55 protein-coding genes (1 of these 55 running past the window's edge) are annotated in these 56098 nt (G+C 65.3%); 29 read left to right on the forward strand and 26 right to left on the reverse strand.

Annotated elements, in window-relative coordinates; genetic code table 11:
- The 6 genes from GA615_RS10265 to GA615_RS10290 all read left to right on the forward strand — a co-directional run.
- Positions 1 to 1093, forward strand: partial view of a hypothetical protein gene (locus tag GA615_RS10265; protein WP_152051208.1) — the 3' portion only. 503 nt of this gene lie to the left of the window's left edge; only the last 1093 of its 1596 coding nucleotides appear in the window; the start codon falls outside the window, past its left edge; the stop codon is at positions 1091 to 1093.
- A 507-nt stretch (positions 1094 to 1600) separates the two neighbouring features.
- Positions 1601 to 1924: a hypothetical protein gene (locus tag GA615_RS10270; protein ID WP_152051209.1), complete on the forward strand. Its 324-nt coding sequence runs from the start codon at positions 1601 to 1603 to the stop codon at positions 1922 to 1924.
- On the forward strand, positions 1911 to 2711 hold the full coding sequence (locus tag GA615_RS10275; RefSeq protein WP_152051210.1) for a CpsD/CapB family tyrosine-protein kinase: 801 nt from the start codon (positions 1911 to 1913) through the stop codon (positions 2709 to 2711). Before GA615_RS10270 ends, GA615_RS10275 begins: the two co-directional genes overlap by 14 nt.
- A gap of 81 nt (positions 2712 to 2792) precedes the next feature.
- Positions 2793 to 3608: an ExeA family protein gene (locus GA615_RS10280; RefSeq protein WP_235905302.1), complete on the forward strand. Its 816-nt coding sequence runs from the start codon at positions 2793 to 2795 to the stop codon at positions 3606 to 3608.
- A 124-nt stretch (positions 3609 to 3732) separates the two neighbouring features.
- On the forward strand, positions 3733 to 3924 hold the full coding sequence (locus tag GA615_RS10285) for a hypothetical protein (protein ID WP_152051211.1): 192 nt from the start codon (positions 3733 to 3735) through the stop codon (positions 3922 to 3924).
- A 106-nt stretch (positions 3925 to 4030) separates the two neighbouring features.
- Positions 4031 to 5437, forward strand: a complete 1407-nt coding sequence (locus GA615_RS10290; protein WP_152051212.1) for a carbon-nitrogen hydrolase family protein — start codon at positions 4031 to 4033, stop codon at positions 5435 to 5437.
- Positions 5438 to 6349: 912 nt separating this feature from the next.
- Here GA615_RS10290 and GA615_RS27790 read toward each other — a convergent pair.
- The 3 genes from GA615_RS27790 to GA615_RS27795 form a co-directional block, all read right to left on the reverse strand.
- Entirely contained in the window at positions 6350 to 6661 is a 312-nt protein-coding gene (locus GA615_RS27790; RefSeq protein WP_201750157.1) for a hypothetical protein, read from the reverse strand.
- Positions 6662 to 6850: 189 nt separating this feature from the next.
- Positions 6851 to 7711 (reverse strand): glycosyltransferase family 2 protein, encoded by an 861-nt coding sequence (locus GA615_RS10300; RefSeq protein ID WP_152051213.1) that lies wholly within the window; start codon positions 7709 to 7711, stop codon positions 6851 to 6853.
- A 218-nt stretch (positions 7712 to 7929) separates the two neighbouring features.
- Positions 7930 to 8661, reverse strand: a complete 732-nt coding sequence (locus GA615_RS27795) for a hypothetical protein (protein ID WP_201750158.1) — start codon at positions 8659 to 8661, stop codon at positions 7930 to 7932.
- 451 nt (positions 8662 to 9112) lie between these two features.
- On the opposite strand from GA615_RS27795, the gene GA615_RS10310 reads away from it, so the two are divergent.
- The 8 genes from GA615_RS10310 to GA615_RS10345 all read left to right on the forward strand — a co-directional run bounded on the left by GA615_RS10310 (position 9113) and on the right by GA615_RS10345 (position 15362).
- Entirely contained in the window at positions 9113 to 9715 is a 603-nt protein-coding gene (locus GA615_RS10310) for a hypothetical protein (protein WP_152051214.1), read from the forward strand.
- Complete coding sequence (locus tag GA615_RS10315) at positions 9703 to 11133, forward strand: DCC1-like thiol-disulfide oxidoreductase family protein (protein ID WP_152051215.1); 1431 nt, start codon at positions 9703 to 9705, stop codon at positions 11131 to 11133. The genes GA615_RS10310 and GA615_RS10315 overlap by 13 nt, the downstream gene beginning before the upstream one ends.
- Positions 11130 to 11498 (forward strand): hypothetical protein, encoded by a 369-nt coding sequence (locus GA615_RS10320; protein ID WP_152051216.1) that lies wholly within the window; start codon positions 11130 to 11132, stop codon positions 11496 to 11498. The genes GA615_RS10315 and GA615_RS10320 overlap by 4 nt, the downstream gene beginning before the upstream one ends.
- Before the next feature lie 57 nt (positions 11499 to 11555).
- On the forward strand, positions 11556 to 12350 hold the full coding sequence (locus tag GA615_RS10325) for an inositol monophosphatase family protein (protein ID WP_152051217.1): 795 nt from the start codon (positions 11556 to 11558) through the stop codon (positions 12348 to 12350).
- Between the two features lie 172 nt (positions 12351 to 12522).
- Positions 12523 to 13785: a precorrin-6y C5,15-methyltransferase (decarboxylating) subunit CbiE gene (gene cbiE / locus GA615_RS10330; RefSeq protein ID WP_235905303.1), complete on the forward strand. Its 1263-nt coding sequence runs from the start codon at positions 12523 to 12525 to the stop codon at positions 13783 to 13785.
- Between the two features lie 47 nt (positions 13786 to 13832).
- A complete protein-coding gene (locus GA615_RS10335; protein ID WP_152051219.1) occupies positions 13833 to 14252 on the forward strand; it encodes a hypothetical protein in 420 nt (139 codons plus the stop codon).
- 165 nt (positions 14253 to 14417) lie between these two features.
- Entirely contained in the window at positions 14418 to 15116 is a 699-nt protein-coding gene (locus GA615_RS10340; RefSeq protein WP_152051220.1) for a heme-binding protein, read from the forward strand.
- Between the two features lie 12 nt (positions 15117 to 15128).
- Entirely contained in the window at positions 15129 to 15362 is a 234-nt protein-coding gene (locus tag GA615_RS10345) for a hypothetical protein (protein WP_152051221.1), read from the forward strand.
- Positions 15363 to 15538: 176 nt separating this feature from the next.
- Here the strand turns inward: GA615_RS10345 and GA615_RS10350 are convergent, their stop codons facing one another.
- The 3 genes from GA615_RS10350 to GA615_RS10360 form a co-directional block, all read right to left on the reverse strand.
- Positions 15539 to 16324 carry a glutamine amidotransferase gene (locus GA615_RS10350; protein ID WP_152051222.1) on the reverse strand — a complete coding sequence of 262 codons (786 nt, stop codon included), beginning with the start codon at positions 16322 to 16324 and terminating at the stop codon, positions 15539 to 15541.
- A gap of 4 nt (positions 16325 to 16328) precedes the next feature.
- Entirely contained in the window at positions 16329 to 18173 is a 1845-nt protein-coding gene (locus tag GA615_RS10355; RefSeq protein ID WP_152051223.1) for a sodium:solute symporter family protein, read from the reverse strand.
- Positions 18174 to 18343: 170 nt separating this feature from the next.
- The gene (locus GA615_RS10360; RefSeq protein WP_152051224.1) at positions 18344 to 18778 is read right to left on the reverse strand and encodes a hypothetical protein; all 435 of its coding nucleotides are present in this window, start codon (positions 18776 to 18778) and stop codon (positions 18344 to 18346) included.
- Between the two features lie 410 nt (positions 18779 to 19188).
- Between GA615_RS10360 and GA615_RS10365 the strand changes: the two genes are divergently transcribed.
- Positions 19189 to 20013: a hypothetical protein gene (locus tag GA615_RS10365; protein ID WP_152051225.1), complete on the forward strand. Its 825-nt coding sequence runs from the start codon at positions 19189 to 19191 to the stop codon at positions 20011 to 20013.
- Positions 20014 to 20065: 52 nt separating this feature from the next.
- Here the strand turns inward: GA615_RS10365 and GA615_RS10370 are convergent, their stop codons facing one another.
- The 6 genes from GA615_RS10370 to GA615_RS10395 are packed head-to-tail and all read right to left on the reverse strand — an operon-like array spanning position 20066 to position 24735.
- Entirely contained in the window at positions 20066 to 21643 is a 1578-nt protein-coding gene (locus GA615_RS10370) for a sugar ABC transporter ATP-binding protein (protein WP_152051226.1), read from the reverse strand.
- On the reverse strand, positions 21640 to 22164 hold the full coding sequence (locus GA615_RS10375) for a GNAT family N-acetyltransferase (RefSeq protein ID WP_152051227.1): 525 nt from the start codon (positions 22162 to 22164) through the stop codon (positions 21640 to 21642). Before GA615_RS10375 ends, GA615_RS10370 begins: the two co-directional genes overlap by 4 nt.
- A gap of 25 nt (positions 22165 to 22189) precedes the next feature.
- Positions 22190 to 22429: a type II toxin-antitoxin system HicA family toxin gene (locus GA615_RS28695; RefSeq protein ID WP_152051228.1), complete on the reverse strand. Its 240-nt coding sequence runs from the start codon at positions 22427 to 22429 to the stop codon at positions 22190 to 22192.
- The gene (locus GA615_RS10385; RefSeq protein WP_152051229.1) at positions 22429 to 22662 is read right to left on the reverse strand and encodes a type II toxin-antitoxin system HicB family antitoxin; all 234 of its coding nucleotides are present in this window, start codon (positions 22660 to 22662) and stop codon (positions 22429 to 22431) included. The genes GA615_RS28695 and GA615_RS10385 overlap by 1 nt, the downstream gene beginning before the upstream one ends.
- A 21-nt stretch (positions 22663 to 22683) precedes the next feature.
- Positions 22684 to 23058, reverse strand: coding sequence for a hypothetical protein (locus tag GA615_RS10390; RefSeq protein ID WP_152051230.1), 375 nt, complete (start codon positions 23056 to 23058; stop codon positions 22684 to 22686).
- 36 nt (positions 23059 to 23094) lie between these two features.
- Complete coding sequence (locus GA615_RS10395) at positions 23095 to 24735, reverse strand: alpha/beta hydrolase-fold protein (RefSeq protein ID WP_152051231.1); 1641 nt, start codon at positions 24733 to 24735, stop codon at positions 23095 to 23097.
- Positions 24736 to 24939: 204 nt separating this feature from the next.
- Between GA615_RS10395 and GA615_RS10400 the strand changes: the two genes are divergently transcribed.
- Positions 24940 to 26160 (forward strand): lysophospholipid acyltransferase family protein, encoded by a 1221-nt coding sequence (locus tag GA615_RS10400; RefSeq protein ID WP_152051232.1) that lies wholly within the window; start codon positions 24940 to 24942, stop codon positions 26158 to 26160.
- Between the two features lie 30 nt (positions 26161 to 26190).
- Here GA615_RS10400 and GA615_RS10405 read toward each other — a convergent pair whose 3' ends face one another.
- The 5 genes from GA615_RS10405 to GA615_RS10425 all read right to left on the reverse strand — a co-directional run bounded on the left by GA615_RS10405 (position 26191) and on the right by GA615_RS10425 (position 30957).
- Positions 26191 to 26961, reverse strand: a complete 771-nt coding sequence (locus GA615_RS10405) for an NAD-dependent epimerase/dehydratase family protein (protein ID WP_161602267.1) — start codon at positions 26959 to 26961, stop codon at positions 26191 to 26193.
- A gap of 43 nt (positions 26962 to 27004) precedes the next feature.
- Positions 27005 to 27496 (reverse strand): DUF4365 domain-containing protein, encoded by a 492-nt coding sequence (locus GA615_RS10410; RefSeq protein ID WP_161602268.1) that lies wholly within the window; start codon positions 27494 to 27496, stop codon positions 27005 to 27007.
- On the reverse strand, positions 27496 to 27756 hold the full coding sequence (locus tag GA615_RS27800; protein ID WP_201750159.1) for a hypothetical protein: 261 nt from the start codon (positions 27754 to 27756) through the stop codon (positions 27496 to 27498). Before GA615_RS27800 ends, GA615_RS10410 begins: the two co-directional genes overlap by 1 nt.
- Positions 27757 to 28025: 269 nt before the next feature.
- Positions 28026 to 29156 (reverse strand): glycoside hydrolase family 88 protein, encoded by a 1131-nt coding sequence (locus GA615_RS10420; protein ID WP_152051235.1) that lies wholly within the window; start codon positions 29154 to 29156, stop codon positions 28026 to 28028.
- 676 nt (positions 29157 to 29832) lie between these two features.
- Positions 29833 to 30957, reverse strand: coding sequence for a hypothetical protein (locus GA615_RS10425; RefSeq protein ID WP_152051236.1), 1125 nt, complete (start codon positions 30955 to 30957; stop codon positions 29833 to 29835).
- 502 nt (positions 30958 to 31459) lie between these two features.
- Between GA615_RS10425 and GA615_RS10430 the strand changes: the two genes are divergently transcribed.
- Complete coding sequence (locus GA615_RS10430) at positions 31460 to 31924, forward strand: hypothetical protein (protein WP_152051237.1); 465 nt, start codon at positions 31460 to 31462, stop codon at positions 31922 to 31924.
- 81 nt (positions 31925 to 32005) lie between these two features.
- Positions 32006 to 32473 (forward strand): hypothetical protein, encoded by a 468-nt coding sequence (locus GA615_RS10435; RefSeq protein WP_152051238.1) that lies wholly within the window; start codon positions 32006 to 32008, stop codon positions 32471 to 32473.
- 39 nt (positions 32474 to 32512) lie between these two features.
- Here the strand turns inward: GA615_RS10435 and GA615_RS10440 are convergent, their stop codons facing one another.
- From GA615_RS10440 to GA615_RS10465, 6 genes are all read right to left on the reverse strand, one after another.
- Positions 32513 to 32758, reverse strand: a complete 246-nt coding sequence (locus GA615_RS10440) for a lipopolysaccharide assembly protein LapA domain-containing protein (RefSeq protein ID WP_152051239.1) — start codon at positions 32756 to 32758, stop codon at positions 32513 to 32515.
- A 134-nt stretch (positions 32759 to 32892) separates the two neighbouring features.
- The gene (locus GA615_RS10445) at positions 32893 to 34101 is read right to left on the reverse strand and encodes a Rid family hydrolase (RefSeq protein ID WP_152051240.1); all 1209 of its coding nucleotides are present in this window, start codon (positions 34099 to 34101) and stop codon (positions 32893 to 32895) included.
- Positions 34102 to 34247: 146 nt separating this feature from the next.
- A complete protein-coding gene (locus GA615_RS10450) occupies positions 34248 to 35150 on the reverse strand; it encodes an aminotransferase class IV (protein ID WP_152051241.1) in 903 nt (300 codons plus the stop codon).
- 57 nt (positions 35151 to 35207) lie between these two features.
- Entirely contained in the window at positions 35208 to 35957 is a 750-nt protein-coding gene (locus tag GA615_RS10455) for a sulfotransferase-like domain-containing protein (RefSeq protein ID WP_152051242.1), read from the reverse strand.
- Positions 35958 to 35995: 38 nt separating this feature from the next.
- On the reverse strand, positions 35996 to 36976 hold the full coding sequence (locus tag GA615_RS10460) for a hypothetical protein (RefSeq protein WP_152051243.1): 981 nt from the start codon (positions 36974 to 36976) through the stop codon (positions 35996 to 35998).
- On the reverse strand, positions 36973 to 38490 hold the full coding sequence (locus GA615_RS10465) for a hypothetical protein (protein WP_152051244.1): 1518 nt from the start codon (positions 38488 to 38490) through the stop codon (positions 36973 to 36975). Before GA615_RS10465 ends, GA615_RS10460 begins: the two co-directional genes overlap by 4 nt.
- A 118-nt stretch (positions 38491 to 38608) precedes the next feature.
- Here GA615_RS10465 and GA615_RS10470 point away from each other — a divergent pair, with 118 nt between their 5' ends.
- Together GA615_RS10470 and rpmG are read left to right on the forward strand one after the other, a co-directional pair.
- Entirely contained in the window at positions 38609 to 38932 is a 324-nt protein-coding gene (locus GA615_RS10470) for a 2Fe-2S iron-sulfur cluster-binding protein (RefSeq protein WP_152051245.1), read from the forward strand.
- A 155-nt stretch (positions 38933 to 39087) separates the two neighbouring features.
- On the forward strand, positions 39088 to 39267 hold the full coding sequence (rpmG, locus tag GA615_RS10475) for a 50S ribosomal protein L33 (RefSeq protein WP_152051246.1): 180 nt from the start codon (positions 39088 to 39090) through the stop codon (positions 39265 to 39267).
- Between the two features lie 118 nt (positions 39268 to 39385).
- Here the strand turns inward: rpmG and GA615_RS10480 are convergent, their stop codons facing one another.
- Positions 39386 to 41563, reverse strand: coding sequence for a prolyl oligopeptidase family serine peptidase (locus tag GA615_RS10480; protein ID WP_201750160.1), 2178 nt, complete (start codon positions 41561 to 41563; stop codon positions 39386 to 39388).
- Positions 41564 to 42493: 930 nt separating this feature from the next.
- On the opposite strand from GA615_RS10480, the gene groES reads away from it, so the two are divergent.
- Both groES and groL read left to right on the forward strand, forming a co-directional pair.
- Complete coding sequence (gene groES / locus GA615_RS10485; RefSeq protein WP_152051247.1) at positions 42494 to 42787, forward strand: co-chaperone GroES; 294 nt, start codon at positions 42494 to 42496, stop codon at positions 42785 to 42787.
- 418 nt (positions 42788 to 43205) lie between these two features.
- Entirely contained in the window at positions 43206 to 44828 is a 1623-nt protein-coding gene (gene groL / locus GA615_RS10490; protein ID WP_152051248.1) for a chaperonin GroEL, read from the forward strand.
- A 342-nt stretch (positions 44829 to 45170) separates the two neighbouring features.
- Here groL and GA615_RS10495 read toward each other — a convergent pair whose 3' ends face one another.
- Together GA615_RS10495 and GA615_RS10500 are read right to left on the reverse strand one after the other, a co-directional pair.
- On the reverse strand, positions 45171 to 45842 hold the full coding sequence (locus tag GA615_RS10495; protein WP_201750161.1) for a trimeric intracellular cation channel family protein: 672 nt from the start codon (positions 45840 to 45842) through the stop codon (positions 45171 to 45173).
- 249 nt (positions 45843 to 46091) lie between these two features.
- Positions 46092 to 47078 carry a DMT family transporter gene (locus GA615_RS10500; protein ID WP_152051249.1) on the reverse strand — a complete coding sequence of 329 codons (987 nt, stop codon included), beginning with the start codon at positions 47076 to 47078 and terminating at the stop codon, positions 46092 to 46094.
- A 315-nt stretch (positions 47079 to 47393) separates the two neighbouring features.
- On the opposite strand from GA615_RS10500, the gene GA615_RS10505 reads away from it, so the two are divergent.
- The 7 genes from GA615_RS10505 (at position 47394) to GA615_RS10535 (ending at position 55917) form a co-directional block, all read left to right on the forward strand.
- Complete coding sequence (locus GA615_RS10505) at positions 47394 to 48230, forward strand: RING finger protein (RefSeq protein ID WP_152051250.1); 837 nt, start codon at positions 47394 to 47396, stop codon at positions 48228 to 48230.
- Positions 48231 to 48405: 175 nt separating this feature from the next.
- The gene (locus GA615_RS10510; RefSeq protein WP_152051251.1) at positions 48406 to 48708 is read left to right on the forward strand and encodes an EsaB/YukD family protein; all 303 of its coding nucleotides are present in this window, start codon (positions 48406 to 48408) and stop codon (positions 48706 to 48708) included.
- A gap of 54 nt (positions 48709 to 48762) precedes the next feature.
- Positions 48763 to 49410 carry a ubiquitin-conjugating enzyme E2 gene (locus GA615_RS10515; RefSeq protein WP_235905305.1) on the forward strand — a complete coding sequence of 216 codons (648 nt, stop codon included), beginning with the start codon at positions 48763 to 48765 and terminating at the stop codon, positions 49408 to 49410.
- Positions 49411 to 49454: 44 nt separating this feature from the next.
- The gene (locus GA615_RS10520) at positions 49455 to 50648 is read left to right on the forward strand and encodes a HesA/MoeB/ThiF family protein (RefSeq protein ID WP_235905308.1); all 1194 of its coding nucleotides are present in this window, start codon (positions 49455 to 49457) and stop codon (positions 50646 to 50648) included.
- Positions 50649 to 50675: 27 nt separating this feature from the next.
- Positions 50676 to 52118 (forward strand): Mov34/MPN/PAD-1 family protein, encoded by a 1443-nt coding sequence (locus GA615_RS10525; RefSeq protein WP_152051254.1) that lies wholly within the window; start codon positions 50676 to 50678, stop codon positions 52116 to 52118.
- Between the two features lie 134 nt (positions 52119 to 52252).
- Positions 52253 to 52798 (forward strand): hypothetical protein, encoded by a 546-nt coding sequence (locus GA615_RS10530; RefSeq protein ID WP_152051255.1) that lies wholly within the window; start codon positions 52253 to 52255, stop codon positions 52796 to 52798.
- Between the two features lie 314 nt (positions 52799 to 53112).
- The gene (locus GA615_RS10535) at positions 53113 to 55917 is read left to right on the forward strand and encodes an MMPL family transporter (RefSeq protein ID WP_152051256.1); all 2805 of its coding nucleotides are present in this window, start codon (positions 53113 to 53115) and stop codon (positions 55915 to 55917) included.
- Positions 55918 to 56098: the final 181 nt, after the last annotated feature.

A 56098-nucleotide genomic window follows, 5' to 3' on the forward strand; every position in this document is an offset into this window, starting at 1 on the left:
TGCTCCCGGAAAAGATATTGTCCTGCCCGGACCCAACGGCATTCTCGAAACGATGCCCGCGGCGGGAGATACCGCAACCTGGTTCCCCAACCTCTACGACGATCTGACCTGGAGAGGTCCTGACGGCACGGTTTACGCCACGCCCTCTCCCCTCTTGAAGTACGACCAGTTGTTCAACACGCGGGCCCGCAGTTGGGAAGGGTCCTATGCGCAGAATCAGGACATCAACCGCTGGCCAGGCCATTGTCTCGGGGGCGCGGTGTCGTCGATTCTGCTGAACGAACCCGTCCCGGCCCCCGGCTCGGGCCTGACGCGAGATGAGTTGAAGGCCCTCTGGGCGGAACTTGGCGAGAACCATCTGAACCACCGGATCGGCGACTACGCGACCGACATTCCCGCCGGTCCTCCCCGTCCCGGTTCGGATGAAACCGACCGATTCGCACCTCAGGTCCACCGGATGCTGGAGCAGCATATCGTTGGGCGGCGTCAGGCGTTGCTCGGCAACCTGCGGGCCTTCCCCCCCACCGGCACGGCTGGCGAAGTCTGGAACCACGGCATCGGCAAGGTCACGACCACCTATTACGCCATGCCGGGCAAGGGAGAGCGATCGGTCCGCCTGCTCGTCGAGGTCGAGGCCAACACCGGATCGAACCTGAACGAGAGCGATCCCAAGCCCCGCGTGGCCATTTACGAGTACACCATCGTGTATGGACTCGATGGCGAGATCGACCAGTCGAAGGCCTATCAGTCCGACTGGATCGCCGTGCGGGGAGACACGATGTTCGCCCCGCTCAACGTGCTGGAACTGGCGGAAACCCGCTGGCAAGGCCACAACCCCTACGTCAACGAGGCGAACATCCGGTCCCTCGACCTGGCCAACGGCGGCAATCTGACCGGACGGCTGGCGGGAACTCCTCCGCAGTTCCAGCCGGTCGCATCGTACGAGGGGTTGGGAAGCGGTCGCCCCGCCGGAGGCGGCTTCCCCGGCTTCGGCAATCTTGCCGGTTCCGGACCGGGTGCGGGATCTCCGAACGATCTGCCCGGCGCTCCGGTTCCGCGACGAGGCGTCCTCTCTCGCCTCTTTGCTCGATAGGCTCCCCTGCCCCGTTTCGCACCGTCTGACCAGCCATCGCATGCTCACGGTCCTGTCGGCCTCTGTCCCATCGCTCAGGCAATGGGACAGAGGCCGTTTCACTTGGAGAACTCGCCAACGCATGATGAATTTCTCTCGGATGGAAACGAGCCGGCAAAACCCCGGCAGCCCCGACAATCCCCTTTATCCTCCAAGTCACGCCCAGAGGCCCCTACGCTCGGCATGGCCGTTCAAGTTTGCCCAGGGGGCCGGACGATCATCGAAACCAGGCGACGGAAACCGGACTGTCGCCCCAACCGCTCCGGCTCGCCTTCGAACCGGATCAGCGACCGACCTCGACGCCCCTCAACCGGAGCCTCGCCGATGATCGGAAGCCCTTCTGTCTGCGAATCGACGGTGAGTCCGCGATCGGCGGCTTCCCGGGCGGTCGCTCCTCCGGTCTTGATCGAGGTCCCCGCGCTGCCCGGCTCGGGTCCACATCGCTCGCGAGCCAACCCGAGGAGGCCGGTGTCCACCGTCAGACCCCGTCGGAGGCTCCGCCGAGAGGTTCGGGTGGTTGGACTGGCGATGCTCATGGGATTGCTGGCCGTCTCGGCCGCGATTGCCGTCTGGTCGAGGGAACCGGCGACGGCCGATGTCGAGCTAGCCGACGAGGTTCCCCCGGTTTCCGAACCGTTCGGGATCGAACTGGATGTTCCGATCCCCGATCCGGTCGATTCGGCCCATCAGGACGATCCGGCCGAAATGCTTCCGGTCGCCTTTCCCGGCTACCTGTTGCCGGGCGAGAGTGATGCTGATGGCGAGGAGGAACACGGCCATGCGAGACCTTGATCAGGCCCTGGCCGACGCTTACGACCGTGACACGTCCGGTCGAGCCCTGAGCCGAGCGCCGAGCGACTCGCGGCTTGGGGAGACCCGAGCGCTCGAACTGCCGAACGAACCGGGGGCGGTCCCTCCCCCTCCTCACTTTCACGTCCCCGGACGACGCACCCAGCCCCTGACCTGGCCAGCCACCGTCCGGGCTCTGGAGCGTCAGCATGGCGCACGGTTCGAACACCTCGCCGATCACCTGATCACGGCCCGCGATCGCGACCAGATCCGCGTCTTGCTCGTCACCAGTTGCCACCGAGCCGAGGGGCGGACAACCCTGGTCCTGACCGTCGCCCGGGCCCTGGCGCGTCGCCCCCATCGCTTGCTCGTGGTCGATGGCGACCTTGGCGGGCCGATGCTCGCGCGACTGCTTGGCCTGAAACCTCGCGTCGGTCTGGAAGATGTGGTCCTCGACAACGTCCCTCTGGAGGAAGCCATTGTCGAGGTTCCCGACGACAACCTCAGCATCCTGCCCCTCCGAGGTCCCGTCGCGCGTCCCCGGGAGTTCCTCCACGAACCGGGATGGTCCTGCATGATGGCCCGATTGCGGCGATCGTACGACCTGATCCTGATCGACGGCAGCCCGCTGTTTACCGGACTCTCGGCGGCGGTCCTCCACCGGCCGGTCGATGCGGCGGTACTCGTCACCCATCGGGCCCTGACCGGCGAACGGGCCTTGCTCCGCGCCCTTGAGGTTCTCGACGCCGGGAACATCCCCCTGCTCGGTCTGGCCGAGACGTTCGTCTGAGCCCCCTGCCGGTTCGATTCCGGCGTGCCCGACCCTGTCTCGCCCGTGTCTGGTGGATCGCGACCGATCCGGGAGTTCCCCGTGTACCTCGACCACTTCGGCCTGACCGCCCTGCCCTTCGCCGAATCGACCGCTCCCGAGGCCCTCGTTCCGCTCTCGACTCGTGACGCGGCCCGGAGGCGGTTGCGCTATGGTCTGGAACAGGGTCAAGGGCCGGTCCTGTTGTTCGGCCCTTCGGGATCGGGTAAGACGGTGGTGGCCGCGAGCCTCGCCCGGGAACTCGGCGGCCGGACGATCCACCTGTCCTACCCCGCCATGCCCGCTCCGCAGTTCCTCGCTTTCCTGGCCGACGAGCTGGATGGGTTGCATCGCGTGTCGAGCGTCGAGGCTCCAGGGCTTCATGCGACCCTTCGCCGCCTGAGAACCCAGCTGGCCGGCCCTGCCTCGCGGGGCAAGCCGGTGCTGCTGATCGTTGATGAGGCCCAGTTGATCGACGATCCGGGCACATTCGAGGCCCTTCGGCTGCTTCAGAACTTCTCCAGCGCCGGGCCTCCGGACCTGCGATTGATGATCGTCGGAGCGCCGGAGGTCTTGCTGACCTTGCCGCCGAGCCTGGCCGATCGGCTGACGGCACGCTACGCGCTTGGCCCGATGACTGAGGAGGAATCGGCGGCCTATGTCCTCGGCCGCTTGAACTGGGCCGGAGCCCGAACTGCTTTGTTCGACGACGAGCAACTTCGAATACTCCACCTCCATGCCGAGGGTCTGCCAAGACGCCTGAACCGCCTGGCAGATCTGGCCTTGCTGATGGCCTTTGCCGATGGCCTGGATCGTCCCGATGCCCATTGCATCGACACGGCTGTTCGAGACGCCTCCCCCGACCCCCTGCTGGCCTGAATCAGCCTGACTCCAGAAATCGGCATGAATTTTGCCCCTTTCCGTGCGTGCATGCGGATCCTAGAATCCCTTAGGCGATTCGGTTCTGGCAATCGCAACGAACACGACGGATCGGAGGTTGACCATGGTTTTCGGATGGCTGGTGGACCCTCGGACCCATTTAGTGGGCCTGGGGTTGATGATTGGAGCCGTGCTGTTCTTCCCGGAGATGGCCGACGTGACCAATGAGGTCGAAGACCGGGCCGTCGAGACGATCGAGCGGGTGAGCGAAGACGCTCGGCTCGCGCTGGGGCTTGAGTACGAATCAATCGACTGACGGTGAACGACCAGCACAGGCTTGCGAGGCCGAGCGTCGGGGCGTTAGCCTCGTGAGGCCGGTTCAGGTCGGCAAGCGGTCGACCCGCCGGCGGGAGGCTCCCGCCATGATTGCCTTGCGGTCGCGTTCGGTGCTGGTCGTCAGTCTTGGTCTGTGGGGAGCCCTGCTCTGCTGCTCGGCGGCAGTTCGGGCCGGAGAGGAAACGGAATCGGCCTCGATTTCGTGGCAGCCTGATGCACCAAGAGACGAAATTCGCCCCGCCTTCCGTCGGGAATCGGGCGGCGGCCCCGGAGACGCTCCGCGCCTGGTGATCGAGGCCGATGCTCGGGAGGGGCTTGATGGTGCCTGGGTGGGCACGATCCCGGTCGAGGGGGGCAAATCGTATCATTTCCGGGCCGTCCGAAGGGTCTCGGGGGTGAAGGTTCCTCGGATCAGCGCCGTGGTGATGATCCGATGGCAGGACGAGGAAGGACGGCGGGTGGTCAACGATCGGGGAACGCTCGTCTCGGGATTCCTCCGAAAATGGAGCCAGCCGCCGGCCGAGGCCGAGCATCCGACCGACGGCCCGACCGACGAGGAGGGCTGGACCGAGGTTTCGGGGACCTATCAGGCTCCTGGCGGCGCGACTCGCGCGGTGGTCGAGCTGCGTCTGCGCTGGCCAGCTCCGGGGGGGAAGGTTGAGTGGAGCGCCGTGTCGATGGAGGAGGTCGAGCCGCTCCCCCCGCGTCGGGTGACGCTGGCGACCGTCCACCACCGGCCGACCGAAGGGTCGACCCCCGAGGCGAAGCGAGAGCAGTTCGAGCCGTTGATCGCCGAGGCGGCCCGCCAAGGAGCCGATCTGGTCGTCTTGCCGGAAACCCTGACCTACTACGGCACGGGGCTGTCCTTCGCCGAGGTGGCCGAGCCGATTCCCGGCCCCTCGACCGAGGCGTTCGGCCGGATGGCCCGGGACCATGACCTGTACATCGTGGCTGGCCTGGTCGAACGCGATGGGCATCTGCTCTACAACGTCGCCGCCTTGATCGGCCCCGATGGGGAGCTGGTGGGAACCTATCGCAAGGTGACGTTGCCTCCCGGAGAGTCGGACGCGGGGATCATGCCGGGCTCGGAGTATCCGGTCTTTGAGACGAGCTTCGGCAAGGTGGGCCTGATGATCTGCTACGACGGCTTCTTCCCCGAGGTCGCCCGGCAACTGACGATCAATGGGGCCGAGGTGATCGCCTGGCCGGTCTGGGGCTGCAACCCCCATCTGGCCGAGGCCCGAGCGGCCGAGAATCACGTTTACGTGGTCAGCAGCACCTACGAGGACGTTTCCTCGAACTGGATGATTTCGGCCATTTACGACCGATCGGGCAGCGTCCTGCAGCAGGCGACGGAATGGGGCACGGTGGCCATCGCCGAGGTGGACCTGAACCAACCGACCGAGTGGCCGAGCCTGGGCGACTTCCGCTCGAAGATCAACCGCCATCGGCCCGCCAGCGACGCCGAACGCCTGCCGGCCGAGACACCTTGATTCGCTCGCGGGTCGGTTTCGCCCCCGGCGCGCCAAGCGTGAACTCCTGAACGCCTGAAATGAACGAGGTTTGCGGCAAAAACTCTCGTTCGTTTCGGGAACCGTGCGCGGAGAGGCACCCGGCCGACGATCCCGGCATCGAGCAACCTGGGACGGCACCTTCGATGCAGCATCCTTGAGGTCGCGGTGCGCGGGCTGCGCCCGTCTCGGTGCGCGGAAGATGTCGAACGGAATCGCAACCGCGCAAACGAGTTGAGGCGAACATCCGAGTTCGTTTCGGGAATTGAACCGGATGTCCTGCCCTGGAGCAATCGGCTGATTCGGGGCGGGTCTGTCGATCGGGGATCGGCTGGTGGGCCGAGAGCGTTCGAGGTTTCGTGAGACGTCGAGGGCGAGGCGTCCGGGGACGGGCACGACGGGGCGGGTGCGCCCTAGGTGCGCGGCACGGTGCGCCGAGTCGAATCGACAGAACCGGTTTTCAGCAAGCGACTTGCGCCTGAAATCCTCGTTCGTTTCGGGAATTGAGGTGTGAGGAACCTGCGAATCGAAGCCCATGACCGGAGTTGCGAAACGGGAGTCGGCTCATCGGGGATCGGATCGCGGCATGGCCTGGCCGTCTGGATTCGGGAAGAACGGCCGCCGAGATCGGGGGAAAGGAGAATCGGGGCTCAATCGGTCGTGTCAGAGGGAGGCAAGAGGCGGGGAGGTGTCGCAGTCTCGGACACTCCTGCCTCATTGAAATGATCGAGGAAATGGGCAGCGGCAGTCACTGAAAATGGCGAGAAGGGAGGGCGCATGGAAAACGGCCCTGGTTGAGGACAACCGGGGCCGTTGGGCAACCGCTCAGGTCAACGGTGCTCGGAGCGAATCCGAGCGGGCGTTGCGAGTGAGTCGATCGACGAGTCCGCAACCTCAGGGGGTCGCGGGCTCTTCGGTCGGGGCCGGCTCTTCGGCCGGGGCGGGTTCCGGAGCCGGGGCCGGCTCTTCGGTCACAGGAGCTTCGGCCTCAGGGGCCGGGGCGGGCTCTTCGGTCGGGGCCGGCTCGACCACGTCGGCCTCGTATTCATCGACAACGACATCGTCGCCTTCGAGGGTCGAGTCGGCGCCGATGGTTTCGTCGGCCGGGGCGACCTCGTCGCCGCCGGTGTCGCATCCGGCCAGCAGGGCAGCGGCCAGAAGCATGGGGGAAAGCTTGAGCCAGTCGATCAGTCGAGAGAGCGTCATCGGTGAGAATCTCGCAAGGGAGAATCGGGGTCAGTCAGATCGTGTCGGACCCCTTTGCCGGAGGAACAGGCAACGGGGCACGATTCCGATCGGCGCCCAGGCGGTTGGAATTCCACCGCCGAGGCCGATACTCCCTAGTACGGCAAACTTCGGGCAGAGTGTTGGAGCGTTCTGCCGAAGAATTTCGGATCAATCGACAAAGGCATAGCGGAGGATGCAGTAAAGCGCCCGGAGGCCGTCGCGAAGGGGGCGGATGTGCTTGCCTTCCTCGAAGCTGCGGCCGTGGTAACTGACCGGGATCTCGTAGATGCGGCACTTGCGGCCGCGGCGTCCCCCTTCGGCGGGGAAGCGGAAGCGGGCGACCTTGGCGGTGACCTCGGGCTCGAAGCCGAAGCGGTCGCTCTTGAGGGTGATCCCCTGGATGATCTCGCGTCGGAAGACCTTGTAGCAGACCTCCATGTCGGTCAGGTTCAGGTTGGTGAACATGTTCGACAGGAAGGTGAGCCCCTGGTTGGCGACGGCGTGCCAGAACAGGTGGACCCGGTGCGTCTCGCCAATGAATCGGGAGCCGAAGACGACATCGGCGCGGCCGTCGACGATCGGCTGGATGAGCCGGGGGTATTCGGCCGGGTCGTATTCGAGGTCAGCGTCCTGCACGATGACCAGGTCGCCGGTGGCGTGGGCGAATCCGGTGCGAAGGGCCGCCCCCTTACCCTGGTTCTGGGAGTGAAAGAGGATCTGCAGGTCGGGCTGGGGGTTGCTCCCCTCGGGGGTCCAGCTCTGGAGCAGCTCGCGGGTGCCGTCGGTCGAGCAGTCGTCGATGAGGATGATCTGCTTGGTGATGGGGGTTTCCCGAACCCGGCGCAGGATCTCGTCGATCGTCCGCTTCTCGTTGTACACGGGCATGACGACCGAGAGGACCAGTTCCTCGGGAATCCGAAACAGACCGAGCCGACGGCTATTGGCGTCTCCGAGCGTCTCCATCAGCCAATCGAGCCGGAGCCTCGGGTTGTCGGGCAGTTGCGGGAGGGAGGGCTGATTCGATTCCATCGTGGGACCAATCCTTACGACTCCGGTGGCAAACACGGGGCCCTGGGCAACCGGTAAGGACGTGACCCCGACACATGGTCTTTATCTATCCCGAAAACTCCGCGCCTCGTAAAGACCAAGCTGCGCAGACGAACGGCCCGCGTCGTCCGGTCAGGGGCGGCGCGGGCCGTTGCGGAAGAATCGTCTGATCGGGTCGAACGGACGAGGCCGAGGGCCGATCAGGTGTTCGGATCTTCGATCGGCAAATCGCCGAAGTCGAGGTCGTTCCCGACGGGCGGGGTCGCCGGCTCGGTCGGAGCCGGAACCGGGGGTTCGTCGGCCGGGGGAGCGGGTTCGTCGGCCGGGGCAGCAGGCTCCTCGGCCGCAGGGGCGGCAGGTTCCTCGGTCGCGGCGGGGGCCGACTCGGCCGGGGCGGCGCTACCATAGGCCTGAGGAGAGGACTTGCCCGGGGTGGTCATGATCACCCCCTGCGGCGAGCCGTAGGCCGCCTGCGGAGACACGGCCGGCGTGTAGGTGCCGAAGACCGGCATGTCGTAGTTGGTCGCGTAGATCGCGCCGGTGTAGCAGGCGTCGTAGTAGGTCGGCCCGTAGCAGGCCGAATAGCAGGCGTCGTAGCACGACGAGTAGCACGAATCGTAACAGGCCGCTCGCTTATGCTTGTGGCCGAACAGCCCCTTGAAGCAGGAGAACAGGCCTCCGTGCTTCTTGTACGAGACGGAGTAGCAGGAGTCGTAGCACGACGAGTAGCAGGCATCGTAGCAGGAGCCATAAGCGGTTTGCGTGAAGCCGCCACCGTAGCAGGCTGAGTAGCAGGAGTCGTAGCAGGCATCGTAGACGACCGCGCCGCCATAGCAGGCTGAGTAGCAGGCGTCATAGACCGGCGTATGGTGGACCGAGTGATGGCAACCCAGCCCACTGAGGGCCAGGAGCATGACCATGGTTCCCTGCATCGCGATGTGTCTCCCTGAAGTTGCGAGACGATGGAGAAGGTCGAGGGGGTCGATTGGGCCAATCGAGTTGAGACGGTCGCGCCCGTGTCAGGTTGCACCGGTGAGCAACACGAGCCCGAACCAATTGAGCAATTTACGTTCCAGGATTGTTGCTAACGAACACTCCAGCTTACGCAAACCACCCAATTCGGAAAGTTTGAGCCTTCCGTTGGCGATTCTAATTTCCCGGATCGCGCGGATCAACTCTTTTCTGGCAAAATAGCGGAAAGAGGCCGTTTCGGGAAAGTGGGCCTGGATTTCGGATTTTCCTGTGATTCCGGGAGTCTGCTCTGCGGTCTGGAATGCGAGACCTTGGCGTCCATCGGGGGGCGTCGGCGGGTCGGGGATCGGGTAAGCTGGAGGGAAACGATTCCCAAAGGGCAACGCAACGGGCCGGGGGAGGACCGAGGCAATGGCGGAGCGAGGCGAGGAATCGGACGAGCCGCAATGGCCCGGTTGGGCGAGGCTGGGGGTGTCGGCCCTGGTGATCTGGCATGGGGTGGCGGTGCTGGCCGCGGTGCTGGCGGCGCCGCCGTCGTCGGAGTTGCAGCGGTCGGTGGCCGAGCTGTTCCGACCGTATTACCGAGTGGCCGATCAGGGGTACTCGTATCGCTTCTACACGGCCGGAGCGCCGCCGACGCCGATCGTGACGGCCCTGCTCGAATTCGAGGATGGCCGGTCGGAGGAAATCCGGATTCCGGATCGGTCGATGTGGCCTCGCTTGCGGTTTCAGCGGCAACTGGCGCTGGCCTACCACCTGTTCGAGGACGTCCGGCGAGCTCCCCGAGACCCGGCGACCGGAGACAGCCGGAGCCGGTGGGCAATTTCGTACGGCAGGCATCTGTGCCGGGAAAATCCGGGGTGTCGGCGGGTGATTCTGTTCCTGCAAGATCATCTGAATCCGAGCCCGGACGAGCTGATGGACGCGGCCCGAGAAGGGCGGACGATCGACGTGGAAGATCGGCGTTATTACGGCGATCGCCAGCGCATTGGAGTCTACCTGTGCGACGATTGATCACCGGGCCGGTGGCCTACTTCTCCTCCCTCGGCCGAGCGACGGCCGACGGCTGGAACGCCTTTCTGTTCCGCCCTGCCGACCCGACGCCGGTGGGCCTGATCCGCCTGGGCCTGGGACTGCTCCTGCTCTGGAATTATGCGATTCTGGGGCTGGATCTGCACGCCTTTCTCGGGTCGGGAGGCTGGGCCGATCCGGAGGTGCTGGGCTTCTTCCGCAACCTGGAGCGGGACCGCTGGTCGTGGTCGCTCTGGTCGATCGTGCCCGATGCGATGCTCGTGCCGGCGTATGTCGGGTGTCTGGTGGTGTTGCTGTTGTTCACGGTCGGCCTGTGGAGTCGGACGACGGCGGTCTTGACGTGGTTGATCGTGGTCTCGACCGTCAGGCGAACGCCGGTGATGGTCTTTGGCTTCGATCAGGCGGCCTCGATGCTGCTCCTTTATCTGGCGGTCACTGGGGCGAGCGGCCGGGCGGTGTCGCTCGATCGGTTCTTCGAGCGATTGAAGGGGACGAGGGAGGCGGTGAACCGGGGGCGATCGGCGACCCCGCTGGAGTGTCCGGTGGGAGATGGCCGGCCAAAGGCATCGATCCCGGCGAATCTCTGCCTGCGCTTGATTCAGGTGCATCTTTGCATCATTTATGGCCTGGCGGGCCTGGCGAAGCTGCAGCACCCGATCTGGTGGGAGGGGTTCGCCTTCATGAGCCTGCTTGGCTATGCCGAGTTCCGGCCAGTTGACCTGACCTGGCTGGCGCGGTGGCCGATGGTTTTGATGCTCTTTTCGCACGGAGCGCTGTGGCTGGAGATTCTCTATCCGGTGCTGGTGTGGGTGAAACGGCTCCGACCGCTGGTGATTAGCCTGACAATCGCCCTGCACCTGGGAATCGCCGTGACGATGGGGCTTTACGAGTTCGCCCTGGCGATGATCGTGGCCAACATGGCGTTTGTCTCCGGGCCGTGGTTGCGAAGCCTGGTGACAGGGACGAACCCGGAACCGTTGCGGGTTCTGTATGATGGAGCGTGCGGCCTGTGCCGGACCTCGGTGGCGATGGGCAGCGCGGCGGATCCGGGGCGGATGATCGATTGGATCGACGTGACCACAATGGAGGTAAAGGCAGTTCATCCGTCACTGGACGATCGGGCGTGCCTGGAATCGGTGCATTGCGTCGGGCCGGGGGATCGGGTGCGTTCGGGATTTCAAGGGGTGGTGGCGGTGGCACGCCGCGTGCCCTTGATCTGGCCTGTGGGACTGCTGGGTGGGTTGCCGGGCGTTTCGGCCGTGGGCCAGGCGCTTTACGACAGGGTGTCGAAGTCTCGGCATCGTGACCCCGCCTGGGAGAAACGGCCGCAGGGAGCCGATCCCCAGAAAGGAACCTCCAGGCCGCCCAATCGACCCGAGAAACCGAGGGCCCGCCGATGATCCGCGATCCGAACCTTCCGAACGCCGAACACGGCCCCGAGGAGCCGATGGTCCCCCGCGTCTTTTTGAGGGAGCCCGGCTGGCGGGTCGGCCTGAAGATCGGCAGCGAGCGGGAATTCTGTCACAGCATGGCCCCGGGGGATGACGCCTATCACCGGCTGGCCGACGGCGAGATGTTCGTCTACTCGCCCGAGGAACGGCTCTGCCTGCCGTGCGCTGATCGTCGAGGCTTGCTGCATTACGAGCCGAAAGGACTCCGCCAGCCGATGCGGACCTTCGAGCTGGAAGGCCCGGCCCTGCCGGGCGAGACGTTCAAGGTGATCGAGCGGAGGACGGAATCGGAGTCCGAATCCGACGAGACCTGATCTGGAATTTGGTATTCTTCGCGTTCTTCCCCCCTTTTTTTCGCTCCCGGAATCCCCATGCCGCCCGCTGATTCGTATGCCGTCGAACTGGACTTTGTGAAGTCGCTCGCGCAGGAAGCGGCCGAGATTGCCCGAAGCCGATGCGCGCGGGTCCGTCCGCAGGAGAAGGAGGCGAACCTCGGCTATGTCACCGATCTCGACCACGACCTGGAACGGTTGGTCCGGAGTCGGCTGGCGGAGCGGTTCCCGGACGACCTGTTGACGGGAGAGGAATACGCCAACGAAGGAGGATCGGGGCCGAGGCGGTGGTCGATCGACCCGATTGACGGCACGGGAAATCTGGTGCACGGCCTGCCGATCTGGGCCGTGAGCATCGGCCTGATCGACCGGGGAGAGCCGGTGCTGGGGGTCATCGCTCTGCCGATTCTCGGGGAACTGTACTGGGCGACCCGAGGGGGAGGCGCCTGGCGCGACGGCGAACCGATCCGCGCGGCCGAGGACCAGGACGGCTTCCACAATCAGGACAACGTGTGCATCGGGACCAATGCGCTGCGGGTGATTGATCCGAGAAGCGTGGTCGGTCGGCTCCGGGATCTGGGGTCGTGCTGCTCGGAGCTGGTCTGGGTGGCCTGCGGTCGGCTGGTCGCGGTCTGCCACCTCGGGGAAAAAGCCCACGACCTGGCCGCCGGGGCGGTGATCGCCCACGAGGCGGGGTGCCGGTTCGGGACGATCGAAGGGCGAACACTGACTCCCGCCGAGCTGATCGCCGAGACGCCGATTACGGTTCCCACGTTTACCGCTCCACCCCGCCGCCTGGCCGCCTTGATGAGCCACACGAAGCGGTTGCCGTGACGCGAGCCGGTTCGGGTGACTTCGATTCCGAAGGGGCGGCTGGTATCCTGGGGCGATCCGGGCGGACACGCGACGCAATGCGATCCGGCCGAGACGGGGCTGTTGAGGCGATCGGTGCGCCTCGGGATCGCATCGGCAAACGAACGGCGGCATGGCAGGAGGACCGACCACGGTGGCCGAATCGACGAACAAGGTCGTGATCGTGGGGGTGGGAGACGACGGCCTGGCGGGCCTGACCGAATCGGCCCGGGGAATCCTTGCCGGGGCCGATCTGATCCTCGGGTCACCATCAGCGCTCAAGACGGTCGAGGACCTGGGGGTGCCGACGCTGCCCTTGTCGAGCGACATGGTCGAGGCAGTCGATCAGGTCCGGCAGGTCATGGCGTCGGACGCCGAGCGTCCCGTGCTGGTCAGCACCGGCGACCCCTTGTTCTACGGGATTGCCCGCTACCTGTGCGAACGGCTGGGCAAGGAGCGGTTCGAGATCGTCCCGCACGTCAGCAGCATGCAACTGGCCTTTGCCCGGGTGAAGGAAAGCTGGGACGACGCCTATCTGGCGAACCTCGGCTCACGGCCGGTCGAGGCGATCGTCTCGCGCATCCGGAACGCCGAAAAGGTGGGGCTGTTCTCCAGCGATCGCTGCCCGCCGTGGAAGCTGGCGCGAGCGATGCTTGATCGCGGGATCGAGGACTACCGGGCGTTCGTTTGCGAGCACCTCGGCTCTCCCGACGAACGGGTGACGCAGGCGAGCCTGTCCGAGCTGGCGGAGATGGAATTCGACCCGCTGCACGTGTTGATTCTGGTGCGGTCGGTCGATCATTCGGCTCGGGCCGATCACCAGGCCGGTCGGCTGCGGTTCGGCAATCCGGACGAGCTGTTCTTCCAGAACCTTCCCCGGCGATCGCTGGTGACGACGGCCGAGGTGCGTTCGATCGCGCTGGCGCAGTTGAACATCCGGGCCGATTCGATCGTCTGGGACGTGGGGGCCGGGACGGGTTCGGTGGCGGTTGAGGCGGCCCAGCTTGCCCCCGAGGGCCAGGTTTTCGCCATTGAGCCGAGGGCCGACGACCTGGCCTTGATACCGGTCAACGCCGAGAAGTTCGGCGTGACGAACGTCAAACCGATCGCGGGCCGGGCTCCCGACGCGCTGGCCGATCTGCCCGACCCGGACGCCGTGTTCATCGGCGGCACGGGGCGGCATGTGGGGTCGATCTTGCGGGCGGCGTTTCAGCGGTTGCGACCCGGAGGCCGGATGGCGGTCAACGTGGCGTCGGTCGAGGCGCTGGTCGAGGCGCATCGCTTGCTCAAGGAGCTGGCACGAGACGTCCAGGTCTGGGACGTGCATATTTCCCGAGGGGTCGAGCAGCTCGACCGCCTGCGATTCCACTCGAACAGCCCGAGCTATTTGCTGGCCGTCGGCAAGATGTTCGACTGAGTCGAGGGGCGAGATCGAGGCCGGATTCTGGAGCAGGAGCGGTTCCGATGGGGCACTGGGGCGTGCGCAGCTACGAGGTGGACGAGGCCAACGACGCGATCGACGCGGCGATGGATCGCGTGCACGGCCGGACCTACGACGACCTGATGAGCGATCGGAACCCATTGCCCGTCGAGCAGATCCACCGTCAGCTTGCCAATGCCGAGACCCTGGCCGCAGCAATCGCGGCGGTCGAGGACGACTTCGGCCACGATCGCGACGCCTGGGACGAAGTCGCCCGGCTGGCGTTCTGCGGGGTCGTGGTGCTTCATGCCGAGCTGGGCGTTCCGGTGGCCGACGAGCTGCGAACTCATGCCGCCGCATGGCTGGAGGCCGAGGAACTCGACTGGGAGCCTCAGCCGAAGCGAGACGCCCGTCGGCGTCGGGAAATCGAGCTGCTGCGGCGATCGCCCGAGGGGAGCGCCTGAGCGAGCACCTGCGGGCATTGGATTTGGTCGGGAATCGCTTTGAGGTGGCGGCAAACTTGACGACCGGGGAGGCGGTGCGTATCCCAAATGAGGGGATGGAATCCGTCAGTTTGACATTTCCCCCTTCATCAGCGACGCGACCCAGGACCCCCGAGGACGACCCACATGAACGCCGCCCCGTTCGTTCGACTGCTGGCCTTTTGTTTGATGGCATCCCCTGCCCTGGCACAACCGGGAGACTTGCCCCCGCCGGATGCTCCGCTGCCCGAGGGATTCCCTGATCCGACCGTGCCGGGAGAAATCGAGATCAAGCAGTATCCGGCCTACCGGAGCGCCTGGACGAAGGGAGACGCCATGAGCATGCGCTCCGGCGACATGCTCTTTTTCTGGCTGTTCCGGCACATCAGCGAGCGCAAGGTGGAGATGACCGCGCCGGTGATCAACACGTATCTCGACCCGGAGATTGCCGTTGATCCCTCGCTCCGTGGCGACCTGTCGATGGAGTTTCTTTACGAACGGCCCGATCAGGGGGAAGCCGGTAAAGGGGTCGGGCCGGTCGAGGTGAAGGACTTCGCGCCGATGACCGTGGTGGCCCTCGGCTTTCAGGGGGTCATGACTCCCGAGGAGATGGCCGACGGCGTCAAGCGTTTGCAAACCTGGATCAAGGAGCACGGCGAGGAGTGGACCGAGGCTGGTCCTCCCCGACGGCTCGGCTATCATGGCCCGATGACCCCGGCCGATCGGCAGCTCTGGGAAGTGCAGATTCCCGTTAAGCCAGTCGGCGAGGCTCCCCAGGCTGAAGACAACGCTGAACCGGGCGATGAGAAGTCGGAAACGCCCGAAAACCCTGAATCTTCCCGCTGAGATATCGGTGTCATGCATCTCGGATTGATGTACGCAGCCCTCGTGGCAACGGGGGCGATCTCCCCCGATGGTCGATCTGTTCCCGCGTCGAATCCCGAAGCCGACGACCGCAATCACAATCGCAACGGTCAGGTGATGCCCGGGGTGGTGGCGGCTCTGGCAGCCGAGGAGACCGGGGTGTCTCCGGAGCTGGAAGAGCCGGCGGGGTGCCCGGCCGAGGCAACGATTCCGGCCATTGCATTCTGATCGCAGAGCAATTCTCGATTGCTCGGATCGCTCCTGCCGGAATTGGGGAGAGGGGTCGCCGGTCAGGATACAACGCTCGTTCGTCGTGCCTCTGGCCCTCTCACCCGGCCTCCGTCCACCCTCTCCCCCGCGTGCGGGAGAGAGGGTTGGGAGGGGTAGATCTTGGAGTTGCGTGGTCAGGAGGCCAGTAACCACCGAACCAGTTGCTGCCAGAGGGCTGGGTACTGGTCCCAGGACACGAGGTTGCATCCCCAGTGCGGGGCGGGGTCGGAGGTGTAGGCCGCGACCCGGCCGGAGCCGAACTGGCCAACGGCAATCGCTGGATCGGGGGAATCTCCCCAGGTGGCTAAAACCTCGCAGCCGGGGCGAGGCCGGGTGATGTTGTAGCCGAGGATCGGTGGAGAGGCGTGCAGGTCGATTCCGCGCAGGGCGGGATGATCGCCGGTGGTCGGGACCATGCGGTAACCCTCGGTGCTTTCGCGCAGGTCCTCGAAATCGAGGCAGGTGACGGGAAGGACCTCGGCCAATCGGGTGCGTCCCCAGCCTCCTTTGCCGCACTCGCCATTGAAGCTGAGCCAGCCGCCGAGGAACAGGGCATGCGTGCCGCGATGAATCGCCTCGACCGTCAGACGAACGCGGTCGGGGAAGGTCAGCGGCTTGCTGCCGAACTTCGAGCGGTCGAAAAACGAGGGGTGGAGCTGGAAGTTCCGGGCCTCGACATCGGAGAAGATCAAGAGGTCATACTCGTCGAGAATCCGATCGAATTCTCCCGGAGCGAGGCGGTAGAAGTCCCAGGCAGGAACACTGGTTACGGTATGCTCGCCGGAGGATTCGAGCGCCTCGACCAGCCAGGTGCCGTAATTGAAAATCTCGGTCCCTTTGTATTCGTAGTTGAAGGGACTCTCGGCGAAGATCGGGCCCATCATGATGGCCCAGTCGCCGACATAGTAGATGTTCGCCATGCGATCAGTGATCCTCCCCAATCGGCCCCGGCGCGGTTGGTTCGGCAGTTCCCGAGGCCACGGTTCGCCAGGTGACGGCCATCGCCGCCCCCCCTGCCAGGGCGATCAGGATCGCAAGGGTTGCAGGCATCGTTCGGCCGTAAAGAAACAGGCCGGTGGCGAACAGGGCGCCATAGATCGAGGCACAGCCGCCGATCAGGAAGATCAGCTCGCTCCGCAGGTTCCAGGAGCCGTTGCAGTCGAGCAACTCTCCCTCGGCATGGGCGCGGCGGATCACCGCCTTCCAGCCCGGCCCGCCGGGGCGAATGTGGTTGTAGAAGTTGCGGAGGGTTTCCTCACGCTCCGGAGGCGTGACCAGCGAAACCACGATCCAGCACGCCGTCGTCCCGCCGACAATGATCAGGAACTGGAGCCAGTCGGCCGGGGTTTGCTCGGGAGCGATCCGGCTCAGGACCACAAAGCCGGCGGCCATCAGAAACGAGACGGCCATCGCCACGATCTCGGCCAGGGCGTTCAGCCGCCACCAGAACCAGCGGAGGATGTAGATCAGGCCCGTCCCCGCGCCGACCTTCAGCAAAATCTGGAACCCTTCGTAGACGCTCTGAAGCTGCAAGGCGATCACGCAGGCCAGGACCATCAGGGCCACGGTGAGGAACCGGCCAAGCCGGACCAGCTCGCGCTCCGAGGCCTTCGGCCGAAAGAACCGGAGCCAGAAGTCGTGGACGAGGTACGAGGAGCCCCAGTTGAGCATCGTCGAAATGGTGGACATGTACGAGGCGATCAACGACGTGGCGATCAGGCCGAGCAGGCCTGGAGGCATCCGGTTCATCATGGCTGGATAGGCCAGGTCGTCGCGGACCATCGTATCGCCGACCTTTGGGAAGGCGGAGCGAAGAGAGTCGAGGTCGGGGTAAATCGCCAGCGAGGCCAGCGCGACGAGAATCCAGGGCCAGGGACGCAGGGCGTAGTGGGCGAAGTTGAACAGCAAGGTCGCGCCGGTGGCGTGCGACTCGCTGCGGGCGGCGAGCATCCGCTGGGCCACGTAGCCGCCGCCGCCGGGCTCGGCTCCGGGATACCAGGCGGCCCACCACTGCACGGCCAGCGGGATGATCAAAATGGTCATCGCCGCGTTCAGGGAGGCGGTCGAGCTGAAATCGAGGCTCGGCCAGAGGGCCAGGCGTGCTTGCACCTGCTCGTGGGCGAACAGGCCGGTCAGGCCGCCGACCTCCGGTTGCCGAAGGGCCACGATCGCCGCGCCGATCGACCCGGTCATGGCGATCAGAAACAGGACGAAGTCGGTCAGCAAGACGCTTCGCAAGCCTCCCGCCGCGCTGAAGATCACGGTGACGGTGGCCGCCACGAGGATCGCCTGGATCGGGCTGAAGTCGAACATCACCTGGGCGATTTTCACGGCCGCGAGCGTGACATTGGCCATGACCAGGACGTTGAAGATCAGGCCGAGGTAGACGGCGCGGAAGCCTCGGAGGAACGCCGCGGGAGCTCCCCCATAGCGGCGTTCATAAAATTCAACATCGGTCAGAATCCCTGACCGCCGCCAGAGTTTGGCGAAGACGGCGACCGTGAGCATGCCGGTGAGCAGGAAGGCCCACCAGACCCAGTTGCCGGCCACCCCCTGCTCTCGGACGATGCTTGTCACGAGCAACGGCGTATCGGCCGCAAAGGTGGTGGCGACCATCGAGGTGCCCAGCAACCACCAGGGCATCCCGCGACCGGACAGGAAGAAATCGGACTGGGTCCGCCCTGCCCTTCGGGAGACGACGAGCCCGACAATCAAGGTGAATGCGAAGAAGGTGCCGATGATGGCCCAGTCGATCGTTCGAAGCAGCACGCGCAAGGCCCTCGGGTTTGCTCGGGCGTTGTCTCCCTGGTGAGGAAAGGACGCATTCTCATGAGGCCGATCGGGCGGGTCAAGCAAGCACCCGCCGCGCATGCAGAAACGGCCCGGATCGCCGAAGCCATCCGGGCCGTTCGATTGGAGCGATGTATCACGTCCCGAGCTTAGAAGTTGCCGGGAGGGGGAACCATGCCCGGAAGCTGTTCGCCCGGAGGCGGAGCCTGGATCGGCGGGCGGGCCTGCTCGATTTCCATATCGGAGCCGCCGCCGGGGATCGGCTGGACCATGCTGGCACCGCCCGGAGCGGTCAGCACACCGCCCGGTGCGACCATGCCGGCCGCCGGAGGAGCGCCATAAGGCTCGATCCCCTGAGCCTGCATCTGGGCTCGCTGGGTGGCGGCCTGCGTGTTCGCCAAGGGGAAATCAGGTCCCTTGGGGAAATACTGAACGTCGTCAAAGAGATACTTGCCCGTCGGCAAGGTCATGCCGGCATACTCGACCTGGCAGCCGACGGCCCCGAACAGGCCGAAGGCGGCGATCCCGGCCCAGATCGCTCGCCGACCGGCGTGGATGGGGCCTCCCATGCGGGACGTCGACATCGGTTCGACCCTCCTTGGTCTTGTGGCGGTCAACTCCGGACCGCCCGCGAGGCGTTCATTCTGCTTCCCTGATCCCAAGCCGGCCCTCGAAACGGGGGGCCGATCCGCGTCTGGGGCCGAGCAAAACGGCTCGGCCGGACGTTTGGGATCAATCACAATAAGGTGATCGGCCATTCGGGCATCAGATCCGCAACGAAAAGAGACCGGGAGGTTTCGACCGGCTGCTCGGATCGTCCGCGGTTCGGCACGCCGACCTCGGCAAAACTCCCTAAGCGTTTCTATCGACCGGGAATGCCCGTTGCTTGACTTCCCTGGGGCTTTTCCCGCGATGTTCGTAGTCATCGAACTCGGAACGACTTAAACTAATGGATGGGATCGGTAACAGATCGGAACCTCTGGGGACCGCGATCATGACAACCGGCACTTTGCCCCGATCGGCGTCGGTGGCGCTCCTGGCCGCGGCCCTGCTGGGCCTGAGCTGGCCCGCCCCAGCCTCGGCTCAGCCGCAGGCCGGGCCGTTCGGGCCGTTTCAAAACTACGTTTACATTGGTGGCTCCGGCCCGTACGGCTGGGGGCCTTATGCCTTCGGCTGGAGCGGCCTCTCGACGACCGGCTACATGCCGCCGGTGCCGCCGATTTACATCGCCCCTTACGTCCAGGCCAACACCCAATCCCTTCAGACGGCCCGGCCCACAACCGCCGCCGATGCCATGAAGCAGCAGGCCGCCGCAGCGGCCTGGCGCAACCAGCGCCGCGAAGCCCTGCGAATGCAAACCAAGGTGGATGTCGAAACCGGCCTCCCCCGCACCATCCCGACCCGAGTGACCCCTCCCCTGTCGCTCGAACGCCGGATCGAGATGCTCTTTACCCCGGAAGGCACAATCCGCTGGCCTGCCGGGCTGACCTCGACCCCCGCCGCGGCCCGTCGAAGTGTCGAACAGGCCGCCCTGGCTGCGCTGGAGGAGTACCGCCTGCAAGGGCGGGCGAACGTCACTGATGTCGCCTTCGCTCGTGACCAGGTGGCGAGCTTCGCCGCGCCGATCTTCTCGCAACTGGCCGCGATTGACGACCCGCTGGCCTCGCAGACCACGCTCGACTTCTTCCGACGCCTCGATGCCACCCTGATCGACCTGGCCGATCCTCCGGCTGAGGCCCCCGAGCCGGCCGAGTCGGACGCTCCCGCCGAGACGGACGCTCCCGCCGAGTCGCCGGAGCCAGCAGTCGAGGCTCCTTGATCGATCGAGCAGGACACCTGGCGATCTCGTCCAAACCGCGAAAAGGGAACTGTCAGGATGCCGCCACCCGGTCGAGAAATCGGGTGGCGGCATCCATGATGGCTTCCTCGGTCGCCTCGGCTCGCGAGAGTTCGGCGGTGAGCCTCCCCTCGCAGAGGACAAGAATCCGGGTGCTGACGGCGAGCAATTCGGGAAGCTCGCTGGAGGTCATCACGATGGCCATGCCTCGCTCGGCCAGGCGGTGGATGAGGGCGTAGATCTCGGCCTTCGCGCCGACGTCGATTCCGCGCGTCGGCTCATCCAGGAGCAAGAGCTTCGGTTCGGTCAGGAGCCATCGGGCGATGATGCACTTCTGCTGGTTGCCTCCGGAGAGGCTCATCACCGGCACATCGCCGGACGGGGTCTTGATCCGAAGCCGATCGATGGAATGATCCACCGCCTCGCGCTCCGCGGCGGGACGAACGACCCCGAGGGTGGCGAGCCGTTGCAACTGGGCGAGCGTGATATTTTCGGCCACGGTCATCTGATCGAACAGGCCGAGGGTTTTGCGGTCCTCGGTCACCAGGGCGACCCCGGCGGCGATGGCGTCGGCCGGTGCGTCGAAGTGGACCTCCCGACCGTCGAGCCGGATCGTGCCCGAGGGCCGATCGGCCGAGGCTCCGAACAGCGATTCCAGGAGCTCGGTTCGCCCGGCGCCGAGCAACCCGGCGATGCCGACCACCTCTCCCGGTCGGACCTCGAAGTTCAGGTCACGGAGCGCCGGCCGACCGCTGCCGTGCGGGCTCGGCAAGGAAAGCCGTTCGACCTGAAGCACCGGAGGCCCCTGGGGCACGTTCACCTCGAACTCGAAGTCATTGATCTCTCGACCGACCATCCAGCGCACGACCTGCGCCGGCTGGATCTCCTTGCGCGGTGCGGAGGCGACAAACACTCCGTCGCGCAGGACGGTCACCCAGTCAGCAAGGGTGAAGACCTCGTTCATCTTGTGCGAGATATAAAGAACCGTGGTCCCGGATTTCCTCAGGTCGCCGATGACCCGGTAGAGCCGTGCGACCTCGGCATCGGAGAGGGCCGAGGTCGGCTCGTCCATGATGAGGACGAGGGCATCGAAGGCCAGGGCCTTGGCGATCTCGACCATCTGCTGATCGCCGATGCGAAGGTCGCCGACCCTTGCCCGTACCGAGATGGGCGTGCCGAGCCGCTCGAACAGGGCCGAGGCGGCCCGTTCCATCGCCCAGTTGTCGATCAGGCCGAGCGCCGTGCGACGCTCGCGGCCGAGAAAGATGTTGGCCGCGACGCTCAGGTCGGGAACGAGGTTCAGTTCTTGATGGATGATCCGGATGCCGGCGTCCTCGGCGTCTCTCGGCCCTGCGAAGCGGCGCTCTCGACCGTCGAGGATGATGCGGCCGTCGTACTCGGGAATCACCCCGGCGAGGATTTTCATCAAGGTACTCTTGCCCGCGCCGTTCTCTCCGCAAAGGGCGTGGACTTCCCCTGCCCTGGCGTTGAAGCTGACCGATTCGAGGGCATGAACGCCGCCGAAGCGCTTGGTGATTCCTTCCATGATGAGGCGAGGGGGCACCTCGTCGGGATCGACCTTGATCCAGGTCAGTTCGGTGTCGGTCGTCATTGTGGGCCGGTCCCCTTGGCCTGGGCATCGTCGGAGTCGGTCAGGGGCATGGCGAAATGGATCTGCCGGGCGACTTCCCGGAAACCGACCGACGGGTAGAGATGCTGGCCGATCGGGTTCTGGTCGAGCGTCTCGATCCGGGCGACGGTCATCCCTTCCTCGCGGAATCGCCTGATCGCATGTTCGAGCAAGGTGCGGCCAATCCCCTGTCCTCGCACCTCGCTTGAGACGGCGAGATTCGGAATCTGCCCGACCTTCGCTCCGCGATCGCAGCGCATCGAGACGTAGCCGACGACCGTTCCACCAGCATCCTCGGCCACGGCGATCTCGCCACCGGGGGCGTTGAGGTCGTCATCGACGTGCCTTCCCTTGCGGGTCCGCCAGTCCTCGGCCGCGATCGGGCCGAGCAGGCGGTCGATGTTGTGGTCGATCGATACGCCTTCGAAGGCCTCGATGGTCATGGCCCGGAGGATCGGGCGGTCGGATTCACGGAAAGGGCGGATGGTCATGGTACGGGTCATGGAATGTTCGAGGGAGACAGACACCTTATGACGCTTCGTAAGCCTTCAGGAAGTCGTCTCGGGTGATTCCGGACTGCTTGCAGATCATTCTCAAGGTTGAACCCTTGAGGTGAGAGTGGCCCGGCAAGGTCAATGGAGTCCGTGTTCCGTCAGGATTGTCTCGGATCATGGAAACGTGTTCGCGATCTCGGACGATCCGGAATCCGAGTGATTCGAGGGCTGAGATGACTTTCGCCCTCGGGGCATCCACGGGAAAACGGGGCATCAGAGCGAGATTCCCGTCTCGGCAACGAAGGCTTCCAGGATCGGTGATTCGTCCTCGAACGCTTCCGGTCCGAAGGTTTCGATGTGAAAACGGATTGCCGATCGCACGTCGGCCAGGGCAGCCTCGTATGAGTCGCCCTGACCCACCACGACCCCGCGCATCCCCAGGGGGTACGCAACGTATCCATCGGCGTGTTTCTCGACGACGACCTTGTAGTGCTTCTCCACAGCCATGCAGCCCTTCCCCACCCTTCCTTACATTTGGATACGATGCCTCAGTGCTTCGAACCGCTCTGCGTTGCCGGGCTCCTCGGACTGCCCCAACTGCCAGCATCGCAAAAACATGTCAGCGAACAATGGGTCCGCCAGCGTTCGATCCTCAACTCGGGGAAAGAAGGCCGAGAAGTGGCATTCGAGGAGATGTTCTAGCAGACAGCACGCGATGGCATTCCGCAAGTCTTCCTGGGTATGCCCACCCCATCGAGCGATGAACAACCAGATGGGTTCGGGGTCCGTTTCGATGAAATCCTCGACCTCAAGGATCGCTTGCCACCGGGGGTCCTCGCCCCCTTCGACCGGCTCGCCGGGGAGGAGGGATTCGGCGTTTCGAATGGCGTCATGAACGGTCATCGCTTCCCTCGGCGACCCTGGATCGCACGCGACGATTTACCGACCGGGCGCCCCCGAGGCCACGGCCTCAGCCATCTGCTGCATCATCTCAAGCTCGGTGATGCCCGACCAGCAATGGCCCTCGCCGGCGCCGTAAACGATGGAGCCTTCGAAGGGAGGGTCGGCGGTTTCGAGGAACGCTTCGAGACGCTGGAGGGCCTGTTCGAGGAAGAAGTTGTCGGCATCGCCCATCCAGATATGAATCTTGCCGCGCAGCTTGGGTCCGAGCGTCTGCCAGTTGGCTTCGAGGACGCGGCGGATGTCGTACCGGGCCCAGTGGTCGAGGACAGACTTGTCGATCGCGCCGGTGACGGGGTCCCAGAGGGGGACGGGGCGGCCGTCGGGGCCTCGGGGGCTGTAGGTGGCGTTCCAGGAGCCCCACTGGCCACCGGACATGGCCCACGAACCGCCCAGACCGAGGGCGTTTTCGAGGCTGCATTCGTCTCGCATCGCGTAGACGGGGGTGCCATCCTCGCGGCGGAAGGCGGGGCGCTCGGCACCGTCGGCGGTGGTGTAGGCGTTGGCGTCGTCGTAGATGTTGATGAGCTGAAACGAGCGAAAGTCGAGGCTGTCGGGGCAGCTTGACCAGCAGCCGTTGAAGAAATCGGGGTAGAAGACCTGCAGCGCGATTGACACCCAGCCGCCGGTCGATCCGCCATCAAGGACGCGGGCGTATCCCTGGCCGATGCCCCGATAGAGACGCTCAATATAGGGAATCAGTTCTTGTGTGATCGCGTCTCCATACGGGCCGTGATTGGCCGAGTTCACCTGGTACGGGTCGCCGAGCGGCCCGGCTCCGTCGAGAAAAAGCATGACGAAGCGAGGGGTGTCGTCGGCCAGCCACATCCGGCGGAAGGGGGAACCCTCGGCCATCCGGCGGCGGGCGGCGGTGAAACGCGAGCCGAAGCCGCCGATGTGGACCCGAAGCGGATAGCGCACGCTTGGGTCTTTCCCGTAATCCCGAGGCAGCACCACCGCGACACGTAGGAACATCGGCCGGCCGTGGAACTCGCTCAGGAGCTTCGACGGAACCTTCAGGTAGCGGACCAGGTCGGTATCGTCGGGCAGGCGTTCCGGAGGGTCGATCCGGGTCAGTTCGAGGGGGATCGGGTCGGTGTCGGCCGGATCAAGATTGACGGGAGTGGGTGCGCTGGAGAGGTTACCGGGGGCGTTCAAGAGGAGCAAGTCCGGGTTCCGCATCAAGACGGCCTGCGCGACATACTCACCGGGAGGCAGGTTCTCCAGGGCTTCGATGGGAAAGCTCCGGGCCGAAGCATCCACCATCGTCACCGTACCGGGGGCGACCAGTTCCGCATCGACGCCCAGCACGGCCGGAGAGCCAGGCACAGGGAGGCTGAGAGCATTGCGCGGCTCGGGTCGGGCTCGGCGGGCGAGGATCACGACCAGGCGGCCGTCGGTTGGGGCGTCGATCAGACCTTCGACCACGCTGACCGCGAACCGGGGGGCGAGGGGTGCCGGCGGGCCGGGCAAGGCGGCGGGCTCGGGCTGGCCCGTGGTCGCGGGGGTCGGCTCCACGGGCTCGGCGCTCCGGGTCGGGAGGGGGCCGAGGGCCTGGGCCTCGACCGTGGTCATCACGAGGCAGAGGGCAAGCGGCGCGAGCCAGCGGTTGAGCGTCATCGGGGCGTTGTCCTTCGAGGTCGGCTCGGGCAGGATTGACGACGTATCCTAACGTCGTCGGCCCCCTCGACGAAAGGGACCGATCGCCGGAGACGTGGCACGCTTCGGCGGCCAATTCCCATCATGCCGGTGGGCGTCCGGCGTGGACGGTCGATCGGGCTCGGAACGGATCCCTGACGAATTCCCGAGTAGTCGAGGGTGATAATGAGACGCTTGCCCTTGTCGGACGAGTTCAGGCATCGCTATCGCGCCCCGAGCGTCTCGCCGTTCTGGGTCCGGGCCGGTGCCATCGCCTTCCGCCGGATGCTCCGACGCGAGCAACGGATCGAACAGTACGACATTGAGGGCCTCGACCGGCTGGCAGGGCTGCTCGATCGCGGCGACGGCGTCCTGATCGCCCCGAATCATTGCGACGACGCCGACGCCGGTGTCGTCTTCGAGCTGGGCATGCGGCTGCGTCGGCCGTTCTACTACATGGCCGCGTACCAGATTTTCAAAGGGAAGGCCGGCTATGTCTTGCCCCGAGTCGGGTGCTTTCCGGTCGACCGCGAGGGGACCGACCTCCGCGCGTTCAAGACCGCCGTTGAGCTGCTCGGCGATCGGCCGAACCCCCTGGTCGTCTTTCCTGAAGGCGAGATTTACCACATGGCCGACCGGCTCACGCCGATCCGCGAAGGCGTGGCGACCATCGCGTGCTCGGCGTTGAAAAAGCGTCGGACGGCGGGCAAAACGGTCTGGATCGTCCCGGTCGGTTTGAAGTACCGATTCCTCGACGACCACGACCCCCGCCCGGCCCTCGACGCCCAGATGACTGCGCTGGAAGCCCATCTCCGCCGACAGACCAGGCCGGGGCGATCACTCGTGGATCGGATTTACGCCTTCGCCGAGGGGGCGGTCTGCTTGAAGGAGACGGAGTATCTCGGCTCGGCCCGATCGGGCCCGCTGGCCGATCGCCTGGCGGAGCTTCGGGAGCACATCCTCGGCGCGATAGAGGAACGCCGATTCGTCATTCGGAAATCCGGCGACGTGCCGGTGCGGGTCAAGGAACTACGGCGTGCCTGCCTGGAGGTCCTGGCCGAGTCCGGGGCCGATCCCGCCCGGATTGCCGAGGCCCGCCACGATCTGAACGACCTGTTCGTCGTCATGCAGATGTTCAGCTATCCCGGCGATTATGTCCGCGACTGCCCGACCCTGGAACGGGCGTCCGAGGTTCTCTTGAAGCTGGAGCAGGACACGCTGGGCATCCAGTTTCCTCGGCCGAGAGGTCCTCGACGCGCCGTGGTCCGGGTCGGCGAGCCGATCGACGTGGGAGCCTTCGCCGCGTCCTCGGAGCGGCCTCGACGCACGGCCTCAGTCCTGACCGCCACCCTGGAACAACGCCTCCAGAGGCTTCTTGACGCCATTGGGCCGGGCCGACCCCTCTGAGTCCGGCCGACGACTTTCTGTCACGGCCGCTCACTCCGATTCGGAGACGGCGAAGGCATCGTCAAGCGGAGCGTATCCGAGCATCTCCTCGGCTCGGGAGATCGGCCAGCGACTCCGTCGGTTGCGCGAGGTGCCATTGACGACGAGGAAGCGGTCGTCCAGCTCGGACCAGAGGGCGCACTCGACGAGCTGGGCGAGGTCGCGATCTGAGAGCCAGAGCGACCTTGCCCAGTCGTCGGGCAAAGTGGCCGGATCGTTCGGGTCGGGCTGCACCCAGCCGACTCGAAGCGCGACGAAGGCCAGTTCGAAGGCCTGTGCCATGCTTCGCCCGAACCGCTCCCCCACCAGCTTCGAGGCGCCGAAGGAGCCATCGGGCCGGGGAGGCAGATCCTCGGAGATCGGGCCGGTGCCGTCATCCCGATAGCCCCACATCGTATGGCTGGAGCTGGCGAAGACGAAGCGATCGACCGCGGCGAGCACGGCGGCGTTCAGGACGTTCGGCAAGGCGTCGAGGTTCGGGCCGACCAGCGCCTCCCACGAGGCGTTCGGGTGCGAGTGGGCCGCAAGGTGGACCACGGCATCGACGCCGTGAAACAGCTCGGCCCACTCGTCGTCCAGCTCAGTCAGATCGGCCGTGATGACCTCGTCGTTGTCTGGACCGGGGTTACGGTCAAGGAGGATCAGATCGTAGCGATCGCCCCACTGCTTGCGGAGCTTGCGTCCAAGGTATCCGCACGCTCCGGTGATGAGGACCGTCGGCCGATCTTCGGAATCGATCGGCCCGAGGTCGTCCTCGATCATCGGCAAGCTTGGAAAGCCGTTAGGTGGGAACGGATCATCGTCATCACGACCGCGAGATTCGGTGCTCATACCATTGGTTCACCTGATTGATGATCTCGTCGAGTGCGTCACGATCGAGACGACGAAACCAGTTGGCATCCCGATCCACAAGCCCTGGCCTTCCCGACGGATCGATGGTGGGTTCCTTGAGCCATCGATAAAACCCGTGGTCGTTTTCGATGTCGAACACGACCAGGCAGAAGGGGAACGGGATGTCGATCGGGTAGGAGATGTCGTTGAGGTTCAGGGACAGGGGAAACGGTCGAGATTCGTCAATCCTTCCTGGTTTCAAGCCACGAAGTGCCTTCAATTCGATCCCGAGCACTCGACCGGTTCGGCGACCGCCCGAGGTAATGTGGACCAGGTAATCGACAGAGCGGTCGGCATCGAGCGCCTGCCGCTGGATCTCAAGGTCATCCCGTCGGGTGAGATGGACCATCAAGAGACTCTCGGCCCGTTCCTCGAAATACCAGGGTTTCGCGGTGGTCTTCCCCATCACTCGCTCCGATCGGGATCGGTGAAGCAAGAACGCAAGCGTCTCCGCCTTTCCCAGTATCGTTTGACTTCGTGCCAGAGACGAGAGCGGTTTTCCGGGTTGATCGGGTATGCGGTCGGGAATCCGTTGAGATGCGAGTACTCCTCCTCGTTCACCGAGAGGATGAACCCGCATTCGCGGATTACGTCGATTCCGAAAAGGTAGGTCGGGGCCGGGTAGCGGGCGATCGCAAGGAGTTCCTCTCGTGACAATCGACCCATCTTCAACCGACCATCTCGTGAACGATAGCCCTGGCGAGTGGCCTTGACCTGGGCGAAGAAGAATGGAGTCGTCGACCCCGTGCCGGTCAGCCCGACCAGGAAATCGACGCCCGGGTGTTTGTCACCAAGAAAGACGGGGTGGAAACGAGGCTCAGGGAGACCATCAAATTCCGTGATGAGGAGCCGAAAAATGCTCTCTCCTCGTTCCCCGATCCGATCTCCCGAGCCGCTCACCTTGGGATTCCTGAGGGGATGTTGCTCAACGCGGATCAGTCTCCGTCGATCATCGACAGGACCTTGCAGATGGCTTCGAGGAAGAAGAACTCGCCCCACATGACGGACTCGTCGACGCCGAGCCCTTTGGGCTTGTGGTAGACGCCGTGCTTGAGAACGCCTTCCCACTCGGGTTCGTTCCAGGAGACGTAAGCGTCGGAGCAGAGGGAGTCGAGGATTGTCAGGGCGGCGTCCTGGTAGCGGGCGGCGCGGGCGGGGTCGCGGGTCAGGTCGGCAAGCTGCCAGAGACCCGAGGCGGCGATGGCCGAGGCGGAGCTGTCGGCCATGCGATCCCCTTCGGGGGCGTCAAAGTCCCAGGGGGCGACCAGCCCGTCGGGGCAGCGGTCGATGAAGTGGTCGGCGTTGCGCTCGGCAACGGCGAGGTCGGCCGGGTCGTTCGTGTAGGTGTAGACGGTGCCGAAGCCGTACAGCGACCAGGCAAGCCCTCGGGTCCAGTCCGACTCGGCGGAGAGCCCCTGGTGGGTACTCTGCCGGAGAAACTCGCCGGTGTTAGTGTCGAAGATCCCCTCGTGGGCCGTGCTGCCGTTGGGCCGAACGATGGTGCGCTCGGTGGTCCGGCAATGGGCCTTGGCGATCCGGAGCAGGTTCTCGTCGCCGGTTTCCCGGGCGGCGTAGAGGATGACCGGGACGTTCATCATGATGTCGATGAACAGGCTTTCCGGCCCGATGAACGAGCAGAGGTACTCTCCTCGCTCTCGGAAGCGCAGGGCAAGCGTCTGGCCGGCGGTGACAACGACCTGTTTCTTCGATTCGTCTCCCGTGACCTCGTACCAGGGAAGGTACGAATTCAGGAAGATGAACCCGAGGTCGTGGACGTCTCGGTCGTGCTGCTTGTGTTCGAGCAGGCGGCAGTAGTGTTCGGCCTTGTCGCGCCACCACTCGTGGCGGATGCGGCGGTAGCAGTGCCAGAGGATGCCGGTGAGGAAGCCGGCGCACCAGTCGGTCCAGAGTTCCCCGCCGTGCCGCCACCGACCGCCCTCGGTGTAGATCGGGAAGAAGTCGGGGTGGTGGTCGATCAGGGTGCCGAACTTCGAGGCGTAGTGATCGAAGGTCCGCTGCAGGCGCGGCTTCAGGTCGGCCAGGTCGACAAGTTGGGGCTCGGCCATGCTTCGGGCTCTCCGGTCCACCAGGAAAGGAGGACGGTCCGCGATCGGACGTCAGCGTGAGGAAATCAATTCGGGGCAGCGGCATCGGCTTCGATCGGCAAGGGTCCGAACCGAGTCCGGGATCGATCGACCGTCGGATGGACCCTCGGTCGCATCGTCTGGGAAGGGAAGTCGGCGCGCGTAACGCCCCTCGGTCCCGGTCCCCCTTGTGGGGGAATCGAGCCTATCGCCGGAGATCGTCGCACCCTGCGATCGATCGACCGGGAGCCGATCTCGTCCCGGTTGAGCCGGGTCAAGCGCGTGCCGGAGAGAATCATCGCCGCCAGGAGCCTCCCAAGAGCCTGACCGGGATGAGGCGTCGTCCTTCCCCTCGGGCAGGGCCGCGAAGCGCAGCGATGCGACGCGAGGGAATTCTCCTCAACCGACCGTTCGGGGCGAATCGACCAGACAACGGAGAGCACGCCACCAATGCGGCCACTCCCAATCGGGTCGAAATCATCGTTCGGATCGATCAACGGTGCCAACGCTCAGCCAATCGAGTCGCCACCTTAACGACCGCTGGTTCGATCGGCAAGCGCTCGTCCCTCATCAACGGAGAACCGACCGGCCCGAAGCGGCGTCGCCCGGGTCCGGTCGGTCAATGCTCCGTCGCGGTATTCTCGATCAATTGCAGGGATTAGCGCTGCGGTTCATCGGGGGCCGGGGCCGCTCCGTGAGCCTCGCGGCGGCCGACTTCTTCCCAGGGGAACTTATCAAAGGCACCGACGGGAGGCTCCTGCCCCACGTTCGCCTGGAACTGGTCGGGAATCTGGCCGCCGAGTTCCTGAGCGACGCGCTGGCGGAGGTCCGCCATCTTCGGATACAGGGTGTTGAGGTACAGGGCTCGTTCTTCGGGGGTGTTTGCCGAGCCGAAGCTGAGGTTGAAGTTGGTCATGCCCAGCAGCGCATTAGCCAGGGGAACCTCATCACGCTTGTAAGCGGCTTCAAGGGCCTGGCGAACGTCGGCGCGACGGGCAAGCTGAAGCATGCCGGCGAGGGTCTTGAGGTATCGCTCGGCCTCGGCGAAGTCTCGACCTTGAAGGCGTTCGGAAGCCTGGGTCCGGATCTGGTTGACCACGTCGATCGCCCGAACGATCAGCTCGTCGGGAATTTCTTCCTCGTCGGGGATGTTGCGGGCCTCGTCGACGATCTGTTGATACTCGTTGCGAAGGTTGTCGAACGGTCCGCCGGTGAGCGGCGGCGGCCAGTTATCCTCGGCGGACAGGCGGTGAGCCGAAATGACTAGCCCCTTGCTGGCAAATCGCAGCGGAACCAGGCGAATCTGATCGCCGGTGATGGTCAGGTCGGAACCGGCATTGACCAGCACCGAGTGCGGCACGCCAGGGCTCAAAAGCTGGTGGAAGAGGGCGTTCAGTGTGTCGCCGCTGACAATGTCTTGCTGAGTCGGTTGATTCAGCTGCCGCTGCTGGATCGCATTGGCCGATTGCCGAACATTCGCCGAACGCGCGGCAACCTTCTGGGCATATTGCTGCCGACGGATTTGCTCAGACTGCCAGACATACTCGTTGAACCGCATCCGCGTGTCGGTCTCGATCGACCGCGCCACCGCCGTCTGCTCGTTGTACTGGCCCATGCCAGCCGCGAGAATGCCCATGCCGCGGGTCACATCACCACCGACTGTCGCACTCCCCCAGCCGCCCCAGCCGCCCCAGCCATAGGCCCACTGGGCCTTGGCTTCGGAAGCCAGGCCGGATGCCGCGAAAACCGCGGCTGCGACTGCGATCGTCAAACGCCGAGTCATGGTGCCTCTCCAAAGTCTCAATTGATGCCGGGCGAAGGAAACTGCTGCCGACCCTGATGAGCGCCGTCGGATCGGCAAACCTCCTCGTTAGTTTATCTCCGATTCCGGAGTCGTGACGAGTGTCTCTTTTCCTTCAACCGCTCTCTTGCGTCCCGATTTCTGACTCACCACGCGCGGAACCGCCTTGGCAAGAGCAGAAACGCCGGTTTGCGATCTCTCTAATTACCCTATCCTGCGCCGGTTGTTGGTGCAACGATGTACGCAACTCCTGACAGAAAAAGGCTGGATTCGGAGCGTTCGAAGGCCCAGAGGGTGCGGGGCACCTGGGCCGATCCCGCTTCGACAAAGACATGCGGGAGCAATGCCAGGGTTGCCGGATTGCCTCGATTGGAACCAGAGACGGGACGCCCCCGTTGCCGACGGCATGACCACGGCGTTACAGTGCGCTGGTGGGTCGCTTGCCGACCAAACCTCTCGACCCTCCATCAAGGGGGAGACTCCGATGAAGATGTGGATGATTCGAGCCCTCGGGGCGAGCCTCGCCCTGGCCGTCGTGGTGCTGGCAGGTTCCGCCGTGGAAGGCCGAGTCTTCGGTCCGATTTCCCCTGAACCGGCGGCGATCGCGACCGTTGACGCAGACCCGGATGCGCAGGACAAGCGAGCCGAACTGATGGCGTTGAAGCTGGATTACGCCAAGAACGTGCTCGAAGGCCTGACGCTCGAAAAGATGGATCAGGTCGCCAAGAACGCCCAGGAGTTGAAGCTCCTCAGCGCCGCGGCCGAGTGGGAACCGGTCACCGTGCCCGGCCCCTTGTATCTGGTCTACACCCGAGAGTTCCAGCGGATCGCCGACTCCCTGGCCGAGAACGCCAAGGACAAGAACCTCGACGCCGCCACGCTCGCTTATGTGCAGTTAACCATGAATTGTGTCGAGTGTCACAAGTACGTTCGATCGACGGATCGCTGATCGGCCCCGTGTCCGCTCGGCTCGTGTCGGCTCGAATCGCCGTCGGACCCATTCGGTGAAGGTGTGGGAGACTTCTCCGTCATGGCGACTGCCCCTGTTGCGGCTCAATGGCGATTCGGGCTGATGATCGTCCTTGGACTCTCGGCGTTGCTGGCGGCCGCTTCGCTGGCGTCATCTCAACCCAAGGTGGCCGACGAGCCGTCGCAAGCGGAGAAGCCACTCGACGATCGAGCGGTCTTGATGCGCCGCAAGCTCGACCACAGCCAGCGCATCCTCGGCGGTCTGGCCGAGGGCCGCTTCGGCTCCGTGGCCCGGTCGGCCCGATCGCTTCAAGAAATCAGCGAGGTGGCGGCCTTCTACAACCTGCCGACCGACGACTACCAACGCTTCAGCAACGAATTCCGCCGGATCACGCAAACCCTTGCCGAGCGAGCCGAGGCCAACGACCTGGACGGCGCCACGCTGGCCAATGTGCAACTGATCATGAATTGTGTCGAGTGCCACAAGTACGTCCGGATTCAGATGAATCCCCCCGCCCCTCCTCGATGAGGCGAGAATCACCGACGAGCGGCCCCGTCCTCGACATCGTCAATGTCCGTGGCCGTGGTGACGTACTTCCGATGCCTTCGAAATCGACTGGCGCAGGAAGCCGAAGAACGACCCGCCCGTAAACATGCCCAGAACGTACACGGCCAGCATCACCAGGAACAAGGGGGCCGAAAACTGAACCTGGGTCATCGGGAAGTTCACCTGCACCGCCTCTCGGTTCACCACCGCGAAGGCAATGAAGGCGGCCACCAGCACGATCAGCAGGATCAGGTAGACGTATCGCATCGAATTCTCCGCGCCGAAGCAAAGCGAGGGCGATTGATCCTCGGACCCACCAACTTCAGTCTACCCGATTGTTCGTGGCCGCGATGCCCGCCGGAGATCCGGGAAGACCCGGTCGGGTCCGGCGGGCCGGCCGGTTACTCGGGAACCACGGCGATCATATCGACCGTGATGGATCGACGGGCCAGCCCGACTCCCGGAACCTGGGCCTTCGAAGCCGCCGGAGGCCGCTTCGGGTCGTAATAGTTCGGCCGAAGGTCGTTCAGCGCCTGGCTCGAATCGTTGGCGGAGACGTAATAGGTGGCCTTGGCCAGGTGGTTCAGATCGCTGCCCGATGCGCCGAGCACGGCAATCATCTGGTCGAAGATCCCTTCGACCTGAGCGGCCCCCGATTCTCCCTCGGGACCGAAGAGGCCGGAGAGAAACACCAGGTCCCCCCGGTTCACCCGAGCCACCCGGCTATAGACTGGCGAGGCGGGCAGCGCAGGGGTTGCCAGGTAGTCGATCACCTGGTCGCTGCCCGGTTTGGGAGCGGTGGCGACCAGCTCAATCTCGATCGGTAAGGTGCTTTCCCACTCGACCAGGACCAACGGGGGCGTCTCCTTCCCCTGGAAGAAGGCCGCGACCTCCCGTTCCACGACCTCGGCCGATTCCGGGGGCAGGTAGAACGCCTTCAGTTGCACAACCTGATCAGTGCCGAGCCCGAGGTGATCGAGCGTCTCGGCCAGGCTGTCGAGCGTCTTGCGGGTGGCGGTGGCGAGGTCGTCGGCCGGCTCAGCCTGGCCGGCGATGAAGACCCGGGGCCCACTCGGCAAGACGGCCAGTGGCGCCCCGGCGATCTGCCCGGTCGCCTGCCCTTGCGGCACCTCGGGCCAGGCGACCTGTCCTGCTGAAGGCTGGGCGTCGGTCGTCGCCACGGCATCGACGGCGATCCAGGCCCCGGATCGGGGTAAAGTCCCTTCCACCACGGTCAAGGCCGGCGGGTCGTGGTCGGCAAGCCGCTCGGCCAGATGCGTCTTGAGCAGAGGGAGCAAGTCGGCGTTCGCCAGAACGACATGGAGCCGAACGGCCCGATCGAGGCCCGAGCCGCCTGCCTGGAGCATCGCGTCGAGCCGATCGAGGACTTCACCCACCACCTGATCGGGTGTGGTTTCCTGGTCAGGCGATTCCGGTCCGACCACCTGCGTCGAATACACCAATGCGGTCTCGGCGGGCACCACCACCGCCGCAGAGGTGCCCTGCTCGGGGTCGGGTTGGACGAACCGCACGGTCGGTTGCGAGGCGGTTGCGAACGAGCCGATCGCCAGGGCAATCGTTGCACATACAGGAAGGATGCCGGGACGCATGGGAGAAGGGCCTCCGCCAGGGGCACGGGGTCAGCATGATTCGGGGTCGAGGCAACGCTCGCCGTCGGAATGGAACGCGAGCATAGGGGGTCGATCCCATCGGAGCAAGCCTCGGGACTCCTCCTCGCGAGCGGCCCCGGAACCAATCACGCGACGACACGTTCCCCTTCCCGGCTCGTCAGATCACGATACAACTCGCTCAGGCGACGAGTCATCGGGCCAGGCTGACCGTTGCCGATGGTCCGGCCATCGACCTGAACGACCGGGGCAAGCTCTCCCATCGTGCCCGTGCAGAAGACCTCGTCCGCGCGGTAGATGTCAGTCAGCGAGAGGTCGCCGATCTCGAACGGAATCTCGTGCGAGCGGCACAGGTCGATGACGGTTGATCGGGTAATCCCTTCGGGACAGGCGTTGGTGGTCCCGGTCCGCACCACTCCCTCGGAAACGAGAAAGACGTGGGTTGCGTTCGTTTCGGCCACGAAGCCGCGAGGGTCGAGCATCAAGGCGTCGTCGGCCCCGGCGGCGTTGGCCTGAATCTTGGCAAGAATCGAATTGATGAGGTTGCAGTGGTGGATCTTCGGGTCGAGTACGTCGGGGCCGGGGCGTCGGATCGTGCTGGTGACCAGGGTGATCCCGCTGAAATCGTAGACCGGCGCCTTGTGCTCGGCCAGAACAATCAGGGTCGGCCCCGCGGTGTTCAGCCTCGGGTCCATGCCCGAGGTGTACTTGACTCCTCGGGTCAATGTGAGCCGAACATGAACACCATCACGCATCTGATTCGCCTCAAGCGTGCGGCGAATCTCGGTCGTGATGGTCTCGAAGTTCGGGATCTCCGCAAACGCCAGGGCCAGGGCCGAGCTGCGAAGGCGTTCCAGGTGCTCGGTCAGCTTGAAAATGCGGCCGTCGTAGACCCGCAACCCCTCCCAGACGGCGTCTCCCCCCTGCACCGCCGAATCGAACGGGCTAATTCCCGCCTCGTTCCGGTGGAGCAGGCGGCCGTTGATATTGATAAGCAGGTCGCTATTTCGAGAATCAAAGGTTTGAAGCATGGCGGAGTGTGGCTGGAGGGAGTGAAGAGGCGGCGCAACGACAGGAGCAAGAACCGCTTAAACAGTGATGACATGATGGTGCAGTTTTACGTAGCACGCCTCCGCACCGTCGAGCACTTCGGAAAGCGACTCGGGCACCGTGTCGGGCTTGGGCCGATACGGGTGAAATCCGGTTGAGCGTTCGACGTTCTCGTACCAGTATTTGGCCCAGATGCCGTCGGTCTCTCGGGGGCCAGCAGGCCAGCTCAGCATGGCCTCGTCGAAGGGGACGTCGAGCGCCTCGCAGAGGGCCGAAAGAACGCCACGAGGGTTCTCGAGGACGTCCTTTGCATCAATGACCGGCGGCGTTCGCCCGGTCGTTGTCTGAACACGTTCGAAGATCTCGACCTGTTGCGGTAACCCCGTGTCTTCCAGACGAGGCTCGTGCAAGACCTTCGCCAGCGAGGTGAGCATCTCGCGGGGATCTCGAATCAGGAACGCATGCGTTAAGTGGTCGAGCCAGCCTCGGTCGATCGAGGGCAGCAGGTGGTGCGCCATGTGCTTCTGGTACGAGATCGCTTTGCCTCCCGGCACTGGGCCGATCAACTCGGCTACCACCGCCCGCCAGTCCGGGTTGTGATGAGTGATCACCTCAAGCGCTCCCGGATGGTCGAGCTTCGTGTCGCGAAGGTAATGGGCATACAGCGGCTCGTCGCAGACCACGGTGTCGGCCCGGTTGCCCCACGATCGCATCATCGCCGTCGAGATGTTGCGGGGGCCAGACCACATGGCAATGCGGATCGGAGCTTCAGGAGTTGGCATGGGCATGATTCAAGACATTCAGGATTTTTGGTAATTTTCGTGCGTTATACGCTTTCGCGCGGAGAAATGAGCATCCGGAAAATTCGCGCCAGCGCGTTTTCCCTCGTCACTGATTTAGCCGGCTGCGGGGGGAAGCGGGAGAAGAGCCAGTGAAGCAGGTCAGGGGCATTGGCGAGCCCTTCGATTGGCTCGTCGATGCCAAGAAAGCCCGTCCCGATCGCCACCGCGTCAAGGTCGGCACCAAGCAGCCCGGCGGCTTCGTCCAGGGCATTGCCGAACGACTCGGCGGTTGGGAATAACGCCCGGGCAGGAGAGAGGCCAATGACCCCGCCGAGTGCCCGGACCCGCTGAGCATCTTCGGGTCGCAGTCCGCCCATCACTCCGCCGAGGCTGACGATCGGGACAACATTACCCTGCTCCCCAGCCTCCACCAGGCCGAGGACCTCGCCGGCTGCGGTCAGGGGAAGCCCGGCGAGGTCGAGCAGAAGCGGTCGGCCGGAGGAAGCGGAGGCGATGGTGGCAATCGCCGAGCGTTCGGGGTCGGTCAGGCCGCGATCGCGTGCGGGATCAATCGGACAATCGACGAGCCCGGCCAGGCGCATCGCTCGGACACCACGATCGATCAGGGCAGCCAGACGGTCGCGGGCGTCGTCGGTGTGCAACAGGGTGGCGAGCCCTCGAAGCCCGACCACCGCCCAGGTCATCGTGTCGTCCGGTTCGCTCGTGAAGCGGTTGAGGTCGGCAGGGTCCGCGAGAATCCGGCCGGAGAACTCGGCCTCGACCCCGGCGAACAGGCGGGAGACCTCGCCCCAGGGGTCGGGCCGATCGCCGGGCGCGGGGCCGATCCAGACGATCGCGGCCAGGGTGGTCGAGAGGTAGCCATCAACCTGCCCGAGCCGCGCTCGGACGCCGGGATAGTCCGCCGCGTCGATCGCGGTCGACTCCTCGGCGTACTGGAGCGGCCACTCGACGGCCAGGTCGATCAGGCGAGACGGGGCAGAAGATGCTGAAGCTGCGGTCGTCATGAGGGGTCCTCCGTCACGACCAGGGGCGTGGCGGTGGGTTCAGCCGGCAATTGATCAAGGAATCGGCGGATCGGGTCACGGAGCCCCTCCCACCGAAGACGGTCGCGGAGTGCCTCCCCCTCGGTCCAACCCAGGACGACCACGGGAGGCGTTTCGATCAGCGCCTCCCGGATCGCCGGGTCGATCCAGGGGAGTCGGCCCGGCCAGGTGGCGAGGACCCGAGACGGGCCCTCGGCCGCATCGGTCCACTGGCTTCGAAGGGTCGAACCGGCCGATTGCTCCGGATCGGCCAGCGCGACGAGGCTGGCGGTGAACGCCTCGGCCCCCCACCCGATCAGCACGGAATTCCCGACACGAGCGGTCTTGAGCGGTCGGTCCTCCATCCATCGGACACTGGCCAGTCCCTCGACAATGCGGGTCACGACACGGTCACGAACTTGCTCGGCAGCCTGGTCGCTGGTGGCATGGAGGGCAAGCAGGCCGCCATCAGGGAATCCGGCCTCGTTCAGTGACACCCAGGCGGTCACCCCGGTGAGGTTCGGCCAAAAATCCAGCTCAAGCCGGATGCCTCGGATCAGGGCGAGCAGGCCCAGCCGCTGCCGGAAGGCCACCGCTTCGCCCCGGGTCGGGTCGGCCTGCTCGACCCGATCGACCACCTGCAGCAACCCGGCCCAGGCATCTGCGCCGGGGCCGATTGCCAGCGAAACGGCCATCGCGGCCTGCTCATTTGGGACGACGTCCAGCCAGCTCGGATCGATGGCTCCCCAGCCCGGTCGGGTTGCGAGCGGATGGGTGGGGCCTTCGACAACGACCTCCAGGCAATCACCGACGAGAGCCGCGCGGGCCTCGATCGACTCGTAACCGAGGCCGAGGACGGCCGCGGCGATCTGACGGCCCGGCACCCATTCCGAAGCGGCCAGGGCCTTGGGATCGACCCGAACGATCCAGCCCGAGTCGATTCCCGGATCGTCCCCTTGGTTCCCATTGAGCCGTTCCATGGCCAATCGCAACGCCGGGCGGTCGGAGGCGAGAATGACCGGCGCTCCCGGCTCGGTTGAGGCGACCAAAGGAGCCCCGTTCGGGCCGATCCGATCGACCGCGAAGGGGCCTTCAGATGCCTCGCGGCGGCCGTCGGTCAGGACCAGAGCGGTGGCCAGGGCGGTGATCGTGCCGTCATCCTTCGGGACGACGGCGGCCCAGTGGGGCTGGCCTCCGGAGTCGAGGTCGAGCAAGAACCGGGTGCCGTCGAAGGTCGCCAGCTCCTGTGCCATCAGGGGGTTTAGGGCGGTGAGGAGGGCTTCGAGCGTCTTGCCGAGCGATCGCTCCTCGCCCGGTGGGGCCGATTGCTTCCAGTCGGCCAGGGCGGCGGCCGGGTGGGGCCAGGCGGTCCCCTCGAACAGGGAAAGGAGGGCGAAGACCTGGGCATCGGGCCGGATCGCCCGGATCTCAATCGCCGGGGAGGGTTCTCCGGCTCGGGCCGGGAGGACCATCGGGAGGAGCCAGAGCAGGAGCATCAGCCCGGCTCGGAGGGGCGCTTGCCCAAGGCCGGGTCGGCGGGTTAGGCTGAGGGCCGATCGGGCCCCCCGAGAGCGTTCTCGGTCCCGAAACCGCAGTCTCAGGCAGGAGGTCCCCATGCCGACCGTGACCGTTGAAGGTGTCGGAGCGTTCGAGGTGGAAGCGGGCAAGAAGCTGGTGCTGGCGATCGAGGACGCCGGCATCGACATCCTCCACCGTTGCGGCGGCCAGGCCAAGTGCACGACCTGTCGCGTCGAGGTGCTGGAAGGAGATGCCCCGGCGATGGAGGAGGCCGAACGGGATCGGCTGGCCCTCGAATCGAGCTTCCCGCCGAACACCCGGCTCTCATGCCAGGTGCGCGTGACGGGAGACCTGAGCGTCCGCGTCGCCGCGCGGGCCTCGACCACCGGCAAGGAGCCCGGCCCCCGCCCGGCCGACTGATCCGACGGCTTCCTGTCACGATCGGCCGACGACTGCCGTTGCGGTCCCTGGCTGAAGTTCATTACAATCACTCTCTTTGCCGATTTGATCGATCGCGCAGCAGTTCCGAACGTGTGCAAAGGACCGACCGGCCCAGACCGGCGGGAGAAGGACCCATGGCGAAGAAATCGGCCGGTCGTGAGCACGTCTGGCTCCAGTGCTCCGAGACCGGCGAACTGAACTACCGCGTCTCCGTCAACACCAAGGGCGGAATTCCGGAAGGGCTTCAGGGGGGCTTGAAGAAGTATTGCCCGAAGCTCAGGCGTCATACGCTCCACAAGATCAAGCGGAAGTAATTCGAGCGGAGTTCCGAGGGGACCGTCGTTGCGGCCCCCTGGATGGCTCGCTCAACGGCGAGGCACGGGAAGCCCCCCGAGGGGGGAGGCCCGTGCCTCGCGTGCGTTTGGGGGTCGATCAGTCGGCATCGGGCAGGGAAACGCCTAGCTCGTGGACGACGAAGGCCATCTCGTCGGCGGCCTCCTCGATGATCTTGGCCGTCGGCTTACCGGCGCCGTGGCCGGCTCGGGTCTCGATCCGGATGAGGATCGGGTTGTCGCAGCCCTGGGCCTCTTGCATGGCGGCGGCGAACTTGAAGCTGTGGGCCGGGTAGACGCGATCGTCGTGGTCGGCGGTGACGATCAGGGTCGGTGGGTAGCAGGCCCCCTGCTCGACCCGGTGATAGGGGGAGTAGGCGTAGAGGGCCTCGAACTCGTCGGCGTTCTCGGAGGAGCCGTAGTCGTCGGTCCAGGCCCAGCCGATCGTGAAGGTGTGGAAGCGGAGCATGTCCAGCACCCCGACGCCCGGCAGGCAGGCGCCGAACAGGTCGGGCCGCTGGGTCATGCAGGCCCCGACGAGCAGACCGCCGTTGGAACGCCCCTGGATGGCCAGCTTGGGGGTCGAGGTCCGGCCCTGATCGATCAGGTATTCGGCCGCGGCGATGAAGTCGTCGAAGACGTTCTGCTTCTGGAGCTTCGTGCCGGCCTTGTGCCAGGCTTCGCCGTACTCACCGCCGCCCCGGAGGTTCGGCACGGCGTAGACACCGCCCATCTCCATCCAGACCAGGCGAGAGACGCTGAAGCTGGGGGTCAGGGGGATGTTGAACCCGCCGTAGCCGTAGAGCAAGGTCGGCGTCTCGGGGCCGATCTCGATCCCCTTCTTGTGGCTGATGAACATGGGGACGCGGGTGCCGTCCTTGCTCGTGTAGAAGACCTGTTCGGTGGTGTAGTCGTCGGGGTTGAAGCCGACCTGAGGCTCCTTGTAGAGGGTGCTCTCGCCGGTCGCCAGGTCGTAGCGGTAGATGGTCGAAGGCCGGGTGTAGGAGGAGAAGGAGTAGAAGGTCTCGGTGTTGTCGCGGTCGCCGGAGAAGCCGGAGGCGGTGCCCAGCTCGGGGAACTCGACCTCGCGGACGAAGGCGCCGGCCAGGTCGTAGAGCTTCACCTGAGAGCGGGCATCCTTCAGGTACTGGGCGATCAGGAACGGGCCGACCCGGTTGGCGCCGAGCAGGGTTTCCTCGGCCTCGGGGATGATCGTCTCCCAGTGCTCCGGCTCGGGGTGGTGGACGTTGATGGCGATGACCTTGCCGAGCGGGGTCTCCTTGTCGGTCCGGAAGAAGAGGCGGGGACCGTCGTTGTCGATGAAGGTGTAGTCGGCGTCGAAGTCGCCGACGAGGTGGATCGGCTCGGCGTCGGTGTCGGCCAGGGGACGGTAGAGGATGCGGTACTTGTCGTCGGTGCCGCGGCCGAGGGTGAGGATCAGGTAGGCGCCGTCGTCGGTCACGGTGGCGTCGGCCCGCAGGTCCTTGTTCTCGGGGTCTTCCCAGATCAAGGCATCGTCATCCTGAGACGTGCCGAGCTGGTGGTAATAGACCTTCTGGTAGAAGTTGGCGGCGCGGAGGTCGCTGCCGTCTTCGGGCTCGGGGAAGCGGCCGTAGAAGAAGCCAGAGCCGTCGGGGGTCCACTCGGCGCCGGAGAACTTGCTCCAGCGGATCAGGTCGTCGAGGTCGTCGCCCGAGGCCACGTCGCGGACCTTCCAGGTCATCCAGTCGGAGCCGGCGTCGGAGACGGCATAGGCGACCTTCGATCCGTCCTTCGAGGGGGCCAGGCCGGCCAGGGCGATGGTGCCGTCGGCGCTGAAGGTGTTCGGGTCGATGAGGACCTGAGCGTCGGCGGCTAGGGAGGGGGTCGAGTAGATGACGTTCTGGTTCTGCAGGCCGCTGTTATAGGAGTAGAAGTAGCGGCCCCCCTTTTCAAAGGGGATGCCGAACTTCTCGTAGTCCCAGAGCTGGGTCAGGCGGTCCTCGATGCGTTTGCGGGCGGGGACGTCGGCGATGTAGGAGTCGAACAGGGCGACCTGAGCCTCGACCCAGGCGCGGGTCTCGGTCGAGTCGATGTCCTCCATCCAGCGGTAAGGGTCGGCGACAGGGGTGCCGTGGTAGTCGTCAACCACGTCGCCTCGGGCGGCCTCCGGATAGTCCAAAGGGGTGCGCTTGGCGTCGTCGGGCGGGCCGGCGGAGGCGGGGTCGGGGGCGGTCATCAGCAGCACGGCTCCGGCGAGGCAAAGGGCAGGGAACAGGGGGCGTTCCGTGATCCTCATGGTCGGCCGACTCCTTGGGGGAAACGCGGGTGGCTCCCGGGGCTCAACCAGCTCCGGAGGCATCGTCCTGGGATCGGATCGGGCGGACGACGCCAGTGTACGGCCCCGGTGGCCTGCTCGCCAAGGACTCGACGGGCAAGGAGCCAGATCAGGTCGTGGTGTGCCCTCGGTGCGCGGATCGGTGGGCCTCTGGTGCGCGTCGGTGCGCATCAAGGAATCGCTCTAACTCGTTGAACTGGCAACGGGTTGCCTGGTTTCGCCACGGTTCGTTTCGGGAATGGGAGGGGGCAAGGGAGCCACGGATGGGAGAGAGGGTGAAGCCGGGAAAGGCCAGGCGAGGTCTGGGTGGCCTCGGTGCGCGTTGGTGCGCCGGAGTGCGCCTGTTTGGTGTGCTGAGAGGGGATCACGCAAAGTGTCTTTTCAAAGAGCGTTACGGCGATCTTGGCCGTTCGTTTCGAGAACTCGTGGGGTCAGGATCTCGGGGCATCCAGCGAGGGAAAGGAGCCCGGAAAACCTCCGAAGAACGCATCAATGCTTGGATTGAAAAGCTCGACAGATCAGGGCATGGAGGAAGCTCCCTTGAAATCATCGTGGCGAAGGGCCGTTGCAGTCAGGAAATCTGAAGGCGAATTCGGTGGCAGAGCGGGAGGGAGACTGCCGAATCGGCAGTCGGCGGGAAGGGAGGAAACGGGATCGGCAGGCAGCAGACCGAGAGAGAGCAGAAGAAGAAAAACCTAACACGTTAACTTCAAACAAGTTGTGAATTCCAATTCTGATAGGCACGCGGGTTGCCTCTGGCGCTGGCCGACGATTGGGGCCGGCCGCGTCCAGAGGGGGACGAGTTGGCAGGAGGCCCTATCGGGTGAACGATTCTGATTCCGAAATCGTGCGAGGCTCGGGCGCATCGCCGAGCGAGGAGAGCAGGTCGCGATGAACATCCAGCCGCTGGGCAATCGCGTGGTGGTCGAGCGGGAGGAAGCCAAGGAGACGACCGCCGGCGGCATCGTTCTGCCGGATTCGGCCAAGGACAAGCCCCAAAAGGGCAAGGTGGTCGCGGTCGGAGATGGCACGACCTCCAAGGACGGCACCAAGAAGCCATTGTCGGTCAAGGTCGGCGACGCGGTGATCTTCACCAGCTATGCCGGCGAAGAATTCAAGCTCGACGGCGACCGCAAGGTCCTCCTGATGCGCGAGGATGACATCCTCGCCGTCGTCGAGGGCTGATTGATTGCCACCCGGGTCGGTCGTCTCGCCTGTCGTCGGACGGGTGGGGACCGACCTTGATCAAGGGCTCCTTCGTGACGCGAGGTCACGGTCGGGCAGCTCTTGACGTGTCTCTTCGAATCTATCGCCTGTTTGTCCAGACTGTCTCGTCATCGACAGAGGAGTACTGCGGGAGGAGGGGGTGCCTGGGGTCGGTTCGACCCCGGCCGGATGCTTCGAATCGCTTCGGAGCCCTTCGACTGGGGTCGGCACGACCCCAGCCACCCCGCTCGTGGGAACGCCGGCCTTCGGTGAAGCGATGGGGGCGAACGGCCCCCAGGCCACCTGATTGTCGGATCGCCGGCCTCTCGTTTCATGCTCCTTGGTCGCTCACGAATCCACCCCACCGAACTGGATCTTCGCCAGGAGAGAATTGTCCATGTCCGCGAAGATGATCGCATTTGATCAGGAAGCCCGTACCGCCATGCAGCGCGGTGTGGCCAAGCTCGCCCGAGCCGTCAAGGTCACGCTCGGTCCGAAGGGCCGCAACGTGATTATTCAGAAGTCGTTCGGCTCGCCGACGGTCACCAAGGACGGCGTCACCGTCGCCAAGGAGATCGAGCTGGAAGACAAGTACGAAGACATGGGCGCCAAGATGGTCAAGGAGGTCGCCTCCAAGACCAACGATATTGCCGGTGACGGCACCACCACGGCGACCATTCTGGCCGAAGCCATCTACAACGAAGGGCTCCGCGGCGTCGTCGCCGGCGTCAACCCGATGCTCATGAAGCGCGGGATGGACAAGGCGGTTGAGGACGTGGTCGCTGCCCTGCAGTCGATGAGCACCAAGGTTTCCACCACGAAGGAAACCGAGCAGGTCGCCACCGTCGCCTCGAACTTCGACCGCGAGGTCGGCCGGATGATCGCCGAGGCGACCGAGAAGGTCGGCAAGGACGGCGTGATCACGGTTGAAGAAGGCAAGAGCCTCAAGACCGAGGTCGAGTGGGTCGAGGGGATGCAGTTTGACCGCGGCTACCTCTCGCCGTACTTCGTGACCAACCCGCAGTCGATGGAGGCGGTCCTCGAAGACGCCTACGTCCTGATCCACGAGAAGAAGATCAGCTCGGTCAAGGACCTGGTCCCGGTCCTGGAGAAGGTGGCCCAGACGGGCAAGCCGCTCCTGATCATTGCCGAGGACATCGAAGGGGAGGCGCTGGCCACCCTGGTCATCAACAAGCTGCGCGGCACCTTCCGTTGCGCCGCCGTGAAGGCCCCCGGCTACGGCGATCGTCGCAAGGCGATGCTCGAAGACATCGCCACCCTGACCGGCGGCAAGCCGATCTTCGAGGCGCTCGGGATCGATCTGGAAAAGATCGGCCTGGAAGACCTCGGGCAGGCCAAGAAGGTGATCATCGACAAGGACAACACGACGATCATCGAAGGGGCCGGCACCTCCGACGCGATCCAGGGGCGCATCGAGGCGATCCGCCGCGAGATCAAGGACACCAAGAGCGACTACGACCGCGAGAAGCTCGAAGAGCGTCTGGCGAAGCTCTCAGGTGGCGTGGCGAAGATCAACGTCGGCGCCGCGACCGAGTCGGAGATGAAGGAAAAGAAGATGCGGGTCGAGGACGCCTTGCACGCCACCCGGGCGGCCCTGGAAGAGGGCATCCTCCCCGGCGGCGGCGTGGCCCTGCTGCGGGCCTCGCGCTCGGTCAAGGCCGGCGACCTCTCGCACGACGAGAAGACCGGCTATGAGATCATCATCCGGGCCTGTGCCGCGCCGATCGCTCAGATCGCCGACAACGCGGGCCAGGACGGCGGCGTGGTTTGCTCGAAGGTCCTCGACCTGAAGGGGAACGAAGGCTACGACGCCCTGAACGATGAGTACACCGACCTGGTCAAGGCCGGCATCATCGACCCGACCAAGGTGACCCGCTCGGCCTTGCAGAACGCCGCCAGCGTGGCCACCCTGCTGCTGACCTCCGACGCCCTGATCGCCGACCTGCCGAAGGACGGCGAAGGGGCCCCGGGCGGCGGCATGGACGACGACATGTATTGATCGGTTTCGCGCCCGGCCTCCCCGTTCTTCGGTGGGCCGGGACGAAGCGTTCGACGATCACGAAGGGGGGAGGCCAGGGATTTCCCTGGCCTCCCCCCTTTTTTTTTCGGGTGGCCCTGCCTGGGTGGCGACCTTCCAGCCTTACATCATGCGTTCCGGGTGGCCCCAATTGCTTGTCAATCGAGTCCGCAGGGCGACCCGAAGCCTCGGCGGAGCACCTGTGGCCGCTTGCGGCTGCGCCGCCCCGGTTGGCGAGCAACTGGGGCCACCCAGGGTAAGGAACGACGCATGGTTTGAGGGTGGAAGGACAACGAGAGGCGACGCGGTTCCGTCGGGAACGGGTCAATGGGATGGGGGGACCGCGGGGGAATCCTGGTTGAGCGGGTTGAGCCTTGGCAACGACCAGCGGCGGCGGTAGGCGATGAGGCGGAGGATCAGGCCGAAGGCGAAGACGGCGAGGAGGGAGACGGGGCTCATCAGGTCGGCCCGATGGAGGGAGTCGATGGCGACGCCGAGGAGGATGGCCACGCTGCCGTAGAAGTCGCCGTGGAGGACCAGGGGGACCTCGTTGACGAGGATGTCTCGGACGATGCCGCCGCCGGTGGCGGTGAGGAACGAGAGGATGACGACGCCGAAGAGATGCAGGTCATGCTCGATGCCGACGATCGCCCCGGTAATTCCGAACGCAACGAGCCCGACCGCATCGCTGAGGACGAAGATCCAGGCCCGTTCGAGCGAGGCCCGTTGCTGGAGCTTCAACACAAGAGCGAGCGTCACCGTGCCCGCTGTCAGGTAGAAGGGCCTCAGGCCCGCCATGATGGCCGGCGGACGATCAACGAGCAGGTCGCGGATCACGCCGCCGCCGTTGGCGGTCAGGAAGGCGAGGATGAAGACCCCCATCAGGTCGAGCCGCTTGCGAGCCCCCATCATGAACCCGGAGAGGGCGAACGCAATGCTGCCGACGATCGACGCCGTGGTGAAAACCTGGGAGGGACCGTCGCCGAGATTCATCATGATGCGATCGTACCGGGGGGCAGGGTGTGTGAGGTGGAGAAAGGACAGCCGTTCTGACCAATCGGTTCCGGCCCCCTCTCCTCGCTTACGGGGAGAGGGTTGGGGTGAGGGGTCCGGGAGTTTGGCGACGAGCTTGGAGCCTCGTCGGAGCCCCCCTCACCCGGGCCCTCTCCCCCAAGAGCAGGGGAGAGGGAGGAAAACGTGCGGCGGACAGGGAAGGGGTCGGATGAACCAGGGCGAGACAGCGCATCACCGAGCAGAATCGGCCGGGGGGCCGGGGGGGGCGGGAGTTGCGACCGTTGGGAGCGGGCGGGGGCGTTTCATCGGGATGTATCGCAGGGCGACACCGGCCAGCAGGAATGCGCCGCCGATGAGGGTCGCGTCCTTGGGCCATTCGCCGATGAACAGAAGGACCCAGAGGGGGTTGAGCAAGGGCTCGACCAGGGCGAGCAGGCCAGCCTCGGGGGCAGGGACGTCGCGGAGGCCTCGGGCGAAGAGGACGTAAGGGATGGCCATCTGAACGATCCCGAACAGCAACAGGGCCCCGGCCTGCGGCCAGGTCGGCAGGGGGATGGAGCCGGAGACGGTGAGGAGGAACAGGCCGAGGACCAATGCGCCGCCGAGGTTGTTGACGGAGCTGAGCCACATGGGGTCGAGCCCGCGGAGAGACCGCAAACCGACGGCGACTCCGGCGTAGGCCACCCCGCTGCCAAGCGCCATGCCGATGCCAAGCGAGTCGTTCGGCCCCCCTCCCCCGCCCCGGACGACGATCAGGACGATGCCGAAGGCGGCCACGGCGATGCACCAGAGGGATCGGCGGTCGGGCCACTCGCGGAGGAAGACGAGGCTCAGCGGAACGGCCCAGAGGGCGGAACTGTACTGAAGAAAGATGGTGTTGGCGGCGGTCGTGGCCTTCATGGCGGCGATAAACAGGCCGGTCATGACGCCAAAGGTGATGACCAGCGGGATCATCGGCGCTTGAAACCGCATCTTCGCAGGCCGAACCAGGGGCAAGAGGGCCAGTCCGGCAAACAGGCCGCGGTAGACGGCGATCGTGCCGCTTTCGAGCCCGGTCAGGCTCTTGGTGAAGACGCCGGAGAGGCTCCAAAGGACGGCGGCAGCCAAAATGCAACGACGGCCGAAGGCGCGGTCGGATCGACTCGAAGATTCCAGGGGCACGGGGCGAATGACCTCAGGGAGGAGCCGTCGCAACGGTTCGGGGGGTGAACGAGCCATCGTAGCGAAGAATCGGACAGCGTGCGACGCTTCCCGGCGTTGAGGGGGCACTGAGGGATTCGGGGAGAGGGAAGAGGGATCGCGCGCAGAAACGCAACGTTGCAAAGGGGAGAGGAAACGGAGAGGAGAGAGAGGGGAGTCGCTGTGCAAAGGCAGGCTCGCGCTTCTTTGCGGCTCTGCGTCTCTGCGCGTGTTTCCTCCCTCGCCCACGTGGCAAGAAACCGTTCGTGTCCCCGGGGCCGTTGCTCCGTCGAGGACAATGACCGTAGAGTGAAACAAAGGGAACCGAACACGTCGAGGGTGGGGTGAGCGTTGATGGACGTCCTGGTCGTCGGGATCATCGTCCTGGCCCTGTATGCGGTCGTCCGGGTTTTCGGGGCGATCTGGGCGGGCTTCTCGGGGGCGAGATACCGGGCGTATCGTGCCCTGGCTCGGCAGTACCGGGGGCGTTACGAGCATCGAGGGCTGGTCGACCCGCCGACGGTGAGCTTCGGCTACCACGGATCGAGCGTTCGGGTGGGCCTGGCGCCGGTGGTGGCGGGGCAGCCGTCGATGCCGAGAACGCGCGTGGTCACGCGGTTCGGCGAGGGGATTCCGTTCCGGTTTGAGCTGTTCCCGGTGACGCGTCCGTCTCCGAAGCAGGTTCCACGAGGAACGAGGCTGGTGAGGCTCGGGGATCCGGTCTTCGATCGCCATTACGTCGTGCGGGCGAACGATCCGGAGATCGCCCGAGAACTGCTACACCAGAACTCGGCCCGGTCGGCGATCGAGAACCTTCGGAAGCTGGGGCCACCGGGGGGGATTTTGGTGTCGGTCACCCCGGAGCGGCTGCTGGTGCAGGTAGATCGGAACCTGGGGCAGAGCGTCTCGGGGCTGGATCTGGCGGTGCGGGAAAGTCTGGTGTTGCACGATCTTCTGCGATCGAACATCCAGGAGCGGATGGCCGAAGGGATTGCGATCGTCGATGTCGGCGCGTCGAGCCCGGTCGAGGCGGGGCCGCCGATCTGCAAGGTCTGCAACGAGCCGATCGGGCCGGACGAGGCGAAGGTGATCTGCGCCTCGTGCAAGACGCCGCACCACCGCGATTGCTGGACCTTCGTCGGGGCCTGCTCGATCTACGGTTGCCAGGGAAAGCAATGCGTGTCGGCGTGAGGGTGTGTGTTGTGGGAAACGGCCCCTTTTCGAAGGGGGGATCCGGGCGATAGGATGGGGTGATCCTCGATCCGTCAGGGTGCTTTGTTCGTGCCGCCGAGAATCAAAACGGTGCGCCGGTGCCTCAATAATCGCGGCCGAGGTCCGAATCGAATGCTAGAGGAGGGACCTTGCCATGTCTTACGGCGGTAATGCAGATGCCAGCGGGATCCAGGTCACGTTCCTGGACCAGACCGGATCGAAGTCGGTCAAGGCGGTGATCGCCTACAGCGTTCCGGTGAGCCGGATCCTGCCAAACATCATCACGAAAATGAACCTTCCGACGACCGGCCCGGATGGTCAGCCGTTGAGCTACTCGCTCGACCACAAGGAAGGGCGGCGCCGGTTGACCGAGGCGCAAACCCTGGTCGAGGCGAGTGTGCAGAACGGCGATCACCTGATCGTCTATCCGGAGGTGGTCGCGGGCTCCGGCGCGTGAGTGCCGGCGGTGCCATGATTGTGACGCAATGCGATGAGCGTGAGGCCCTGCGCCATGCTTCGGAAATCGTATGATTCGCCCCAGTCTCGCCGATTGCGCTCGGATCGGTCGGCGATGGAGCGGTTGCAAGAGGAAAGCACGATTCTCCGGTTCCGGGCGTCGGGCGATCCCGCGCAGCGCTATCTGATCGAGTTCCGAGGTCGAAGCCTGGCGAGAGAGCGCGGGAAGATCATCGCGCAGGACACGCATCAGGTGGAGATCAAGCTCGGGGCCTCGTATCCGAGGAGCATGCCCGAGCTGCGCTGGCTGACGCCGATCTATCACCCGAACATCTCGGAGATCGGCCTGGTTTGCCTGGGCGGCTACAACACGCACTGGGTGCCGAGCCTGCAGCTCGACGAACTGTGCGAGATGCTCTGGGACATGGCCCGGTTCCACAACTATGATCTCCGCAGCCCCTATAACCGCGACGCGGCGCTGTGGGCAGCGAATCAATCGACGTTTGCCTTTCCGATGGACGCTCGCCCGTTGCGTGACGCGAGAGCGGCGCAAGGCAGAATCGAGCCCGAGGCGGTAACCTCGCCCCAGGTGACCGAGGGGGAGTCGATTGTCTTGCTCGATGAGGAGGTGGCCTTGCCCCCTCGCCGCGAACCGGCCCCGGTGCGCCGGGAACCGCCACCGGATATTCTGTTCATTGAGTGACACCACGATCCCTCGTGACTGGATGGGATGGGAGCCTTCGGATCGTGGACGATGACATCCTGCACATTGACGACGACGATCGTTATAGCCGCCTGCGCCTGATCTCGTGGTGGCGCCAGGATCGCCTGGCGGCGGCGAAGGTGTTGGTCGTGGGGGCGGGGGCGCTCGGGAATGAGGTCCTGAAGAACCTGGCGTTGCTGGGGGTCGGGACGGTGGTCGTGATCGACCTGGACGAGGTCGAGGCGTCGAACCTGTCGCGGTCGGTTCTGTTTCGGGCCGAGGACGGTGGACAGCCGAAGGCGGAGGTAGCGGCGCGTCGGGCGAAAGAACTGAACCCGGATGTGAGTATTCGGGCGATTCATGGAGATGTGATCACCGACATCGGTCTTGGCCTGTTTGCCGAGATGGACGTGGTGATCGGCTGCCTCGACAACCGCGAGGCGAGGCTCTGGGTCAACCGGCAGTGCTGGAAGGTGGGTACGCCGTGGGTTGATGCAGGGATCCAGGAAATCCAAGGGGTCGTCCGCGTGTTCGTGCCGCCGGATTCGGCCTGTTACGAATGCGGGATGACGAGCCGGGATTATCAACTGTTGAACCTGCGGTATAGCTGTCCCCTGCTCCGCCGGGAAGACATTCTGGCGGGAAAGGTGCCGACCGCGCCGACGATTGCTTCGATAATGGCGGCAATGGAAGTGCAGGAGGCGTTGAAGCTGATCCACGGGATGCCGGTGCAGGCTGGTTGTCTTCATGTGTTCAACGGGGTGGCGAACACCTTCTACACGACCGAGCTGCCGCGCAAGGAGGACTGCCTAAGCCACGAGACCTATCCCGAGCCGATGCGGGTGGACCTGGGCCACTCGGCGACGGCCGAGGCGGTGTTTCACGTGGCACGGGAGCATCTGAGCGGACCGTTGGTGCTGAGCCTCGACCGGGACCTGGTGGCGGCGATTGAGTGGCCGCAACTGGGGAGACGTCAGGAAGTGATGAAGCCGAGGTCGAAGGTGAGCGTTGCCGAAGCGATCGACCCCGAGTCGGGGGAGACAGGACGGCCGGAACTCATCTCGATGGTTGAGGAAGGGACTCCCCTGGCCGAGCGCTCCCTGGCCGATCTCGGCGTGCCACCGTACGATGTCGTCCGTGTCGAAGGGCTGGACGGCGCGGTCTTCATCTTGCTGGAGGCCGACCGGGCGGGGGTGATGAACGCCTCGGGAATTCAATTGCCTCAAGACACTCGTTGATTTGACCTCGGGAACCAAGAGCCGCCAGTGAGCAGCGATCGCGACGAGATCCAGTTTGATGAGGTGAGCTACCGGGAGCCGCTTCGGCTGCGCCGGCCCGACCGGGATCGGCGGTTCGCGTGCCTTGCGTATGGGAACCCGGGGCCGGAGGATCTGGCGATCTTTGTCGATCGGGCGACGGTCGATGCGATCGAGCGTCATGCGCTGAGTGACACGAGGGTGGAACTCGGGGGCATCCTGCTGGGCAAGGAGTGCGTAGACGAAGAGACGGGCAGGCCGTTTGTCTGGATCTCGCAGGCGATTGAAGCGAAGCATTACGAGAACACGCAAGCAAGTTTCACGTACACGCACGACTCGTGGGAGGAAATTACCCGCGAGCGCGACCGAACGTATCCGAACCTGGATATCGTCGGCTGGTACCATACGCATCCGGACTTCGGCATTTTTTTGTCGGGGCACGATGTGTTCATTCAGCAGCACTTCTTTGGCCAGCCGTTGCAGGTAGCCTACGTGGTCGATCCGATCCGCCAGACGCGGGGCATTTTCCAGTGGCGGGACGGAGGGTTGAGGCAGGTCGAGGGGTATGTGGTCGTCTCCCCTCGGGACCAGCGGCGGGCCCTGGCCCGGACGGTCGACGACCTGGAGGGGGTGCTGGTGGCCGAGTCCTCGGGAGGACTGGGCGCACTCTCGCCTCGCCTGGAAGCGGAGCTGATCGCCATGCTCAATCGACCGCACACCGCCTCGGCAACGACGGCCGACCGGGGCCAGTCGGCCGCGGTGTTCACCTTGCTGGGGATCATCTTCGGCGTGCTCGGCCTGGCGCTGGCGCTCTGGATCGGGGCGTTGACGAGCCAGATCCGGGAGCAGTCGCGATCGCTCGGCAGCCTGCGGGCCGAGCTGGCCCGCGCGAACGAGGCGCGCGAAGCGTCGGACACCGCCGAGCGGCTCCGAGCGAAGGAACAGGCGATCGACGCCTTGCTGGCCGAGGTCCGCGTGGGGGATTCGAACGAGCGGTTCACCCGCGTCTATACCCAGTTGCGCGAGGAGCGCGATCGGGCCGTCGCCGAGGCGGCCCTGGTGGAACAGGTCGGGCGTGATCTGATCGCCAAGGAACGGCAACTGGCAGAGATGCGTCGTCAGGTGGCGATCCGGGACCAATCCCTCGCCCAGATGGATGCATTGCGTGAGGAAGCCAATCAGCTCCGAGCGGCGAACGAACGGCTCGCCCTGGCCGCTTCGGGAGATGGGACCGCGATCGACGGGGAGCTGTCGGACGAATCGGACGCGAGTGACCGGCGGTACACGGTGGCCTGGTATGCGGCGGTCGGCGGGTGGTCGGTGGCGATCTTGCTGGGTCTGGGGCTGGTGGCGAACATTGCGCGATCGGTCCCGCATTCGAGCAACGAGACGGAGCCCCCTGCCCCGTCGGGTCGGGGTCGGTCGCCAGACTCGCCCCACCGGATTGAATGACTGCGAGGGCCCTCCGGCCAGATCGGTGCTTGACGCGCGAGCACCGGGTTGACGAGACTCCTCTCGCACCACCTTCGCAAGCGTTCGAGGGTGCCTCTGAGCCCGGAAGGCGTTCGACTCAGGAGTGAGCAGTCATGATGATCCGCGTGATGCTGGGAGCTGCCGTCGGGCTGGGGATCGTGGGGGGGGCCGCCGTGGTGGCGAAGCAGCAAGGCCCTCCAAGGGTAGCGGCCCCCGTCCCGGCGGAGGAGCCGTCCCCCCCTCGCATCTCGGACGAGGTCGAGGCATTGTCACCTCCCGCGATGCCGCCCGAGGTGGTGGGCCTCGAACCTCTCGTCGGCTTCTCTGATCCGGACGAGGTCCTTCCCCCGTTGCCGGGAACCAGGCCGCCCCGAATCGTGGCCGCCGGAGTGGAGGCGAGCGCGACCGTCATCGATTCCGAGACCTTCATCGACGAGGGGCGAGCGACGGCCGAGGGGGTGATCGAGGCCTTGACAGACGAGCGCAAAACGTTGGAGGCCCGCCTCCGACGCATCGATGATGAGCTGGCACGCTGGGAGGCGATCAAGGAGGGGCTGACCACGGCGAAGGAGATGACGCCTCAAGTGCCATCGGCGCGAATCAATCCATCACCCGACGATTCCCTGGACCTCGAACCTCTTCCGGAACCGGGCCAGTAAGGTTCCTTGCCGGAGGGATCTGCCCGTGCGAGGGGAGCCGAGGCGGATGTCCGGAAGGATTCATCGAGCCTCGGGTACATTCGGGGCTCGTCATTTTGCCAGGGGGAGGCTCGTGTCAACGGTAGTCCAGTCGTTGAACCCTGGGAGGAACGCGGCGGCCTGCATCGGATTCGCCGCTGGGGTTCGTCGCTACCCCCTGGTCGGATGGGTGAAAGCTTGGAAAATAGGGCGATCGAATCGAACCATGCGGGCTGTCCCGCGAAGGTTGGTCGCCGGGTCGGATTCCGGACCCGGACGGGGGGAGCCCGTCTCGCATGCCTTTTGATGCCCTGAGGTGGTTTGTCAGTCGACGGCCGGCGGTGGTCGTCGCGTGCTGGATCGTGGTTCTGGTGGTGGTCGTTGGGCTTGCGCCAGACCTGACTCGGATCGCGGCCGAAGGGCAAGCGTCGCTGCTGCCTGAAGGGTCGGAGAGCGCGATAGCGGCCGAGATTCTGGGCAAGACCTGGCCGGAGCAGTGGTTCGACTCGTCGGCGGTGGTCGGGGTCTACAACCCCGAGGGCCTGACGGACGACGATCGCGACTTCGCCGCGCTGCTGGCCGATCGGTTTCAACGGAGCGACCGACCGGAGGTGCTCTCGACGGTCCTGGCTCCATCGCCCGATCAGCCGGAGGTGTCGGCTCGGCTCATCAGTCGCGACGGCACGCTGATGCTCATGTTCGTCGCCATCGACGAAGCGTTCGTCAGCCCGACGAGTCAGGAGGCGGTGGCCTGGCTGGAACGGGAGGTCAAGGCGCTCGACTCGGAGCGGCCGGAGGGGGCTTCGGTCGTCTGGAGCGGCGCGGCGGTGATCGGCCGGGACTACATGCAGAACGTGCAAACCACGCTCGACCGGGCGGCGGTTGCGGCGTTCTTCTTGCTGCTGGTGGTCTTGCTGATCGTCTACCGGTCGATCTTCCTGGCGATGGTGCCGTTGATCACGATCGGCGTGAGCCTCTTGATTGCTCGAGGGCTACTGGCCTGGGGGGCTGAGCTGGGCTGGGAAGTCTCGTCACTGGTCGAGCTGTTTCTGGTGGTCCTGCTGTTCGGGACGGGGACGGATTTTTGCCTGTTGCTCTCGTGGCGGTTCGGGGAGAACTGGAACGCCTCGAACCCAAGCGCGGCGATCCGGACGACCCTCGGGCGCGTGGCCCTGGCCGTGGTGACGAGCGCGTTCACGACCATCATCGGGCTCTCGTTGATGGGGCTGACGCGGTTCAAGCTGTTTTCGAGCACCGGGCCAAGCGTGGCGTTCGGCCTGGCGATCACCGTGGTGGCGGCCCTGACCCTCGCCCCGGCCTTGCTCCTGTTCCTGGCGCGATGGAGGCCCCGATCGTTCACCGGATTGACGAGACCGCCGTCGGGCTACTGGGATCGGCTGGGTCGGGCGGTGCTGAAGCGTCCTTGGCTGGCCTGGGGCCTGACCCTGGCGGCCATGATGCCGATGGCGGTCCTTGGACTTCAGCTGACGGCGCAGAATGCGTTCATCCAGGATACGATCTCGGAGATGCCCCCAACGGCCGGCTCGGTCGAAGGGCTCGCCCTGATCTCGTCCAAATTCGGCGCAGGGGCGACGGCACCGATGGCCGTCTTGCTGGAAGCGAGGCCGGAGGACCCGGACTTCCGCAGCTCGGTCGGCCTGGCGGCACTGGATGACATTAGCCGATTGCTCTCGCACCAGCGAACGCTCGTCGAGGTTCGATCGGCCACGCAGCCGCTCGGGAGCACGGCCCCTCTGGAACCGGCTCGGCTGTCTTCGCGGCTGTCGGCGGTCAACGAGGGATTTGAACGGCTGGTTGAGGGGGCGAAGGAGCTGAAAGCGGGGCTCGATGAGGGCGGCGGGCGCATTCGGGGGGCGATGCTCCTCGGCGAACTGACCGGGGCCGATGTGCTTGGGGAGATTCCGGGCTCGCCCCCCCCTGCTCCGGATCAGGAACCCGAAGCGGCGGCCAAACCCGATGCGGAATCGGGCCGCCCCTCACAGAGCGATCCGGTGACGGCGGGATTGCGGCGGGCGACCTCGGCGATGCTCGGGCAGTTTGGGGGAGCGGCGGCGGCACAGAGTGTCAGCTCGATCGGCCCGGTCGAGGGAGACGGCCCGGTCGCCCAGTTGCTCCGGGAGCTGGCCCGAGCGGCCGAAGGAGCCGGCCAGATCGCCGAAGGGGCCAGCCTGGCTCGTCGGGAGATCAGCAACATTCTGGAGGACCCGGTCGGCCACCGAGCACTCGATCGGTTGTTGATTGACGAGCGGACGATCGAGGAAAACCCGGAACTGCTGCGCGGGTTTGCGGCCTATCTCTCGGAGGATGGGAGGCGGGCTCGGATCGATCTGGAGCAGGCGAGCCGACCGTTCTCCCCTCAGGCACTCGATGAGGTGGAAACGATTCGGCAACGGCTTCAGGATTATTTGAGCGAGTACGATGAGCGGGACCCGATTCACCCGAAGGCGATGGTGGCCGGGCCGAACGCCGAAGGGGCCGACATCCGCGCCTTGACCCGTCGGGATCAGTATCAGACGTGGATCATGGTCCCGCTCGGTGTGTTTCTCGTCCTGGTGGCGATGCTGAGAGCACCGCTGGCGTGCGTGAATCTGGTGGCGACGATGATCCTCACGTACGCCTTTGCCCTCGGGATCACGCACATGGTCTTCGTGTGGGGAGGAGGAGCCGAGGGCCTGGACTGGAAGGTGCCGTACTTCCTGTTCGTGCTGCTGGTGGCGGTGGGGGTCGATTACAACGTGTTCCTGATGTCGAGGCTTCAGGAGGAAGTCCGGGCGCTCGGCCTGAAGGCGGGAATCACGAAGGCGATCGGCCAGACAGGCGGGTTGATTACCTCGGCGGCAGGAATTACGGCGTGTAGCTTCGCGGCGATGATGTTCAGCCCGTTGCTCTCGCTGCGACAACTGGGGTTTGCCCTGGTCGTCGGGATCGTGACCGACGCGGCTCTGGTGCGGCCGGTGTTGGTGCCGTGCGGCCAGTGGTTTCTGAACAGAGGACGCGAGAAGCGTCGGCAACGGGCGCTGACGAAAGAGAACGCGCCGGGGGCCAGCGTGCCGCAGTCGAGGGAGACGATTCTCTCCTGACGCGGTTCCCGAGTGAGCGTCGCGGTTGGAGCTGGCTGCGGCCTCCCTCACCGGGCCTTCGGTCACCCTCTCCCCAGCGAGCGGGGGAGAGAGTTGGGGAGATCGCGAGTTCTCATTGGGTCGTCAGCCACTCGATCCCTCGCACGATGGGGCGAGGGTTGAGCGCGCCGGGCTCGCGGTT

Source organism: Tautonia marina, from assembly GCF_009177065.1.
GTDB classification, from domain to species: Bacteria; Planctomycetota; Planctomycetia; order Isosphaerales; family Isosphaeraceae; genus Tautonia; species Tautonia marina.

Excerpts from the sequence above, each read along its gene's own strand:
- GA615_RS10275 (WP_152051210.1), top strand. The coding sequence starts at position 1,911 with ATGCGAGACCTTGATCAGGCCCTGGCCGACGCTTACGACCGTGACACG.
- GA615_RS10285 (WP_152051211.1), top strand. The coding sequence starts at position 3,733 with ATGGTTTTCGGATGGCTGGTGGACCCTCGGACCCATTTAGTGGGCCTG.
- GA615_RS10290 (WP_152051212.1), top strand. The coding sequence starts at position 4,031 with ATGATTGCCTTGCGGTCGCGTTCGGTGCTGGTCGTCAGTCTTGGTCTG.
- GA615_RS27790 (WP_201750157.1), bottom strand. The coding sequence starts at position 6,661 with ATGACGCTCTCTCGACTGATCGACTGGCTCAAGCTTTCCCCCATGCTT.
- GA615_RS10300 (WP_152051213.1), bottom strand. The coding sequence starts at position 7,711 with ATGGAATCGAATCAGCCCTCCCTCCCGCAACTGCCCGACAACCCGAGG.
- GA615_RS27795 (WP_201750158.1), bottom strand. The coding sequence starts at position 8,661 with ATGCAGGGAACCATGGTCATGCTCCTGGCCCTCAGTGGGCTGGGTTGC.
- GA615_RS10310 (WP_152051214.1), top strand. The coding sequence starts at position 9,113 with ATGGCGGAGCGAGGCGAGGAATCGGACGAGCCGCAATGGCCCGGTTGG.
- GA615_RS10320 (WP_152051216.1), top strand. The coding sequence starts at position 11,130 with ATGATCCGCGATCCGAACCTTCCGAACGCCGAACACGGCCCCGAGGAG.
- GA615_RS10325 (WP_152051217.1), top strand. The coding sequence starts at position 11,556 with ATGCCGCCCGCTGATTCGTATGCCGTCGAACTGGACTTTGTGAAGTCG.
- GA615_RS10335 (WP_152051219.1), top strand. The coding sequence starts at position 13,833 with ATGGGGCACTGGGGCGTGCGCAGCTACGAGGTGGACGAGGCCAACGAC.
- GA615_RS10340 (WP_152051220.1), top strand. The coding sequence starts at position 14,418 with ATGAACGCCGCCCCGTTCGTTCGACTGCTGGCCTTTTGTTTGATGGCA.
- GA615_RS10345 (WP_152051221.1), top strand. The coding sequence starts at position 15,129 with ATGCATCTCGGATTGATGTACGCAGCCCTCGTGGCAACGGGGGCGATC.
- GA615_RS10350 (WP_152051222.1), bottom strand. The coding sequence starts at position 16,324 with ATGGCGAACATCTACTATGTCGGCGACTGGGCCATCATGATGGGCCCG.
- GA615_RS10360 (WP_152051224.1), bottom strand. The coding sequence starts at position 18,778 with ATGTCGACGTCCCGCATGGGAGGCCCCATCCACGCCGGTCGGCGAGCG.
- GA615_RS10365 (WP_152051225.1), top strand. The coding sequence starts at position 19,189 with ATGACAACCGGCACTTTGCCCCGATCGGCGTCGGTGGCGCTCCTGGCC.
- GA615_RS10370 (WP_152051226.1), bottom strand. The coding sequence starts at position 21,643 with ATGACGACCGACACCGAACTGACCTGGATCAAGGTCGATCCCGACGAG.
- GA615_RS10375 (WP_152051227.1), bottom strand. The coding sequence starts at position 22,164 with ATGACCCGTACCATGACCATCCGCCCTTTCCGTGAATCCGACCGCCCG.
- GA615_RS28695 (WP_152051228.1), bottom strand. The coding sequence starts at position 22,429 with ATGCCCCGTTTTCCCGTGGATGCCCCGAGGGCGAAAGTCATCTCAGCC.
- GA615_RS10385 (WP_152051229.1), bottom strand. The coding sequence starts at position 22,662 with ATGGCTGTGGAGAAGCACTACAAGGTCGTCGTCGAGAAACACGCCGAT.
- GA615_RS10390 (WP_152051230.1), bottom strand. The coding sequence starts at position 23,058 with ATGACCGTTCATGACGCCATTCGAAACGCCGAATCCCTCCTCCCCGGC.
- GA615_RS10395 (WP_152051231.1), bottom strand. The coding sequence starts at position 24,735 with ATGACGCTCAACCGCTGGCTCGCGCCGCTTGCCCTCTGCCTCGTGATG.
- GA615_RS10400 (WP_152051232.1), top strand. The coding sequence starts at position 24,940 with ATGAGACGCTTGCCCTTGTCGGACGAGTTCAGGCATCGCTATCGCGCC.
- GA615_RS10405 (WP_161602267.1), bottom strand. The coding sequence starts at position 26,961 with ATGATCGAGGACGACCTCGGGCCGATCGATTCCGAAGATCGGCCGACG.
- GA615_RS10410 (WP_161602268.1), bottom strand. The coding sequence starts at position 27,496 with ATGGGGAAGACCACCGCGAAACCCTGGTATTTCGAGGAACGGGCCGAG.
- GA615_RS27800 (WP_201750159.1), bottom strand. The coding sequence starts at position 27,756 with ATGGGTCGATTGTCACGAGAGGAACTCCTTGCGATCGCCCGCTACCCG.
- GA615_RS10420 (WP_152051235.1), bottom strand. The coding sequence starts at position 29,156 with ATGGCCGAGCCCCAACTTGTCGACCTGGCCGACCTGAAGCCGCGCCTG.
- GA615_RS10425 (WP_152051236.1), bottom strand. The coding sequence starts at position 30,957 with ATGACTCGGCGTTTGACGATCGCAGTCGCAGCCGCGGTTTTCGCGGCA.
- GA615_RS10430 (WP_152051237.1), top strand. The coding sequence starts at position 31,460 with ATGAAGATGTGGATGATTCGAGCCCTCGGGGCGAGCCTCGCCCTGGCC.
- GA615_RS10435 (WP_152051238.1), top strand. The coding sequence starts at position 32,006 with ATGGCGACTGCCCCTGTTGCGGCTCAATGGCGATTCGGGCTGATGATC.
- GA615_RS10440 (WP_152051239.1), bottom strand. The coding sequence starts at position 32,758 with ATGCGATACGTCTACCTGATCCTGCTGATCGTGCTGGTGGCCGCCTTC.
- GA615_RS10445 (WP_152051240.1), bottom strand. The coding sequence starts at position 34,101 with ATGCGTCCCGGCATCCTTCCTGTATGTGCAACGATTGCCCTGGCGATC.
- GA615_RS10450 (WP_152051241.1), bottom strand. The coding sequence starts at position 35,150 with ATGCTTCAAACCTTTGATTCTCGAAATAGCGACCTGCTTATCAATATC.
- GA615_RS10455 (WP_152051242.1), bottom strand. The coding sequence starts at position 35,957 with ATGCCCATGCCAACTCCTGAAGCTCCGATCCGCATTGCCATGTGGTCT.
- GA615_RS10460 (WP_152051243.1), bottom strand. The coding sequence starts at position 36,976 with ATGACGACCGCAGCTTCAGCATCTTCTGCCCCGTCTCGCCTGATCGAC.
- GA615_RS10465 (WP_152051244.1), bottom strand. The coding sequence starts at position 38,490 with ATGCTCCTGCTCTGGCTCCTCCCGATGGTCCTCCCGGCCCGAGCCGGA.
- GA615_RS10470 (WP_152051245.1), top strand. The coding sequence starts at position 38,609 with ATGCCGACCGTGACCGTTGAAGGTGTCGGAGCGTTCGAGGTGGAAGCG.
- rpmG (WP_152051246.1), top strand. The coding sequence starts at position 39,088 with ATGGCGAAGAAATCGGCCGGTCGTGAGCACGTCTGGCTCCAGTGCTCC.
- GA615_RS10480 (WP_201750160.1), bottom strand. The coding sequence starts at position 41,563 with ATGAGGATCACGGAACGCCCCCTGTTCCCTGCCCTTTGCCTCGCCGGA.
- groES (WP_152051247.1), top strand. The coding sequence starts at position 42,494 with ATGAACATCCAGCCGCTGGGCAATCGCGTGGTGGTCGAGCGGGAGGAA.
- groL (WP_152051248.1), top strand. The coding sequence starts at position 43,206 with ATGTCCGCGAAGATGATCGCATTTGATCAGGAAGCCCGTACCGCCATG.
- GA615_RS10495 (WP_201750161.1), bottom strand. The coding sequence starts at position 45,842 with ATGATGAATCTCGGCGACGGTCCCTCCCAGGTTTTCACCACGGCGTCG.
- GA615_RS10500 (WP_152051249.1), bottom strand. The coding sequence starts at position 47,078 with ATGGCTCGTTCACCCCCCGAACCGTTGCGACGGCTCCTCCCTGAGGTC.
- GA615_RS10505 (WP_152051250.1), top strand. The coding sequence starts at position 47,394 with ATGGACGTCCTGGTCGTCGGGATCATCGTCCTGGCCCTGTATGCGGTC.
- GA615_RS10510 (WP_152051251.1), top strand. The coding sequence starts at position 48,406 with ATGTCTTACGGCGGTAATGCAGATGCCAGCGGGATCCAGGTCACGTTC.
- GA615_RS10515 (WP_235905305.1), top strand. The coding sequence starts at position 48,763 with ATGCTTCGGAAATCGTATGATTCGCCCCAGTCTCGCCGATTGCGCTCG.
- GA615_RS10530 (WP_152051255.1), top strand. The coding sequence starts at position 52,253 with ATGATGATCCGCGTGATGCTGGGAGCTGCCGTCGGGCTGGGGATCGTG.
- GA615_RS10535 (WP_152051256.1), top strand. The coding sequence starts at position 53,113 with ATGCCTTTTGATGCCCTGAGGTGGTTTGTCAGTCGACGGCCGGCGGTG.